This is a genomic window from Photobacterium sanguinicancri, assembly GCF_002265265.1.
Classification (GTDB): domain Bacteria; phylum Pseudomonadota; class Gammaproteobacteria; order Enterobacterales; family Vibrionaceae; genus Photobacterium; species Photobacterium sanguinicancri.
The window spans coordinates 1-57,671 of the sequence record NZ_NOIF01000002.1 but is presented as its reverse complement, the minus strand read 5'-3'; the positions used below and the strand labels follow the sequence as shown (position 1 = coordinate 57,671).

The following is a 57,671-nucleotide window of genomic DNA, read 5'->3' as shown; positions in this document are numbered from 1 at the left end:
GTTTATCAAGATCAGAAGCTGTTAGACGACCTTATTAACGCAAATGTAAAAGTTATGGGTACACCACCTGAAGAGCCAAGCCTACTGGCTTCAATCTTCATTTCATGGTTCCCAATGCTTCTGCTTATCGGTGTTTGGATTTTCTTTATGCGTCAGATGCAGGGCGGCGGTGGCAAAGGTGCCATGTCGTTCGGTAAATCGAAAGCGCGTATGATGAGCGAAGACCAAATAAAAACCATGTTTGCTGATGTTGCTGGTTGTGACGAAGCAAAAGAAGACGTGAAAGAATTGGTGGATTACTTACGTGATCCAAGCCGCTTCCAGAAATTGGGCGGTAAAATTCCGACAGGTATTTTGTTGGTTGGTCCTCCTGGTACGGGTAAAACGCTATTAGCGAAAGCCATTGCGGGTGAAGCGAAAGTACCGTTCTTTACTATCTCTGGTTCTGACTTTGTTGAAATGTTCGTTGGTGTGGGTGCATCCCGTGTCCGTGACATGTTTGAGCAAGCGAAGAAAGCCGCGCCTTGTATTATATTCATCGATGAAATCGATGCGGTTGGTCGCCAACGTGGCGCTGGTGTAGGTGGTGGACACGATGAACGTGAACAAACCCTAAACCAAATGCTGGTTGAGATGGATGGTTTTGAAGGTAACGAAGGTATCATCGTTATTGCTGCAACAAACCGCCCAGACGTACTTGACCCTGCATTACTTCGTCCTGGTCGTTTTGACCGTCAAGTTGTGGTTGGTTTACCAGACGTACGTGGTCGTGAGCAGATTCTTAAAGTTCACATGCGTAAAGTTCCGCTTGAGAATGATGTAGAACCCGCACTGATTGCTCGTGGTACTCCAGGTTTCTCAGGTGCCGATCTAGCAAACCTTGTTAACGAAGCTGCACTATTTGCAGCGCGCGGTAACAAGCGTGTGGTTTCTATGGTTGAATTTGAATTGGCTAAAGACAAAATCATGATGGGCGCAGAGCGTAAATCGATGGTGATGTCGGAAGACCAAAAAGAATCAACGGCATACCACGAAGCGGGTCACGCAATTATTGGTCGCTTAGTACCGGATCATGATCCAGTGTACAAAGTGTCGATTATTCCGCGTGGGCGTGCACTGGGTGTGACCATGTACTTACCAGAGCAAGACCGTGTGAGCCACTCGCGTGAGTTCCTTGAGTCAATGCTGTCTAGCCTTTACGGTGGCCGTTTAGCTGAAGAGCTTATCTACGGTGCAGACAAGGTATCTACTGGTGCATCAAATGATATCGAACGTGCAACTGATATTGCGCGCAAGATGGTTACTCAGTGGGGCTTCTCTGACAAAATGGGTCCTATTCTGTATGCAGAAGACGAAGGTGAAGTATTCCTTGGCCGCTCTGTAACACAGACCAAACACATGTCAGACGATACTGCTCGTGCAATCGATACTGAAGTTCGTGCGGTTATTGACCGAAACTACGAACGTGCTCGTGAAATTTTATCGCAGAATATGGATATCATGCATGCAATGAAAGATGCACTGATGAAGTATGAAACGATTGATGCTGGTCAGATTGATGACTTAATGGACCGTAAAACGGTTATCCGAGCGCCAAAAGGCTGGGGTGATACAGACGATACATTAAAATCAACCGACGACGCACCAAAGGCTGACGCGCAACCTGAAGCAAAAGCTGATGAGAGTGCAACAGACGTTGCAGATGAGCCGGCACAAAAAACTAACGATGATGATAAGCCTCAAGCATAACGCTGAGTGTTGATCTTAAAAACCCCGACTCGTTCGGGGTTTTTTGTTTATCAGGGTACTGATTTGTCATGTTGGGAATAAATGGAATGCAGCCAATGATTTTGACCAGTAAAGATAAGACTCTTGATTTGTCTTTTTCCCATGCCATGGGAATTTTGAATGTGACCCCAGATTCATTTTCTGATGGTGGTCAGTTTCATCAATTTGATCATGCGATGCGTCATGTCGAGAGCATGCTTTCGGCAGGCGTTAGCATTATCGATATTGGTGGTGAGTCAACCCGCCCAGGAGCAGCGGATGTTGCTACAGCAGAAGAACTCGATCGGGTTGTTCCTGTTGTAGAAGCGATTCGTCAACGCTTTGATTGCTGGATCTCGATAGACACCAGTAAAGCACAGGTTATGACCGCAGCTGTGAATGCGGGGGCTGATTTAATTAATGATGTACGTGCACTGCAAGAACCGGGAGCATTAGAAGCCGCTGCCGCAGCAAACGTTCCTGTTTGCTTAATGCATATGCAAGGGCAACCGCGTACAATGCAACACCAACCAAGCTACGAAAATCTACTGATGGATGTCAGTCAATTTCTAGTAGAACGTATTCAGGCGTGTGAGAAAGCTGGGATTGCTAAAAATCAGCTATTACTTGACCCTGGATATGGCTTCGGTAAAACAATTGAAGATAATTATCAGTTGCTTGCACATTTAGAACAATTTCACCAATTCGGTTTACCTTTGCTTGTTGGCATGTCCCGTAAATCGATGGTTTTTAAATTATTAGATAAAAAGCCTGCAGAGTGTGTTGCTGGTAGCTTGGCGTGTGCCGCTATTGCAGCAATGAAGGGCGCACAAATTATTCGAGTGCATGATGTGGCGGAAACCGTCGATGTACTTAAAGTGTGCCAAATGACAAAAATGCAGATGAATAAAAGCTAGGAGCGAAAAAATGGCTGAACGTAAGTATTTTGGTACCGATGGGATCCGTGGTCTTGTTGGTGAAGGTGCAATTACACCTGAGTTTGTCCTTAAGTTAGGTTGGGCTGCAGGTCGAGTGCTATCTAAACAAGGCACCAAGAAAGTGCTTATCGGTAAAGATACTCGTATTTCAGGTTACATGCTGGAATCGGCATTAGAAGCAGGCTTAGCGGCTGCAGGTTTACAAGCTGCATTTACTGGCCCTATGCCTACACCAGCGGTCGCTTACTTGACGCGTACATTCCGCGCTGAAGCGGGTATTGTCATTTCAGCCTCGCACAACCCATACTACGATAACGGTATTAAGTTCTTCTCGGCGCAGGGCACAAAGCTGCCGGATGAAATTGAATTTGCAATTGAAGCGGAGTTAGATAAACCCCTAACGTGTGTTGAATCTGCACAACTGGGTAAAGCCTACCGTATTGATGATGCTGCAGGTCGTTACATTGAATTCTGTAAAGGTACTTTCCCTTCTAAATATGACCTGTCTAACTACAAGATCGTAGTGGATTGTGCACACGGTGCTACCTACCACATCGCGCCAGCGGTGTTTAAAGAACTTGGCGCAGAAGTGGTTACTTTAGGTTGTGAGCCAAACGGCACCAACATTAACCATGAAGTGGGTGCTACGGATATCCGTGCACTGCAAGCTAAAGTGTTAGAAGAAAAAGCAGACTTTGGTATTGCATTAGATGGTGATGGCGATCGCGTGATCATGGTTGATGAAGAAGGTAATAAGGTTGATGGCGACCAAATTGCGTATATCATTGCTCGTGATGCATTACGTCGTGGTGAACTTAAAGGCGGTGTTGTTGGTACGCTAATGACTAACCTAGGAATGGAAGTTGCGCTTAAAAACTTAGGCATTCCTTTTGTTCGTGCCAATGTGGGCGACCGCTACGTGATGGAAGAGTTGCAAAAGCACGATTGGTTAATTGGTGCTGAAAACTCAGGTCACGTTATTCTTCTTGATAAAGTGACTACGGGTGACGGTATTGTTGCGGGTCTACAGGTTATGTCTTCTATTGTAGGTAGCAAGATGTCACTAAAAGAGCTGTCAGATGGTATGACAATGTTCCCACAGGTACTAGAGAACATTCGTTTTAAGGGTGAGTCTAACCCTCTTGAATCTGATGCAGTAATTGCAGCAACAAAAGCGGTAGAAGCGAAGCTGGGTGAAACTGGTCGCGTTTTATTGCGTAAATCAGGCACCGAGCCTTTAATCCGTGTCATGGTTGAAGGTGAAAATGCTGAACTTGTACAAGCGTCGGCGTTAGAAATTGCACGCGCTGTAGAAGAAAACTGTTAACTGCTAATAAGTTAATAGTCGGTGTTTCTGTAAGTCTCGTTGTTATTTGCAGAAACACCCAATAAGGTATTAGGTTTGATTCTCACTTTTGCTTATTTGTTGTTCAAGTAAAGCTTAATCGTGGGAAATCCTCATATTTTACTTGTCAGTCTTAGCTGCATTCGCTAGTATCTCACCGCTCCCTTGTTGAGGGTGACTGCTGGCGCTGCTTTGGCAAAGCTGGCTCAACCAAATGGACCATAGGTGGAACCCATGTACGAAATTCTACTTGTGATTTATCTGTTGGCTGCGCTTGGCGTTATTGGCCTAGTTTTGGTTCAACAAGGTAAAGGCGCAGATATGGGAGCCTCATTCGGGGCCGGTGCTTCTGGAACATTGTTCGGCGCTGGTGGCTCTGGAAACTTTTTAACTCGAATGACTGCAGTTTGTGCAACGATCTTTTTCGTTATTAGTCTTGTACTGGGTAACCTTAGTGCAAAACAATCTGCAGAAAAAAGCGGCTGGGAAGACCTAAGCTCGCCTGCAACTGAACAAGTTGTAGAAAAAACTGAGAATGCACCTGTAAACAGCGATATTCCTCAGTAATTAAAGATTTAGCCGAGATGGTGAAATTGGTAGACACGCTAGCATGAGGTGCTAGTGCCGCAAGGTGTAGGGGTTCAAGTCCCCTTCTCGGCACCATTATTCTGGTTACTTGAAATAGTAACATCTGACGCGTATAATCGCCCTCAGATTCGGACGCGGGATGGAGCAGTATGGTAGCTCGTCGGGCTCATAACCCGAAGGTCGTTGGTTCAAATCCAGCTCCCGCAACCACTTTTCCGAAAATCAACTATTCTTACGAAAGGTTGTTTTTCTATCACAGCACTGCTGTGATATCAGGGTCCAGTAATAAAAAACCCCGTAATTCGGGGTTTTTTATTATCTGAAACATGACCATTCAGGTATTTACTGGGCTTTATGCCCTTTTTTTGTTTCCGGGGGGTTGTTTTGACAGCTTTAGAGATGCAATTAACCGAATTGCTTGAAGCACCTGTTGTTGCTTTAGGTTATGAACTTGTTGGCTTGGAATTTATTCGAGCAGGCGAGCATTCTACATTACGTGTTTTCATTGACCATGAAAACGGCATATTTGTAGAGGACTGTGCGGAAGTTAGCCGTCAGATCAGCGCAGTAATGGACGTAGAAGATCCAGTGACTGTCGCTTACAACTTAGAAGTGTCCTCCCCTGGGATGGAAAGACCGCTTTTTAAAGTTGCACACTACCAACAATTTATTGGCCACGAGGTCAGCCTGGTATTGAAGATGGCGATGGGTAACCGTCGTAAGTGGAAAGGTGACATCATTTCTGTTGAAGGTGAGTTAATCACTCTGAAAGTAGACGGTAATGACGAAACGTTTGCACTAAGCAATATTTCCAAGGCCAACCTGGTTCCAAAATTCTAACCGCTAAATTGGGGCATTAGAAATGAACAAAGAAATCTTGGCTGTCGTAGAAGCGGTATCCAACGAAAAAGCTGTTCCTCGTGAGCGTATCTTTGAAGCGCTTGAAATCGCATTGGCGACAGCAACAAAGAAAAAACATGAAGCTGAAATCGAAGTACGTGTAGAAATTGACCGTAAAACGGGTGAGTTCGTAACGTACCGTCGTTGGAAAGCAGTTAGCGAAGTGACTCAGCCTACGCTTGAGATCACGATTGAAGCTGCACAGTACGATGATGAAAGCATTCAGCTAGATGATTACGTTGAAGACGAAATTGAGTCTGTAACGTTTGACCGTATTACGACCCAAACTGCGAAGCAAGTTATCGTACAAAAAGTACGTGAAGCTGAGCGCGCACAGATCGTTGAGCAATTCGTAGATAACGAAGGCGAACTGATCACTGGTATCGTGAAAAAAGTTAACCGCGATGCAGTTATCGTTGACTTGGGTAATAACGCAGAAGCGGTTATCCAACGTGAAGATCAACTTCCGCGTGAAAACTTCCGTTCTGGTGACCGTGTTCGTGCATTATTGTACGCAGTACGTCCAGAAGCGCGTGGTTTCCAACTGTTCATGACGCGTTCTAAGTCTGAAATGCTGTCTGAACTGTTCCGTATTGAAGTGCCAGAAATTGCTGAAGAAGTAATTGAACTAATGGGCGCAGCACGCGATCCTGGTTCTCGTGCAAAAATCGCAGTGAAAACTAACGACAAGCGTATTGACCCAGTGGGTGCGTGTGTTGGTATGCGTGGCGCACGTGTTCAAGCTGTTTCTAGCGAATTGGCGGGTGAGCGTATCGATATCGTATTGTGGGATGAGAATCCAGCACAATATGTGATCAATGCAATGGCACCAGCTGAGGTTAGCTCTATCATCGTCGATGAAGACAACCACACAATGGATATTGCGGTTGAGCAAGATAATCTCGCTCAAGCGATTGGTCGTAGCGGTCAAAACGTACGTCTAGCATCTCAACTAACTGGTTGGGAACTGAACGTAATGACGGTTGCAGATCTACAGAAGAAACACCAAGAAGAAGCACAAGAGTCAATTGAAGCTTTCACTAAGCACCTTGATATCGATGCTGACTTTGCAACTGTTCTTGTTGAAGAAGGTTTCACAACACTAGAAGAGATCGCTTACGTACCAGTAAGTGAGCTAATGGATGTTGATGGCCTAGACGAAGACACAGTTGAAGCTCTACGCGCTCGTGCGAAAGAAGCACTTACAACGCTTGCTCTTGCGCAAGAAGAGTCTTTAGATGGTGTAGAACCAGCAGAAGACCTTTTAGGCCTTGAAAGCCTTGAACGTGAAATGGCATTCAAACTAGCTGCTAAAGGTGTTGTGACACTGGAAGACCTAGCTGACCAAGGTACAGACGATTTGCTTGATATCGAAGGTCTGGACGAAGTTAAAGCGGGTGAGCTGATCATGGCTGCTCGTAATATCTGCTGGTTCAGCGACGAAGTTTAAAACTTACTAGCAAGGGAGGCGCAACATGTCAGAGGTTACAGTTAAAGCATTAGCCGAAGAAATTGGTACGCCAATTGATCGACTGCTTCAACAGTTTGCCGACGCTGGTATCAGCAAGAAAGCTGAAGATAGTGTTAATCAAAACGAAAAACAGGATCTACTTTCGCACCTGAAAAAGGAACACGGCGGAAGTGGTGAAGATGCCGCTCCAAATCGCTTAACTTTACAGCGCAAGACTCGTAGCACGCTCAGTGTGTCTGGTACGGGTGGAAAGAACAAAAATGTTCAGGTTGAGGTACGTAAAAAACGCACCTTTGTAAAACGTTCTGCTCTTGAAGAAGAGCAGCGTGTCGCTGAAGAAGCTGCAAACCGTGAATCGGAAGATGCAGTGAAGCAACAAGCTGACGAACAAGCCCAGCGCCAAGCAGAAGAGCAAGCAAAACGTGATGCTGAAGAAAAAGCAAAACGCGATGCTGAAGAGACACGTTTAGCTGAAGAAAAAGCGAAGCGTAAGGCAGAAGAAGAGGCAGCACAAGAAACCAAGGGTACGGTGGAAAGTGATGCCGAGGTTAAGCGTAAGGCTGAAGAGAAAGCTAAACGCGCCGCCGCTGATGAACAGGCTAAGAAAGAAGCTGAGTCGCTACAACGTCGCCGGGAAGAGGAAGCCAAGCGTAAAGCCGAAGAAGATAGTCAGCGTCAGCTAGAAGAGGCACGCAAGATGGCAGAACAAAACGAAAAAAACTGGTCAAAACCTGATCAGGCAACAGCGAACATGGAAAAATCTGATTACCACGTTACGACGTCTACTCACGCTCGCGCAGCGGAAGATGAAGCAGACCGTAAAGAAGAAGGTGGTCGTCGTAAGAAGAAGAAGCCAGCAGCAAAAGCTGATGACCGTAATAAAGGTCGCGGTGGTCGTAACCAACGCGGTGGTCGTGGCGGTCGTGGTAAACCACAAGTTAACGCTCCAACATCAATGCAGCAAGGCTTTGATAAGTCTGCAACTGTTGCCAAATCTGACGTTATTATCGGTGAAACAATTGTAGTTTCTGAACTGGCGAACAAAATGTCAGTTAAAGCGACCGAAATCATCAAAGCGATGATGAAAATGGGCGCTATGGTAACGATTAACCAAGTTATCGACCAAGAAACTGCACAACTTGTTGCTGAAGAAATGGGTCACAAGGTTATTCTTCGTAAAGAGAATGAACTTGAAGAAGCGCTAATGTCTGATCGTGAAGAGACGGCTGAAGCAGTTTCTCGTGCTCCTGTTGTTACTATCATGGGTCACGTTGACCACGGTAAAACATCAACACTGGATTACATCCGTAAAGCACACGTTGCATCAGGCGAAGCCGGTGGTATTACACAGCACATTGGTGCATACCACGTAGAAACTGGCAACGGTATGATCACTTTCCTTGATACTCCTGGACACGCCGCGTTTACCGCAATGCGTGCTCGTGGTGCTCAAGCGACAGATATCGTTGTACTTGTTGTTGCTGCGGATGATGGCGTAATGCCACAAACAGTCGAAGCGATTCAGCATGCTAAAGCAGCTGGCGTTCCTCTGATTGTTGCAGTGAACAAGATCGATAAAGAAGATGCTAACCCAGACAACGTGAAAAACGAGCTGGCACAGTACGATGTTATCCCTGAAGAGTGGGGCGGTGAGAACATGTTTGTTCACATCTCTGCGAAACAAGGTACAAACATTGACGGTCTTCTAGAAGCTATCTTGCTTCAGTCTGAAATTCTTGAACTGACTGCAGTTGAAGAAGGTATGGCGAGCGGTGTTGTTGTTGAATCACGTCTAGATAAAGGCCGTGGTCCAGTTGCAACTGTACTTGTTCAATCTGGTACTTTACGTCGTGGCGATATCGTTCTTTGTGGTCTTGAACATGGCCGTGTTCGTGCAATGCGCGATGAGAACGGTCAAGACATCGATACTGCGGGTCCTTCTATTCCTGTAGAGATCCTTGGTCTTTCAGGTGTTCCAGCATCAGGTGACGAAGCGACTGTAGTACGTGATGAGCGTAAAGCACGTGAAGTTGCACTTTACCGTCAAGGTAAATTCCGTGATGTTAAACTAGCGCGTCAACAAAAAGCGAAACTAGAGAACATGTTCTCTAACATGACTGCTGGTGATGTTGCTGAATTGAACGTAGTACTGAAAGCTGACGTACAAGGTTCTATCGAAGCAATCGCTGATTCACTGATGAAACTGTCTACAGACGAAGTTAAAGTGAACGTTGTTGGTTCTGGTGTTGGTGGTATCACAGAAACTGATGCAGTACTTGCAGCAGCATCTAACGCTATCATTCTTGGTTTCAACGTACGTGCTGATGTTCCTGCACGCCGTATGATCGAGAACGAAAACCTAGATCTACGTTACTACTCAATCATTTACCAATTGATTGATGAAGTTAAAGCAGCGATGGGCGGTATGCTTGCTCCTGAATTCCGTCAGGAAATCATCGGTCTTGCTGAAGTTCGTGACGTATTCAAGTCTCCTAAGATTGGCGCAATCGCTGGTTGTATGGTTACTGAAGGTACTATCAAGCGTAACAACCCTATCCGTGTTCTACGTGATAACGTAGTAATCTACGAAGGTGAGCTTGAGTCACTACGTCGCTTCAAAGATGACGTTGCTGAAGTTAAGAATGGCTACGAATGTGGTATCGGCGTTAAGAACTACAATGATGTTCGCGTTGGTGACCAGATCGAAGTATTCGAAATTGTTGAAATTCAACGTACTCTTGATTAATTATCAGGTTGTTGATTTTTAAATAAATTCCAATGGGGAGCTTCGGCTCCCCATTCTTTCAACAGAGCATTCTTCATTAAGAATCCTCTTTTAACGAGAGATAGTAAAATGGCAAAAGAATTCAGCCGTACCCAGCGTGTAGCACAACAGCTGCAAAAAGAGCTGGCGGTTATCCTACAGCGTGAGCTTAAAGACCCACGTATTGGCATGACAACCATTTCAAGCGTGGATGTTTCACGCGATATGGGTTACGCGAAAATCTATGTAACTTTCCTGACGATTGGCGAGCAAACGCCAGAAGGCAGTTTAGAAGTATTACGCGAAATGGCACCGTACATTCGTTCACTACTTGGTAAGCAAATTCGTCTACGTGTAACGCCAGAACTGACGTTCATCTACGACCAATCGCTAACTGAAGGCATGCGTATTTCTAACCTTGTATCGCAAGCGGTACGAGATGATGAAGAGCGTCATGTTGACGACGAAACTGGTTCAGAAAACAGCGTAGAAAAGGGCGAGGAATAATCTATGGCACGTCGTCGTAAAGGTCGTCCTATTGATGGAGTTATTTTACTCGACAAGCCAATGGGTATTTCTTCCAATGATGCGCTACAGAAAGTAAAGCGTATCTTCTTCGCACAAAAAGCGGGTCATACCGGGGCGCTAGATCCATTGGCCACCGGTATGCTGCCGATTTGTTTTGGTGAAGCGACCAAGTTCTCGCAATTCTTACTTGATTCAGATAAACGCTACCGCGTTATCGCTAAATTGGGTGAGCGCACAGATACCTCAGATTCTGATGGTCAAGTGGTACAAACACGAGAAGTGAAAGTTGATCGTGGTCAGCTTGAGCGTTGCATCGCGAAGTTTCGTGGTACAACAGATCAGATCCCATCAATGTACTCGGCACTTAAATACCAAGGCCGCAAACTTTATGAGTATGCGCGTGAAGGTATAGAAGTACCGCGTGAGTCTCGAAAAATCACAGTTTACTCTATTGAGTTACTGCGTTTTGAAGGCCACGAAGTTGAAATGGAAGTGCATTGTTCGAAAGGTACCTACATTCGTACTATCACCGATGATTTGGGTGAAATGTTAGGATGTGGTGCGCACGTAACCTACTTACGTCGTACCGGTGTTGCGAAGTATCCGATGGAACGTGTGGTCACGTTAGAGCAATTAAATGCGCTACTCGACCAAGCGAAAGAGCAAGATATTGAACCTGGTGATTTGCTTGATCCTTTGATGTTACCCACCGATACCGCAGTACAAGATTTACCTGAAGTGAATATTGTTCCTGCTTCGGCGGTTTACATTCTAAATGGTAATCCAGTACAAGCGGGCACAGTACCAGCAGAGGGTACGATTGTTCGTATTACTGTTGGTGAAGCGCGTGAGTTTATCGGTGTCGGTGTTATCGATGCTGAAGGCATGCTTGCACCAAAACGCGTCATGGCGAATCAGCAGGTTGAGTAAGCGTTATTACTCAGCCTTAAGATAGATAAAAGAGCGATTACTTCGGTAGTCGCTCTTTTTGCTTGTAGTCGATAAAAGTGCCACGTATAATTCGCGGCTTGGGTGCGGCTGAATCAGAGATTGGCTGCACAAATTTTAAATTTAATGTATTAGGATAAAGTTATGTCTCTGAATGCAGAAACTAAAGCAGCAATCGTTGCTGAATACGCACAATGTGAAAACGACACTGGTTCTCCAGAGGTTCAAGTTGCTCTTCTAACAGCGCAAATCAACCACCTGCAAGGCCACTTTGCTGATCACAAACACGATCACCACAGCCGTCGCGGTCTACTACGTATGGTTTCTCGTCGTCGTAAGCTTCTAGACTACCTTAAAGGTAAGAGCCTAGATCGCTACCAAGACCTAATCAAGCGTCAAGGCCTACGTCGCTAAGATTGCTTATCAGAAAGGAGCCTATTGGCTCCTTTCTTTTTATGTTTCTTTGTTTATCTCTTCTTCCACTGCAACGAAAGCACTGACTTGTTGTCTTACATTTGGTTCTTTCTTCATGTGTTAAGTGAAACAGACATAAGAAGCAAATACTCCCTGGCTTTACAGTAATAACACGGTCGTTTTCGTCGACCATTAGGTCGCGGCTAATAACAGCTCTTTTCGATGCCCACGAGCAAGATAATGCGCATCAAACTTAGAGAGAACTGTCATTAGTCGCGATACGTGAAATTATCGTAAAGTGGGTTTCATCACATGACGCTTTTATTTATGTCGGATATACTTACCGACGAAAATAGAAAGCGGAATAAATTAAGGAAATTCACGTGAATCCTATCGTAAAGACTTTCCAGTACGGTAACCACACGGTTACTATCGAGACTGGTGTAATTGCACGTCAAGCTACTGCTGCTGTAATGGTAAGCATGGATGATACTTCTGTATTGGTATCTGTTGTTGGTAAGAAAACAGCGGTTGAAGGTCAAGACTTCTTCCCACTAACTGTTAACTACCAAGAGCGTACTTACGCTGCAGGTAAAATCCCTGGTGGTTTCTTCAAGCGTGAAGGCCGTCCATCTGAAGGCGAAACACTAACTGCTCGTCTGATTGACCGTCCAATTCGTCCGCTATTCCCAGACAATTTCAAAAACGAAGTGCAAGTAATTGCTACTGTTGTTTCTATCAACCCAGATGTACAGCCTGATATCGTAACGATGATCGGTACTTCTGCGGCACTAGCTATTTCTGGTATTCCGTTCAACGGCCCAATCGGTTCTGCACGTGTTGGTTACATCAACGACCAATTCGTACTAAACCCAAGCAACACTGAGCTAGCGGAAAGCCGTCTAGACCTAGTTGTTGCGGGTACTGAAGGCGCAGTATTGATGGTTGAGTCAGAAGCTGACCGTCTATCTGAAGAACAAATGCTACAAGCTGTTGTATTTGGTCACGACCAACAACAAATTGTAATCAATGCTATTAAAGAGCTAGCGGCAGAAGTTGCTACTCCAGCATGGGATTGGACTGCTCCTGCAGTTAACACTGAGCTTAAAGCACTGGTTGCTGATAAGGCTGAAGCACGTCTAGCGACTGCTTACCAAATCACAGAAAAGATGGCGCGTTACGAGCAAGTTGGCGCAATCAAATCTGACGTAGTTGAAGCACTACTTTCTGAAAATGAAGCACTAGACGAGCGCGAAATTCGTGACATGCTTGCATCTTTAGAGAAGAACGTTGTACGTAGCCGCATCATCGCGGGTAACCCACGTATCGATGGTCGTGAAAAAGACATGGTTCGTGCGCTAGACGTACGCACTGGTGTACTTCCACGTACTCACGGTTCTTCATTGTTCACTCGTGGTGAAACTCAAGCACTTGTTACTGCAACGCTTGGTACACAACGTGATGCACAAATCATCGATAGCCTAATGGGTGAGAAGAAAGATCACTTCCTTCTACACTACAACTTCCCTCCATTCTGTGTAGGTGAAACTGGTTTCGTTGGTTCGCCTAAGCGTCGTGAAATTGGTCACGGTAAACTGGCTAAGCGTGGTATTGCTGCAGTAATGCCTTCTGTTGAAGAATTCCCATACACAGTACGTGTAGTATCGGAAATCACTGAATCTAACGGTTCATCTTCAATGGCTTCTGTATGTGGTACTTCTCTAGCGCTTATGGATGCTGGTGTACCAATCAAAGCATCTGTTGCGGGTATCGCAATGGGTCTTGTGAAAGAAGGCGATGATTTCGTAGTTCTTTCTGACATCCTTGGCGACGAAGATCACCTAGGTGACATGGACTTTAAAGTAGCAGGTACTGACGACGGTATTACTGCACTTCAAATGGACATCAAGATCGAAGGTATCACTAAAGAGATCATGCAAATTGCTCTTAACCAAGCTAAAGGTGCGCGTAAGCACATCCTTGGCGTAATGGATGAAGCAATTGGTTCTCACCGTGATGACATCTCTCAGTTTGCTCCTCGTATTCATACTATGAAGATCAACTCAGACAAGATCAAAGACGTTATCGGTAAAGGTGGTGCAGTTATCCGTGCACTTACTGAAGAAACTGGTACAACGATCGAGATCGAAGACGACGGCACAATCAAGATTGCTGCAACTGAAGGTACTGCTGCGCAAGAAGCGATTCGTCGCATCGAAGAAATCACAGCAGACGTTGAAGTTGGTCGCATCTACACTGGTAAAGTAATGCGTATCGTAGATTTCGGTGCATTCGTATCAGTAATTGGCGCGAAAGAAGGTCTAGTACACATTTCTCAAATCGCTCAAGAGCGTGTAGAGAAAGTGACTGATCACCTTGAAATGGGTCAAGAAGTTCAAGTTAAAGTACTTGAAATTGACCGCCAAGGCCGTATCCGTCTAAGCATGAAAGAAGCGGTTGAAGCACCAGCTGCTCCAGCACAAGACGAACAGCCACAAGGCTAAGTCTTAATCATGTGATAAAAGGGGCTAATTAGCCCCTTTTTTATTGCGTGTCATTTATGACATTTTGATTGAGTAGTACTGGCTCAGATCCGTATTATACTTGGTTGACTGGTTTATATTGGCGTTATCTCTGTTGTGAAAAGCGCATTTAGGCTATTGTAATAACGGTCAACTTAACTAAGATCAGCTGCTTAGCTAATTTAGATTATGAATATGTGGTTGTTAGACGCACAGCAACGACAGCCGAAACGCCATGTTATTCGGCTATGTATTCAATCACTTCATCTATCCCAGGGAGAATGGTATTGATTGCTAACAGGTTAAAGCTAGCATGCATTGCGGTAGTAATGATGCTAACGGGGTGTGCAACATCGACCAAAACGATGTGGACTCACCCACCAATGGCTATTCCCTTGCAGCCAACAATTCAACAGCAGATCCAATTAGCACGCATCGATCAACTGATGAAGCGTGATGATTTAGATAACGATACGCTGGCACAGATGTTTTATGAGCGCGGTTTACTGAACGATAGTTTAGGTTTACGTGATTTAGCGCGTCTTGATTTTAATCAGTCATTGTCTATGCGTCCAAACCAGCCTGATGTGTTTAACATTTTAGGGGTTTACTTCACGCAAGGTGCACATTTTGATGCCGCGTATGAAGCATTCGATTCAACGTTAGAGCTTAACTTTCAACATCCGTTTGCTCAACGTAACCGTGGTATTGCCCTGTATTATGGTGGTCGTTTAGATCTCGCACATGAAGACCTAATCGTTCACTACCAGCAAAACGTTAACGATCCTTATCGTGTGATTTGGCTGTACTTGGTGGATGTCGAGCGCACCCCAGAGCAAGCCTTAAATAAACTAAGATTGCGTTATGATGCCAGCGACAAGCAAGATTGGGGCTGGTTGATGGTACGTATGTACTTAGGTGATATCAGCGAAAGTGATTACCTTAAAGAAATCGCTAACGGTAGCGAGAGCAATGATCAGCTAGCAGAACGCTTAACCGAAGGCTATTTCTACCTTGCTAAGCGTTACCAGCAAGAAGGCAATTACTCAGCAGCACTCATGCTGTATAAGCTGACATTAGCGGGGAACGTATACGAGTTTGTTGAACATCGCTTTGCGTTATTAGAAACAGGCCGTGTGTTATCGCAATACCAAGCACAGCAACAAGCATTGCAAGCCAAAGTACAAAATAAGTAACAGTAGATCAGCCTATTGTTATAATGTGAAAAGTAGATCAAAAAAGCCGCGGACTTTCGTTCGCGGCTTTTTTATGCGTGGTATATCGTGCAAATTAACGATTGAACGGTGATGCCAACAAGCATTAGCTTTCGATATTTAAGCCCGCAACATTGTGCCAGTAACCATTACAGTGATGGCCATCTTTTAGGGGATGACGGGTTTGACCTTGCTCGTTATTCTTAAAATCAGCGACCAGATCCAGCGTATCAACGCTTAACGGACTTAAGCGCACGACATCAACAATATCATGCATGCTGTTAAGGTCGTTGATCAGGTTATAGCAGTAACCTGATTGGGTTTGAATGCCGTTAAGGTTAAACACACTTTGGCCTTCTTGGCTGTATACCTGAATACCCGTTGGGTACTTGATACAGCAGGTTTCGCAATCGTCTTTTGCTTTGTCTTCCGCGCGAGCGGTAAAGCAACGAGCAGAGTAAGCTAAAGGAAGGTAACCGTAACTGAAGACTTCCGTCTCAAATTGCCCGCGAATCCCCAGCTTCTCGCAATCGACTAATACGTTTTGCAACCATTCGCGAGACAGCTCAACCGGCATACACCAGCGTACCATGCCTTGTTTCAAGAACAGCTTTAACGTCTGTGCGTTATAGCAGTTTACAGCGGCACCCACCACAAAAGGGACTTTGCTTTGGTGTGCTAATTGAACCGCTGAAACGTCGTTAGCTTCAATAATGAAGTCACCGTTATCAACGTATTTCTTCATGATGTTGACTTCGCTTGGTGCTTCTAGCAATGCCATGGTGGATAGCACCACTTGCTTGCCTGAATCCGCCAGATCTTTAGCAATATCAAACCAGTGTGCGGCTTTCATTTCTCGGCGTTTTGAGCAGACGCTCTCGCCTAAGTAAATGATGTCGCTGTCTGACTGTTTTGCTTGCTGATAAAACGCTTCAACATCGGTTTTCGGCCAAAAGTACAGCAATGGGCCAAGAGAGTATTTCATTCGTTGGCTCCTTTATTGCCATTTACGGTGGTAAGCACCCAGTGTGGTTTGCTTACCTTCAGAAACATTGCCTAAGCATGCATTCCAAGCGGGTTCAACACTGTAACCTTCAGGGTTCGCTTTATAGCGATCAATCGCTGCACGCCATGTTTTGGTTACTTGCTCAACGTAAGCAGGGCTACGTTGGCGGCCTTCGATTTTTACTGAGGCAATATTGGCTTTAAATAGCTCAGGTAAAATCTCTAGCGTATTCAAGCTGGTTGGTTCTTCTAGTGCATGGTAGCGACGGTTTTCACCACTGATATTAATATCGAAGCGACCTTTACACAGGGTAGGGTAACCCGCGTTTTCGCCTTCTGCATACTGATCAATCAGAATGTCATTAAGACGAGATTCTAGGCCAGTCGCTGTTTCTTGCCAGCGCACGTATTTCGCCGGTGAACAAGCACCAACCGTGTTTGGTGATTCACCTGTCATGTAAGATGACAGGTAACAACGACCTTCTGACATAATGCAGAGGCTACCAAAGGCAAATACTTCTAGATCCATATCAGTGTTACGGGCAAGTTGCTTCACCTGATGGATAGACAGCACGCGCGGTAAAACCACACGCTTCACATTGAAGTTGTTTTTGTAGTAATCAATGGCCGCCGTATTGGTGGCGGATGCTTGCACTGAAAGGTGTAATTCAAGATCTGGGTATTGGGTTGCTGCGTACTCAAGTACCGCGATATCAGCTACGATGAGTGCATCGACGCCCATTGCTGCTGCATTGTCTACGGCCTTAGTCCAACGGTTAAAACCGTCTGGATGGGCAAATGTGTTCAAGGCAACATGCAGCTTCTTATCGTGATCGCGCACGTACTCAACCGCTTTTTCTAATTTACGTCCTGTAAAGTTCAAACCAGCAAAGTGGCGGGCATTCGTATCGTCTTTAAAGCCGATGTAGACCGCATCTGCGCCATTATCGATGGCGGTTTTCAAGGCTGGAAGGTTACCAGCGGGGCAAAGCAGCTCCATATTATATTTATCTACCAGTGCTTGATGAATGAAGGTATATCAAGGCATACCATAAATACCCACAAAGTATTAATGGTTGTTGCTCAATATATGTTTTCAATTTTGATAGGCGAAATACTAGGGGGCTTAGCCTGCCTAAGTTTTGATTTCAGGCAGGTTTTTATTGATTTAGGACAATTTTTTGCGTGAATAGTCGCGTTGATTATGCACTCTGACGGCTATTTTTCACTAAAACTGCTTCCAACTCATGTTTTGGTTGCGGGCGGAAAAAGTGAAAGCCTTGAATCGAATCGCAATTCAGGTTTGACAGCAGCGTTGCTTGTTGGTGTGTTTCCACCCCTTCGGCAACCACACTCATATTGAGTGATTTACCCAAATTAATGATATTTTCAATCAGGGTAACTTGCTTGGGTATGGTTTCGATGTCTTTGATAAAGGCGCGATCGACTTTAAGTTCATCAAGTGGAAAGCGAGCTAAATATGACAATGAAGAGTAGCCTGTACCAAAGTCATCAATCGAGAGGGCAAACCCCAGTTTCTTGATTGCTTTTAGCATTTGAATCGCATGTTCGCCATCGTTCATCATTGAGCTTTCAGTGAGCTCGAACGTAATATCACTGGGGTTGATCCCCGTGCTTTTACGTAATTTATCGATGAATAAAATTAGATTTGGGTTACCAAATTGCTGTGGTGATAAGTTAATCGCCACACGGCCTTGTAATAATCCCTGTTTTTTCCACTCGCGCACCGTGGTAAATACTTCACGCATCACGACACGGCCAAGTTGTTCAATTAATCCTGACCGTTCGGCAACAGGAATGAATTGGGCTGGACTGATGTAACCTTCAACAGGGTGTTTCCAACGTACTAGCGCTTCAGCGCCATCGATGGAGAAGTCTTTGGCATTCACTTTCGGCTGATACCATACTTCTAAGCCATTTTTCTGTAAGGCTTTTTGTAATTCGATTTCGAGCCACAAACGCATCCGCGCTTCTTTATTCATGCTTTCATCGAACTTGACTAAGCGGTTACGACCACGGTTCTTGGCTTCGTACATCGCGGTGTCAGCGTTTTGTAGCAAGATACGGGCATCATTACCATTACCTGGGTAGGTAACCATACCCATAGAACAGGCAATGTGTTTGCTAAAGTGGTGAAGATTAAACGGCTGACTCACCAATGCGATGATTTGCTGCGACAATAAATCACCAATACGTTCATGTTCGGGGTTTAACAGCAAGATGCCGAACTCATCACCGCCAAGGTGGCCAATCACCGAATCATCAGGCAGCAGCTTTAATAAACGTTGAGCGATTTCTTGCAGAACGCGATCACCAATATGATGCCCTAACGAGTCATTAATATTTTTGAAATTATCAACATCAAGGTACAGCATCACCAGTGGGGTATTTTCGGTGATATGGTGTTCTAACTTACGGGTAAATCCATGGCGATTGAATAGCCCTGTTAGCGCATCAGTTTGCACTAATTGATCTATTTGCCCTTGGGGTAAACGGGTGTTCGTTTGGGTACGTAGTAGCACCAGTTTAGCCGGCGAACCAAGCATGGTGATATCAGAAAGTGACAGCAAAAAGGTGTTATCTTGAATGGCTTCTGGGCCAACATAGCAGCGACGGGTTTCGCTATTGGGTTGGTGGTTCAATTGTGTGCCGAGTATCCGCTGGCTTTGAAAATCAAATACTATGCGACTAAGGTCTTCCCCGAGTAAGTCTTTAGCGGTTCCAAACCCCAGTATTTTTGCCGCTCGTTGGTTAGCCGACAGCACGATATTATTTTCAATCATGCAAATGCCATCACTGCTATTTTCATGCAGTTGATTAAGCTGGTGTTCTAATTCTTCTAACGATTTTACAAGAACTTGACGTTCAGATGTGTCTGCTGAGTGCAGCACCACATATTGCACATTGCCCATATCATCACGCAATGGCGTTAGGCTGAAATGCAATGAACTGTCATGGCGGTTATCGTTAAGGACGACTTCACCTTCAACCGACTCACCGTTAAATGCGCGATCGTAATAAGGTTGAAGCGTTTGGTAATAGGTGTGACCAAGAATATCTTTGTCGCAGCGGCCAACCAATTCTTCGCGGGTATAACCACTGAGCTCACAGTAGCGGTTATTCACGGTCAGGTAGTTATGCTCGTTGTCGAGAACGGCAAAAAGAAACGGACTATTGTCTGTTAGCAGTGGAAACCAATAAGTAAGCTGCTCTGTTGGCATCGTTCTGACGTCACCTATTTTGTATGATTTGACTGGGATCCCACAAGCAGTATGCGCATGTGAAAATACGGCTCAGTATACCTACGAGCGGTAGTGAGCGCTAAACTTTCCCTTTGTAGAAGCCTTTTTTTTGACTCAAGGCATGATATTTATCAATCGGCCTGCTTACAATGATAACCAACTTTCGGGAAGGTTAACTTTTCCCTATCCATATAAATATGTAAGCATAATAGGAAACGCATCGGTGATTGCTCAAATTCGTAAACACATGGTTCAGCATGGCCCAGCTTTGTTACGCATTCCTGCTAAGGTGATGCCTTTTGCAGTACAACAAAAAATGATGCTAGAAGGATTATCTCTAGTATTTAAAGAAGCATTGGACGATGGTGACTTTGAGTTTTTAGAAGATCGCTGGTTAAAAGTTGAAGTACGTGACTTAGAGTTGCAGTGGTTCATCAGTTTTCAAAACGAGAAGCTGGTTGTGTCTCAGCATGTAGAACAAGAAGATGTGAGCTTTAGCGGTGAATGTAACGATTTAGTACTAATTGCCGCTCGTAAGGAAGACCCAGATACATTATTCTTCCAGCGTCGTCTTCGCATTGAAGGGGATACTGAATTAGGTCTGGAAGTGAAGAATCTGATGGATAGCATCGATCTTGACGCTCTACCAAAACCCTTAACATATTTACTGCAGCAGTCGGCAGATTTCATCCAACAAGGTATGAAAGATGCGGCGGCTGAGCAAGAGGTTGTGAATGCTCATTAGAACCGAGGCGCCCGTTGATATTCTTCCTGTTGATCGTTTATTGAAAAAAACGTTTGAGACAGACGCCGAAGCAAATCTTGTGATGGCTTTACGCGAGAATGGTAATCGTACATTGTCGCTAGTCGCATGTAACGATGACGGTGAAGTGGTTGGACACCTTTGTTTGAGTCCTGTCACGGTTGACGGCCAAGATAATGGCTGGCAAGGGCTGGCGCCATTGACGATAGCGACTGAATATCAGCGCCAAGGTCTTGGGCTTGCACTCATGACGGAAGCTAAAAATATTTTAGCTGAACTAGGCTATCCCGTCGTTGTGGTACTCGGTGATCCTAATTACTACCAACGTGTTGGCTTTACAACAGCCGCAGATCACGGATTAACTTGCCGTTGGGATGCACCAGTTGAGGCATTCATGGTGATTGAGCTGTTGCCTGAAACATTGGCAGGCCAGCAAGGTACAGTGGAATACAGTGCTGAGTTTTCAGCCTTATAATTCCGACGCAATCCAGTAAGGGAAAGTGCCTTACTATCGAATATCGACAAAGCCACCTGCGGGTGGTTTTGTTTTATCACTAGACTAAAATAGCTGTGAATTCCACCTTGGTGGTCTTGGTTGAATTTGGTAGCATTGCCGCCCTTAATGGCAGCTGATAAGAGTAGAGTAGGCATGAAGCAACGAGATATTCAGGTGTTGCAAGAAATGGGGCTGACATATTGGCAGGTCCGTAAGCCAGAATGTTTTCCTGCACTTGAAGTGCCGGTTATCAATTTTCCTGATGATTGCAAACTCCTTTTTATTACTGAAGAGACGCTTACCGAACACGATGCTTGGCTGTTTGGTCGCATCCTGAAAAGTATGAAGCTCACGCCAGAACAAGCATTAATGTTGCCACCAAGTGCGTTAGAGCAACTTGGTCAGCATCAATTGGTATGGTGTTGGATCGCTGGTTGTACTGTGACAGCCCCTGTTGGGGTACAAGCACTACTGTCGGCGGCACTGTCGACCATGCATACTAATCCCGCAGCTAAAAAAGCCCTATGGCAGCAGATCTGTTCTTATGACAATTAATATCGTTCCGTTAGACACACAACATCTTGATGCCGTATGGCATATCGAGCAGGCTGCGCATGCGTTTCCTTGGGCTGAATCTATGGTTCGTGCCGAACCGAGTAAGCGTGCCTGTAATTTTGCGTTATTAGTTGATAATACGCTGGTGGGTTATTGCTTCGGTCAGTTGGTGGCAGGTGAAGCCACTTTGCTAAATATTGCGATTGACCCGCAAGCACAAGGTAAAGGTTACGGTAAAACCTTGCTTGATGGCTTTATGTCACAGATGCGCGATCAGGGTGCGGAAGACATCTGGCTTGAAGTTCGTGCAAGCAATACCCGTGCTTCACACTTGTATGAAGCACTCGGTTTTAATGAAATAAACCGTCGTGAAGGGTACTACCCAGCTGAGAATGGCCGCGAAGACGCATTAATCATGACCTACATGGTAATGTAATCGGATCTTACTCAGGGTTAGCGCTGTTTCTTTGCGGCGACTTTGCGTATAATTCCGCCACTTTTCTGCGCGATACGCGTTTTTCTTTTCTGCACACAAAGAGGTCGAGATGTAATTACTGCGATCTGTTAATTATAACTCCCTGCTGTGCAGGCATTTAATTCTAATTCTCGGGTGAATCATCGGGCTAAACCTAGGTGGTTCATCGGTTATTGAAATCTCTAACAGGATTATCAACGCTTATGTCTTTTCTACAAGAAGTGGGTAAACGCCGTACGTTTGCTATCATTTCTCACCCCGATGCGGGTAAAACAACCATTACCGAAAAAGTATTATTATTCGGAAACGCGATCCAAAAAGCAGGTACCGTTAAAGGCCGTGGTTCTAACCAGCATGCTAAGTCTGACTGGATGGAAATGGAAAAAGAACGTGGTATCTCGGTAACAACGTCGGTGATGCAGTTCCCGTACAACGATTGTCTAGTGAACCTACTTGATACTCCAGGACACGAAGACTTCTCGGAAGATACTTACCGTACGCTAACAGCCGTTGACTCATGTTTGATGGTTATCGATGCAGCAAAAGGTGTCGAAGATCGTACCCGTAAACTGATGGAAGTTACGCGCCTGCGTGATACGCCAATCGTTACCTTTATGAACAAACTTGACCGTGACGTTCGTGACCCAATGGAAGTGCTAGATGAAGTAGAAAGCGAGCTTGGTATGGCTTGTGCTCCTATTTCATGGCCGATTGGTTGTGGTAAAGAATTTAAAGGTGTTTACCATATTCACCGTGATGAAACTATCTTGTACTCGTCTGGTCATGGCCATGAGATCCAAGAAGTACGCACAATTAAAGGTCTCGACAACCCTGAGCTTGATATCGCTGTTGGTGAAGACTTAGCCGCGAGTGTACGTGAAGAACTAGAGCTGGTGATCGGTGCGTGTCCTGAGTTTGATCAAGAGCTTTTCTTAGCGGGTGAGCTAACGCCAGTGTACTTCGGTACTGCATTGGGTAACTTCGGTGTAGACCACATGCTAGACGGTCTAACCAAGTGGGCTCCAGCACCGCAAACGCGTAAAGCGAATGAGCGTGATGTTGAAGCGACGGAAGAGAAATTCTCTGGTTTCGTCTTTAAAATCCAAGCAAACATGGATCCTAAGCACCGTGACCGTATCGCCTTCATGCGCATCGTGTCGGGTACTTACAACCAAGGCATGAAGATGAACCACGTTCGTTCTGGCAAAAATGTCAGCATTTCGGATGCGGTAACCTTTATGGCGGGCGACCGTTCACGTGCAGAGCAAGCATTTGCAGGTGATATCATTGGTTTACACAACCACGGTACGATCCAAATTGGTGATACCTTTACCCAAGGTGAAAATCTGAAGTTTGCGGGTATCCCTAACTTCGCACCTGAATTGTTCCGTCGTATTCGCCTAAAAGATCCACTGAAGCAAAAGCAATTGCTTAAAGGCCTAGTTCAGCTTTCAGAAGAAGGTGCGGTGCAGGTATTCCGTCCGCTACAAAATAACGATCTGATCGTTGGTGCGGTAGGTGTGCTTCAGTTTGATGTGGTTGTTGCTCGCTTGAAAGCAGAGTACAACGTAGAAGCCATTTACGAAGGTATTAACGTAGCAACAGCACGTTGGGTCGAATGTGGTGATGCGAAGAAGTTGGAAGACTTCAAACGTAAGAACCAACAAAACCTTGCGCTAGATGGTGGTGACAACCTGAGTTACATCGCGCCGACTATGGTTAACCTTAACCTAGCTCGCGAGCGTTTCCCAGACGTTGATTTCCGCGCAACACGCGAACACTAATCGCGCGTTGAGTGAAGAGAGTTAATTGTCGAAGCCGTCACTGATGTGACGGCTTTTTTTGTATCTGATAAACAGGGGTATATAGTTAGGTCAATATTCCATTGTGTTCATACAGTCAGGGAGACGAACATGGACCTTGCCGTGGGCATTGCAAAGCAGCCCGACATCTATTCATGGCCTGGTAAAGCGCACCCACTTGGGGCGACGGTTGATGAAGAAGGGGTGAACTTTAGCTTATATTCCAAAGATGCCACCCAAGTGGTACTGCATCTTTTCCATCACCGTAACGATAACGAACCTTTTCTTTCTTTCGATCTTGATCCGTCTATTCATAAACGTGGCCATTATTGGTTTGTATTTATTGCCAATATTGCACATGGGCAGTTATATGCATTTCAAGCTGATGGCCCGTGGCAACCGAAACAAGGGTTACGCTTTGATAAAGAAAAAGTGCTGATCGACCCTTATAGCCATGCCATTTGTTTTAGCGATAATTACCAACGAAGTCGTGCGATTGGTGCAGGATCGAACATGGATACCTGCATGAAAAGTGTGGTGGTTGATCACCAAACATTTGACTGGCAAGGAAGCCAGTCACCGCGCCACTCGTTAACCGATACCGTGATCTATGAAATGCACGTAGCAGGTTTCACCCAACACCCGAATTCAGGCGTAAAGCAGCCTAAACGGGGCACTTATGCTGGCATTATCGATAAAATTCCGTATTTATTATCCCTCGGCGTGACGGCTGTCGAACTGATGCCTGTACAGCAGTTTGATACGTCAGACGCGCCAGAAGGGCGAGATAACTACTGGGGCTACAGCCCAATTAATTTTTTTGCTGTGCATGCTGATTACAGCGTTGCTAATGATCCCCTCGTGGCAATTAACGAATTTAAGTTATTGGTCCGTGAACTGCATAAAGCCGGGATCGAAGTGATTTTAGATGTGGTGTTTAACCATACCGCAGAAGGGGATGAGAACGGCCCGACGTTTTGCTTTAAAGGACTGCAAAATAGCGCGTATTACCTAACCAATAAAGAAACCGGTGAATATGCCAACTACAGTGGCTGTGGTAACACCTGTAACGCGAACCATAGTGTGTTGCGTCGCATGATCATCGATGCGCTTCATTATTGGGTCACAGAAATGAAGGTCGATGGATTCCGCTTTGACTTGGCATCGGTATTAGCCCGAGACAGTGAAGGTAACCCAATGCGCCAGCCGCCCTTATTATGGTCGATCGATTCCGATCCCATTTTAAGCAGTACCAAAATTATTGCTGAAGCGTGGGATGCGGCAGGGCTGTATCAAGTGGGATCTTTTATTGGAGATAGATGGAACGAATGGAACGGTAAATACCGCGATGATGTACGGGCTTTTTGGCGAGGGGACAGTAATAGCGTCGGTGTATTTGCATCACGTATTTTAGGATCACCGGATATCTACGGTTGTCAGCATCATTCACCGCATCGTTCAGTCAATTTCATTTGTGCGCATGACGGCTTCACTTTGAATGACTTGGTAAGCTATAACGAAAAACACAACTGGGCCAACGGGGAAGAGAACCGTGACGGCGATAACCATAATGTGTCATGTAATTATGGTATTGAAGGTCCAACCGAAATAGCTGAAATCGAAAGTCTGCGTCATCGCCAATGTAAAAATATGCTGGCGACGCTATTTTTGTCGTTAGGCACGCCAATGATCAACATGGGGGATGAAGTTCGACGTACCCAGCAAGGCAACAATAATGCCTACTGTCAGAATAACGAATTGAGTTGGTTTGATTGGGATCTTGTTGGTCAGCATGCTGACTTATACCGTTTCGTTTCTTTGCTCAGCCAACTGCGCAGTGCAGAGCCGACATTGGAATGGAACATGCACCGTTCATTGGCATCGGTACTCGATTCAGTCGAAATATGCTGGCATGGTGTTGAGCCACAGCAGCCTGATTGGGGCGAGCGTTCACACTCATTGGCTTTAACGGTTATTCACCCCCTGACTAACGATGAATTATATGTGGTGTGTAATGCTTACTGGGATCCACTTGAATTTACGATTCCCGATTGTGATCAAAGCGACTGGCATTTAGTGATAGATACGGCAGCAGATAGCCCACATGATATTTATGCGGTTGATGATGCGCCACGTTATCCGCAAAATAGTATTTTGGTCAAAGGACGTAGCATGGTGGTGATGGTGGCTAAAACCCCAGATTCTCCGTGAGTAATTTGAGCCAGTAACTGAAGCAATAAAGGTTGGCGGGAAAATATGTGGCAACGAATTAAAGCGATGGTAAGCCGTGGTATCGCGTATTACGACAAATGGTGTCAGCAGATGGGGTTAACTGCTGAAAATCGCCGTAGTTGTGCACCAGTACGTTATGACGACGATGATCCACGCCACCCTACTTATCATCGTAATAATGGTGATAGTGATGGCGGTAAACCATCATCCTCTTGTAACAAGGAGAACCCGCCATGCTGATAGATAGCCACTGCCATTTTGATTTTGAACCCTTCGCTCAAGATCCCGCTCATTTTCTTGCATTGGCTCAACAGCAAGGTGTAGAGAAGCTGGTAGTGCCAGCAATAGGCCAACGTAACTGGCTGCAAGTCACCCAGCTAGCAGCGCAGTTTCCTGATATTTACTTTGCTCTTGGCTTACACCCTTTCTTTAGTGCTGAGCATACAGATGATGCTTTAGCGCAACTCGAATTAGCTTTAGGGCTGCAGCAAGATAATAGCCAGTGTGTCGCGATAGGCGAGTGTGGGTTGGATTTTGCTGTTGCAGATGCAATGAACGAACCGTTGCGGCAACGTCAGCAACAGCAACGGTGGCTGGAAGGGCAGCTTGAATTAGCCAATCGCCATCAGTTACCTGTGATACTCCATTGCCGAAAAGCGTTTCCTGAACTGATGAAATTATTGAGACAAAATCCACCCAAACAAGGCGGTGTGTACCATGCTTTTAGTGGTAGCTATCAGCAGGCAACACAACTACTTGATCTAGGTATCAGAATTGGGGTTGGTGGCACCATTACTTATAGTCGAGCGCATAAAACTCGCACTACAATGACTAAGTTGCCATTGGCAGCCTTAATGTTAGAAACCGATTCGCCAGATATGCCCGTAGCAGGCTTTCAAGGACAGCCTAATCGTCCTGAACGCTTATGCGTCATATTGCAATGCTTGGCCGCTCTCAGAACGGAATCTGAACGAGAAATAGCAAGGGAAACGAGCTTAACCACTGCTGAACTTTTCGCCATTCCACTGTGAGCTTGATCTCAAAAGACAAACGTTTGCGTCAACCGATTGCGTAGCTTGCTTTCTTTTGTGTGATCACTGTCATGCTTTGCGTTAAACGTTCACATTCTTTCCTTATAAAGTGTGATGTTGGCATTACTTTATCGGCTCTAGCATAAGTATAATGCGCCGAACTCATTTATGAGCCTAATTGTCGAGACGCCAAATTTAACTAAAGGATCCATAAACCATGAGCCTGTTTATGAGCCTGGTTGGGATGGTAGTATTGCTAGCAATCGCAGTACTGTTATCGGACAACCGTAAAGCTATTAATCTACGTACTGTTGGTGGCGCTTTTGCCATTCAATTCTTGTTAGGTGCATTCGTTCTGTATGTACCTGTTGGTCGTGACGTGCTTTATGGCATGTCACAAGCTGTAGCGAATGTAATTGGTTACGGTAATGACGGTATCAACTTCCTATTCGGTGGTTTAACGTCAGACAAAATGTTTGAATTATTCGGTGGCGGCGGTTTCGTATTCGCATTGCGTGTACTACCAGTTATCGTATTCTTCTCTGCATTGATCAGCGTACTTTACTACCTAGGTGTGATGCAGGTTGTTATCAACGCACTAGGCGGTGGTCTACAGAAAGCACTGGGTACATCTCGTGCGGAATCTATGTCTGCAACAGCAAACATCTTCGTAGGTCAAACGGAAGCACCATTGGTGATTCGTCCGTTCGTACCTAAAATGACTCAATCTGAGCTGTTTGCAGTAATGTGTGGTGGTCTAGCATCTGTAGCGGGTGGTGTACTAGCAGGCTACGCATCAATGGGTGTGCCACTAGAATACCTAATCGCAGCATCTTTCATGGCTGCACCGGGTGGTCTACTATTTGCTAAAATCATCAAACCTGAAACTGAAGAGCCAATTGAGCAACTAGCTGGCGATGAAGCACAAGGTGATGACAAACCAGCTAACGTGATTGACGCAGCAGCGGCAGGCGCATCTTCTGGTATGCAACTAGCACTTAACGTAGGTGCAATGCTACTAGCATTCATCGGTTTGATTGCACTAATCAACGGTATGCTAGGTGGCATCGGTGGTTGGTTCGGTATGCCTGAACTAACACTAGAGCTAATCCTTGGTTACGTATTCTCTCCTCTTGCATTCCTAATCGGTGTGCCATGGGAAGAAGCAACCATCGCAGGTTCTTTCATCGGTCAGAAACTGGTAGTAAACGAATTCGTTGCTTACCTAAACTTTGCCCCTTACCTAGGTGAAGCGGCTGAAGTTGTTCTTTCTGATAAAACGAAAGCAATCATCTCATTCGCACTTTGTGGTTTTGCTAACTTATCTTCTGTAGCAATCCTACTAGGTGGTCTTGGTGGTCTTGCACCAAGCCGTCGTCATGAAATTGCACGTTTCGGTATGAAAGCTGTAGCTGCAGGTACATTATCTAACCTAATGTCTGCAACAATTGCTGGTCTATTCGTGACTATCAACGCAATGTAATACGACACCTTGTCGAATTGAAAAACGCCACAGCCTTGCTGTGGCGTTTTTGTATCTGCTTATTACGCCTATCCTGAATCCCGATTGTTATTCTCTCTTTCTGTTCCGTTCTGCCCAGCCCCCAGATCTCAGATCTTTTGTGAGGTTTACAGCGTCTGCTGTTTGCTCACCGATATTCTTGTATATTTTTGTATGAATAATTTAATGGTTTTTATTCTTTCAACAGAATTGGTAAAAACAACAGTCTGGCTTAAAATTAAAGCCATAAAATCGATTGCGCTCCCTTTTATCACGATTCACTTTGCTAACATTAGTTGCATGAACAAGGTCGGATAAGGCGAGATAGGGTCTACACTCATAGTTAAATTTCACAGCAAGAAGAGTGCTGTTATGGGTGAAGTATTATTATCTATCTTTGCTGGTTTTATTGTCGGTGTGTTGTTTTCAGCAATTAAACTACCTATCCCTGCTCCCCCTGTTTTACCTGGGGTTATGGGGATTGTCGGTGTATACCTTGGTGGGGTTTCGTATCAATGGATTATTGAGCGGTTCTTTACTGGTTGAATTTGCAATGTTTAGTTTAAGTTGTTGAAAGTAAGTCGTTTAGTTTGAATTTTGTAGGTAAACAGATTGTCTACACCTGGAAACACGACTTTGATGGTGGCATGGATCTTACCTTGGTATGATGGGGTTATCATCCTAATGTGATGAGTGCTTTAACAGCATTCCCTAACGTGATGGGAACTGTCACGTTTCTGCTGTGAATGGCAAAAGCAAGGTGTACCCTCCACCTTGCGCGGTGAAAAAGGATGTCGATTGAGCGCAATAACGAGATTGCCTCGATTCTTCAAGGAGCAAGTCCGCTCAGTGAGCAGTTCACGCTGTGTGAGCTGTTTGACTTAGTAATATTATTGGACTCTGGAGATAGTCATGAGCGAATTAAACACTGCTGCACTACGCGCACTAAAATTAATGGATCTTACCACTCTTAACGATGACGACACTGATGCAAAAGTGATCGAGCTTTGTAAGAACGCGAAGACAGCAGTAGGTAATACTGCAGCAGTATGTATCTACCCACGTTTTATCCCTGTTGCTAAAAAGCAACTACGTGAGCAAGGTACGCCTGATGTACGTATCGCAACCGTTACTAACTTCCCACACGGTAACGACGACATCGACATCGCAGTAGCTGAAACAAAAGCAGCTGTTGCATACGGTGCAGACGAAGTGGATGTAGTATTCCCATACCGTGCACTGATCGCAGGCAACGAAGAAGTTGGCTTCGAGCTAGTTAAACAATGTAAAGCAGCATGTGGCGATATCCTACTGAAAGTAATTATCGAAACGGGCGAACTAAAAGAAGAAGCGCTAATCATTAAAGCGTCTGAAATCTCTATTAAAGCCGGTGCTGATTTCATCAAAACATCAACAGGTAAAGTGCCTGTAAACGCAACGCCAGAATCTGCAGAGATCATGCTTACTGTGATCAAGAACATGGGCGTAGCAAAAACTGTTGGCTTCAAGCCTGCAGGTGGTGTGCGTACAGCTGAAGACGCACAAACATACTTAGCAATGGCAGATCGCCTGCTAGGTGCTGAGTGGGCTGACAACATGCACTACCGTTTTGGTGCATCAAGCCTACTAGCAAATCTGCTTAACACGTTAGGTGAAGGCGAAAAAGCGGCTGAAGGCGGCTACTAAGTCTGAACAATAAGGTGGTGCTTGCCACCACCTTTATTTCCCCATACTTTGCAAAGGCTAGATGCTTATTCGTAAGCGTCCGACCTCTTACACTCAAAAAACAGCAAAGTATGCACCCTACACCCAATCTAACAGGGGCAGATCATGTACTTACCTCAAGAAATTATCAGAAAAAAACGCGACAACGTTATTCTAACAACAGACGAAATTAACTTTTTTATTCAAGGCATTGCAAAAGACACGGTATCTGAAGGTCAGATCGCTGCGTTTGCGATGGCAATTTATTTCAACGACATGACGATGGATGAGCGTGTAGCACTAACGTGTGCAATGCGTGATTCAGGTATGGTGATTGACTGGAGCCATATGGACTTCGGCGGTCCAATCGTTGATAAGCACTCAACAGGCGGCGTGGGTGATGTAACATCACTGATGCTAGGCGCAATGGTTGCGGCTTGTGGTGGTTTTGTTCCTATGATTTCAGGCCGTGGTCTGGGTCATACTGGTGGTACGCTTGATAAGCTAGAAGCGATCCCTGGTTACAACATTACTCCAACCAATGATGTGTTCGGTAAAGTCACTAAAGAAGCTGGCGTAGCGATCATTGGTCAAACTGGCGATTTAGCACCAGCGGATAAGCGTGTGTACGCAACCCGTGACGTAACGGCAACGGTTGATAACATCTCATTGATCACCGCGTCTATCTTGTCGAAGAAACTGGCGGCAGGTTTAGGTTCATTGATCATGGATGTTAAAGTAGGTTCTGGCGCATTTATGCCAACTTACGAAGCGTCTGAAGAACTTGCTAACTCTATCGTCGCTGTTGCAAATGGTGCAGGTACACGTACTACCGCATTACTAACAGACATGAACCAAGTGTTGGCATCAACAGCAGGTAATGCGTTAGAAGTGCGCGAAGCGGTGCAATTCTTAACAGGTGAATACCGTAACCCTCGCTTGTTTGAAGTGACCATGGCACTGTGTGCTGAAATGTTACTAATTAGTGGTTTAGCTAGCGACTTAGAACAAGCGCGCGCTAAGTTACAAGCAGTACTTGATAATGGCCAAGCGGCTGAACGCTTTGGCAAAATGGTAGCCGGTTTAGGTGGCCCTGTAGATTTCATGGAAAACTACAATAACTACCTCGACACAGCTGAAATCGTGAAACCTGTGTTTGCGGATGCAGCGCAGCTTGCGGGTGCAACTAACTTTGCTTCGGCGATGGACACTCGTGGTCTTGGCATGGCAGTGGTTGGTATGGGCGGTGGTCGCCGTGTTGCTAGCGACACTATTGATTACGCCGTTGGTCTTAGCGATATGATCCGTTTAGGTGATGAAGTTTACGCTGATACCCCACTTGCTATGGTACACGCACGTAGTGAAGCACAGTGGGAAGAAGCAGCGAAAGCGGTTCGCCAATCGATCAGTGTGTCTGAGCAAAAACCTGAAGCTACCCCAGAAGTTTACCGCCGCGTTCGCGCGGAAGATGTTTAATTCGGAGTCAATATGAAACGTTCAATAATCCTAGTACTAGATTCATTCGGTATTGGTGCCACAGAAGATGCCGTCGATTTCGGTGATGTTGGCGCGAACACCATGGGTCACATTGCACAAGCTTGTGCACGCGGTGAAGCGGATAACGGTGAACGTAGTGGTCCTCTACACCTGCCTAACTTAAACAAACTAGGTTTGGGTAAAGCATGTGAAGAATCTTCAGGTTACTTCCCTGAAGGTTTGGATGCGAATGTAGAAATCACTGGCGCTTACGGCCATGCGAAAGAGTTGTCGTCGGGTAAAGATACCCCGTCAGGCCACTGGGAAATCGCTGGCGTACCTGTATTGTTTGATTGGGGTTACTTTACTGATCACAGCAACAGCTTCCCGCAAGAATTACTAGATAGCATTGTTGAACGTGCCAACCTACCGGGTTACCTAGGTAACTGCCATGCATCGGGTACACAAGTACTGGATGACTTGGGTGAAGAGCACATGAAAACGGGCAAACCTATTTTCTATACCTCGGCTGACTCGGTATTCCAAATTGCATGTCACGAAGAAACATACGGTCTAGATAACTTACTAGAACTATGCCAAATCGTGCGTGAAGAATTGGAAGACTACAACATTGGTCGTGTTATCGCGCGTCCATTCGTGGGTGCAGGCAAAGGGCAATTTGAGCGTACGGGTAACCGTCGTGATTTGTCTGTTGAGCCACCAGCGCCAACGTTCTTACAAAAACTGGTTGAAGAGAAAAACGGCGACGTGATTTCAATCGGTAAGATCTCTGATATTTATGCGGGCTGCGGTATCACTAAAAAAGTGAAAGCGACAGGCATTCCAGACTTGTTTGAAGCAACGCTTGAGCAAATCAAACAAGCGGGTGATAACAGCTTAGTGTTCACTAACTTTGTCGATTTTGACTCAGCATACGGCCACCGTCGTAATGTTGCAGGCTACGCAGCGGCACTTGAATACTTTGATAAGCGTCTACCTGAAGTACTTGAACTACTGCAAGAAGACGATGTACTTATCCTAACGGCAGACCACGGTTGTGATCCAACGTGGGAAGGTACAGACCATACACGTGAGCACATCCCTGTGATTGTTGCTGGCCCTAAAGTACCAGCAGGCTCACTGGGCCGTCGCGAGACATTTGCAGATATCGGTCAAAGTCTTGCTGCGCACCACGGTGTATCAGACATGGATTACGGCAAGTCTTTCTTGTAATTCAAAAAGACAGCAGAGTGTGGAGCCACACTCGCTGTTAAGCAGACAGATCAAAGTAAAGTCGCTGTTTCTGGTTATGATAAATGAGATGCAGAAACCGCGATCACTAATTATGATTTATCAACGAGCAAGCTCCAAATGGGCGCTCGTTGAAACGAAAAGGAAATAACCATGGCTACTCCACATATTAATGCTGAAATGGGTGATTTTGCAGACGTAGTACTAATGCCGGGTGACCCGCTACGTGCTAAGTACATCGCTGAAACATTTTTAGACGACGCCAAAGAAGTGTGTAACGTTCGTAGCATGCTTGGTTTTACTGGTACTTACAAAGGCCGTAAAATTTCAGTAATGGGCCACGGTATGGGTATCCCATCGTGCTCTATCTACGCAACTGAGCTAATCAAAGATTTCGGCGTAAAGAAAATCATCCGTGTTGGTAGCTGTGGCGCGGTACGTGACGATGTAAACCTACGTGATGTTGTTATCGGTATGGGTGCATCAACAGATTCTAAAGTTAACCGCATTCGTTTTGGCGATCACGACTTTGCAGCGCTAGCTGACTACGGCATGGTACAAAATGCCGTAGACGCAGCGAAAGCAAAAGGTGTTGACGTTAAAGTGGGTAACATCTTCTCGGCTGATTTGTTCTACAACCCAGATTTCAGCTTCTTCCAAACAATGAAGAAGTACGGCATCGTGGGTGTTGAAATGGAAGCCGCAGGCATCTACGGTCTAGCGGCAGAGTTTGGTGCTAAAGCACTGACTATCTGTACTGTGTCTGACCACATCCTACGTGGTGAAGCGACAACATCTGAAGAGCGTCAACTGACGTTCAACGACATGATGGAAATCGCACTAGAATCTGTTCTTCTAGGTGATGCTGAATAAGCTGAACACATTAAAACTAAGCGGTTAGATAGTAAAAAAGACGACTGAAAAGTCGTCTTTTTTTGTCTGCTATTTAGTCCTAAATAAGCTTGCTACAGTGGACTAATCTTTTGCGTTGGCTGTCAGTAAATAAGGGAAATGCCAAATATCTTTACGGCGGCCAAAGGTAAAGGCAAGTAGGAAACCGATAAAGAGCGCAGCAATCACTAAGCCACGGACAATATTGGTCATTCCTTCGATTTCACTGGTCGCGTGTTCGACGAGCTTACCGTGTTCTAAGGTAATACGTAAAAAGCCAATCACTTGTTCACCAGACAAGATAGGTTCGATTACTTGTTGGCGGCCATAACTGGCGACAGACAAGGGAGTGGATAGCCCTGTGACTTGCTCGATAGGCATCGACTCTTCGGTCCGCGCAACTGTTCGCCCTTCCAGATCATAGATAGTGGCATCTAAAATAAGAGCTTCTTGTGACAAGCGCTGCACTAGCACTTGTAGCTTATCTTGGTTTTTATCTATCACATCACTTGAGGCTGTTTCAGCCGCTTGACGTACTAAAAGACGTGAGAGTGTTTGGGTTTGTTCGCTGAGCATGAGGTAGTTACGCGTATTCAGCTGCGACCCGTACTCCAGCATGGCGACAATACCAGCAAAGCAAGCGAGTAATACAAAGGCTTGCCAGAAGCGTTTGAGCCGTGTTGTTTTAAATTTCATCATGGTTATGTCTTCCAAAAGCGCCCCAAGTACATCGCATTATGCTTTACTTATTCTTATGTATTACTTTGTACATTGCATTGTACCCATCATTTTTGCCATAGTGGGGCGGTGGCTTATTCTATGGTGTTCAGGTACTTTGATGGTGCAGAGCAGTATACCAGCGTTTCTTTAAAGCGGAAAAAAACTCGATAATACTCTTGTTAAAACGCTAGAGTATAGAGAGCGCGAAAGCCGCTAAACGCTACGATGTCGAGTGTTTATACCCATGGCCGTTTCACCCAACACCATGAGTATAACTACTTCACAAGGATGATGAATTTTGCTGACCATTAGAAAACATACGTTGCTGCAACAGCGATTCCCCGAGATTGTCGCTACGCCAAATTTAGTGAAACAAAAAGCGGCGACGTTGATTTATGGCCGCACAGTAACCTCTGTTCAATTAGACGACATTAGTGCAAAGGCGGATGAAACCCTGCAGGTTGTTGCCGCATGGAAAGTCGGGGGATATGACGCAGTATTAGTCAGTAATGCTTTGCAGGATCAATTATATCAAGCTGTTATTGAACACTCGCTTGATGCGGTTGCGACGGCAGATTTACCCGATTTAGAAGATCCTGGACTCGTGTTGATGGACATGGATTCCACCGCGATCGAAATTGAGTGTATTGATGAAATCGCCAAGCTTGCTGGGGTCGGCGAGCAAGTGGCGAAAGTAACAGAACGTGCAATGCAAGGTGAACTCGATTTTGAAGCAAGCCTACGCCAGCGGGTGGGAACGTTAGAAGGGGCAGATGAAGCCATTTTAGCGCAAGTACGTGACCACCTGCCTATGATGCCTGAACTGCGAGAGCTGGTCGAAACATTGCAGCATTATGGCTGGAAAGTCGCAATTGCTTCAGGTGGCTTCACGTACTTTTCTGATTATCTGAAAGACGAACTGGGTTTAGTACATGCGCAAGCCAATACCCTAGAGATTGTTGATGGCAAGCTGACAGGTAAAGTGCTCGGTGATGTCGTGGACGCCCAAGCTAAAGCTGATGTGCTGGTCGAGCTGGCTGAACATTATGATATTCCTTACCATAATACCGTTGCGGTTGGGGATGGCGCTAACGATCTCGTCATGATGGCCGCGGCAGGGTTAGGCATTGCTTATCACGCGAAACCCAAAGTTGAAGCGAAAGCCGATGCTGTCATTCGCTTTGCTGATTTAGGCGGTGTGATGTGTATTTTATCGGCTTCGCTCTTACCGCAAGGGCTGAACTGGTAATAACCCGAACCTTGGTACTTTTTCATCCTGGCTCAAAGAATGTGTGGGCTAGATAAACAAAACGCCAGTCATTGACTGGCGTTATTGCAGGTGTCTTTTCATGGACTGCGATGCAGTGTGGCTTCTTAGCTGAGTTCTAGACGCACTAACACTTCATCTGTCACGTCATAGATTTCGCCACAGCCAATCAGTGAGGTAAATTCAACCTCTAGCGCGCGCGCACGGTGTAAGGTTAAGCGTGCTAATTCCCCTAACTCTTTGCCTGTTAATGCCGTAAGAGGGTTCAGAACAGGCACGGCTGTCACACGGATAGCGAAAAACTCCCCTTTCTCACGCGCTTGTTGAATAAAGCGAATGCGATGCTCGGTATTAATGAATTCATCTACTGACTTGCTCGCCATTTTCTCGATAACGCCCCCTTCGCGCTTTACCCATAAATACACTTCGTTAAGGTAAGGGGCTTTTACTTCTACCGGACGCATGGTTTCTGACAGCATCTTGTTGACTCTATTTTGGAAAATAGGTGACACAGAGAAATGATGGTCATTGGTTAGCTGGTTAAATAACTTGGGTAAGGGGGCCAGCGGGAAGTTACAGCCAATGGCTTTTACTTTTGCCTTATGATCCACTTTTTCAGCAAAGTAGGGGGTGCTATTTAATCGCGTTAATAACATTTGGTGCATCGCGAGTAATAGCTCACCTTCGGGTTGCTGCTCGTGGCAAACCCGCAACCGAGCTTCATTGTTTTTGATCAGCCGACGTAAAAAGCCTTCTCCTTTGGCGGCATCAGAGCCTGAACCTGTGGTCAGTTGAATATTGCAGCGATTCGGGCTGACACGCACCACACGATAAGGCATGCAATGCAACGGCGCATTACGATCAATTTTCTGTAGCTCGTTAAAGCGAATATTAACCTTGTCATTGCGCTTTAAGGCGACAGGCTCACAGAGTTGTAAGTTTAGCCCTCGGGTTGAGAAATCGATTGAGGCACCAATGGTTTTACCTAGCGTTGGATGACTCAGCTCTAGCGGGGTTTTGAACAAGTAACGCTCTTCACTGCGCTGCGGCTTAGGATCGAAGTAGATCCCTTGTGCCTTGGCGATAGGGTTACGTTGATGGCGGAAAACCTGAAGCGCATTTGAACTCAGCTGTGACTTGGCGGATAAGCGGTAATCGGCTTTGGCTTCTTGGTGGGTTAAGTCTTGTAAAATACCAATGTGCGTTAGTGAGTTAAGCTGCTCTTGCATTTCTGGCGCCAGGGCTTGTAAGTAATTTAAATCTTCTTCGCCCAGCGGATATACCGTCACTTTGGTGACCCGCCAGCTTTCACGTGCTGCGCCAATGTGCCAAAACAAACGACGCTGTTCTTGCGTCATTTCAGGCAGTGCAGCAGAGTAAAAATGGGTTTTGTTTTCGTGTTCATGGGTAAAGCTGTACAACAAGGTACTGCATTGCTTTAAGCCATCTTTGCCAAGGATCGCCATGCGATTTGCTGACAGCAGATGGTTAATCACCGGCTGATTACGCTCATCATGCCAGTAATCCCAAATATGGCGGTTATGATCAGTCAGTAAACTGTATTTCAGCTCGGTACCTGCAAAAAATAACGGAATGTTGGCCGTGTGTTTTAAATAGCAGTGTTCGTAGCCGATGGTACGGGTTTGGATCACTTTATCTTCGTGATCGTTACGTGACTTATTTGGGTTTGCTGCTTGGTAGCGAGCTATTGCTGCTTGAATGCCGCCACTGTCTGATAGTGCTAACAGTCGTAGCCATTTGTAGCTGTCGTTGTCGGGGTTGTCATCAATCCCCAATACCCGATAGGTGACTTCTGCATGCTTACGTAAATCAGGGAATTTCTCGGCAATATCAGTAAACGCGACATTAATGGTTTGGCCAAGGTGGTAATTAAATGCCGATGGCACTTTGATTTTGGCGCCAGAGCTGGAAATGTCAGAAGTAATACCGTGCACGGCTTGCCCGAGCGGTAAGGTTAAATTCACCGGCGTTGACACTTGGGTGCGGTTTTCGCCACGGGTAAGATAATGACCAAAGCGAATCGCATCGACGTCAAATTGACTATCACGACTACTGATTGGCCCAGAGGCGGTATTGGGACTGAATTTACCTTGCTTGTGCAATACCCGAAAATTATTACGGGTATTCACTAATGCTTCGTACACACCAACTCGGTAGATATTACCGTATTGTTTGATGCGCTTGTGGTAGGTGTTAATCGCGACATCATCAAGGAAGTGTTTGATCCCATCGAGAAGATACTCACGGCATTCGCCATTGACTCGCCCACGCAGATCAACCGTTTTATGGCATCGCGCCATTATGCGGTTTAATTCCAACTTTATTTGTAAGCGCGTTGGCCCTGTTTCGTCTTGCGTTAGCATTTGAAAAACGTGCTCAAAGTCACTGCTATCGTAAACAGGGATAAGTTGCTCAATTAATCCTTTATAATCGTCCAGCTGCATGGGTTCTTCTGATAGTTTACGTCTTCAGTTATTATCTGTATTTTGGCGCAAAAGTTTAGTCATTAATGGCAATAAATTGACAAAAAAGTCATTTTGTTATGCTTTTTGAGTATTGTGCATAATTTAGTAGAAAAATTAGGGTGAAAAATGGCCAAAACAAAGCGCGCGTATGTCTGTAGTGACTGTGGCGCAGACTTCCCTCGATGGCAAGGACAATGCAGTGCTTGTGCGGCATGGAATACAATTACAGAATTCACTATCCCTAAAACAAAAGCGGCGGTAGGGGCGGCAAGTGCAACGAATAGTTATGCAGGCGCAGCCACCAAAGTACAGAAACTTTCGGAAGTAAAAGCAACGGATGTACCCCGTTATAGTTCGGGTATTACCGAGCTTGATCGTGTCTTGGGTGGCGGTATTGTGCCGGGGTCTGTTTTATTACTTTGTGGTGATCCTGGCGCAGGTAAATCGACCCTGTTGTTACAAAGTATCGGTGCGGTTGCGGAACATAAATCAGCGCTTTACGTCTCGGGTGAGGAATCGATCAATCAGATCTCTCAACGAGCGGTACGTTTGAACACCCCTAACCTAGATAAAATCAATGTCGTTGCTGAAACGTCAGTAGAACAGATTTTGAATTTGGTTGCCCAGCAAAAAGCGGACTTTGTGATCATCGATTCGATCCAAACCATGACAGTGGCACACAATGATTCAGCGGCGGGTAGCCCGAGCCAAGTGAAAGAGTCCGCTGCGGCGTTAACGCGTTACGCAAAAACAGAAGGTGTGACCTTCCTTATCATCGGTCACATTAATAAAGATTCAAACGTCGCAGGCCCAATGCAGCTGATCCACATTGTTGATGGCTTGTTTGCGTTGTCATCAACGTCGGATGAAAAGTTCCGCGTATTACGCACTTCAAAAAACCGTTTCGGTGCCGATTCGGAATCGTGCTTTTTTGCCATGACCGAGCAAGGTATGAAGCAGGTGAAGAACCCATCGGCTATTTTCTTGAGCCGCTCCGATAAGAACCACGCAGGCTCAACCTGTACCACCTTATGGGAAGGCACACGACCGTTGCTGGTGGAAATCCAAGCCTTGTGTAATACCTCGGTGACTGAAAATCCACGTCGCTTATCGGTGGGTTATGATCATAACCGCTTAGCGATGTCGATTGCGGTATTAGCGCGTCATGGTGGGGTGATGCTGACTGACATGGATATCTTTGTGAACTGTGTCGGCGGGATCAAAATTGAAGAAACGTCGGCAGATTTAGCGGTATTGCTGGCGATTTTCTCCAGCTTTAAAAATGCGCCCATTCCGCAAGATGTTTTAGTATTTGGTGAGATTGGCCTTAATGCCGATATTCGCCCAGCCGCTAATGGTGTCGAGCGTATCCGCGAAGCGGCGAAGCAAGGCTTTACCCGCGCGATAGTCCCTAAGGCGAACGCCAGCCGTCAGGTGAGCGGGATTGAAATTATTGCCGTCGAAGATCTGCAAGAAGCGCTGGCCGCATTTGATCGCGTCAGCTAATCGAACCTGCTGATCGAATCAACAGATCAAATCAGCGATTGTTTACCTTGGGCTGCTTTCAACAAAAAAGCGAGTATTTTCATACTCGCTTTTTTAATGCTGACGACAAGTGAGCTGTCGCTATAGCTGACGTTGCTCTGATTGGCGCGGCGCGGTATTGGCCGTCTTAATCGTGGGCTCAAGCGATGGTGCTTGGGTCAGTTGCACTTGCATCGATACCACATTGTTGATCATTTCTAGCATGGTCGCCCATTGCACCGATTTTTCTTTTTCAAATAGTGAATCAAAATTATCGGGTGTCCATACGACAAAATGATGCGGGTTCAGTGCTCGGCCTAAAAAGCGAATTTCGTAATGCAGGTGTGGCCCCGTCGATAACCCTGAGTTACCCGTCCAACCCAACAAATCACCCTTGCGGACAAATTGACCACGCTTCACATTGAATTTCTTCATGTGGGAGTAGGTCGACATAAAACCAAAAGAATGATCTAGCTTGATGAAGTTACCAGACCCTTTATTACTTGGGCGAACATTTTCAATCACACCGTCGGCAGGGGCATAGATAGGCGTGCCAATGTTAGCCGCAAAATCGAGCCCATTGTGGCGCTTACGCTTGCCTGTCACAGGGTGAATGCGAGTACCAAAACGAGATGACATGCGCGTGTCAGGTGTTGGACTGCCATTGGGGATCAGACGAAACAGCGTGCCACGCACAGCTGAGCTAATCGCGGCACTGTCGACGCGTTGTTCTAACGGTATATTGGTGTTTTCCGCCTGTAAGCCAAGGATGGTTTCTACGTCATCAATCCGCTGTTCTAGCATCATGAGTTCATTTTTCTTGTCTTCTAGTTCTTGGCTTAAAGCAAGGTTGGTGGCGTTTTCTTCCGACAACGAATCACTGAGCTGTTCGGCTTGAACATTCAGTTGACTGAGTTGGACGTTTGAAACTTCGTTTTGTTGGTATAGCTGGTAAATGTTCAAGCTACCGTAGCTCAACATACCACCTAACAATAAGACTAAAAAAGCGGCGTAGCGTTTCTTAAATCGGTTGATCAAATAATGGGATGTCCCACGACGGTGGGACACCGATATACAAATAGTGTCTGACATGATGATTCGTTACAGTTAAATGTTGTGTAAATCCGTTAGGTGTTCGAGTTCGCGATGTAACAGTTCATCAGTGCCGACGTTCAATTCGACGAGGCGTTTTAAATGACTAGCGCTATCGATATCGATGTGATGAATATTCATACGAAGGTAATCTTCGCAGTTATCCACTAATTGAGTGTCCATGCTCAATTTTATATCACTCTCATGTAAACAAAAGGTGATGGTGTAAGTGTCATCTTCACTTGGGTGCCAGCCCTCAGGGCGGGTAATTAAAATCCCTTGTAACGACAAGTCTCTTACATCTGTCTGCCAGCTGCCATCCGCTTGATGTAACGTAGCAGGTGCTTGATACATGATGCGCTTAAAGTGACGACGTTCAACCATAATTATGTATTCTTAATAGTAATTATAAAGGGTCGTGAGACATAACAAGCTTTGTCTAACAGTGTACGGTTAAATGGCCAAACACGCCAGTTAGATGATCACAAATTAAGCGCTTTATCAGTTAATTATACGGAAATCGCAATAATGTACTTACCTGAAAAAGTGCAGAGCGTATGGTTCATCGTGGAAAAATTGTCGTCAGGCAATACACCAAGCAGTGTACGGCGATTGTGAGAGGTTGTGGGAGATTATGAGTGTGTGGGGGACGTAACCAAATGGCAATGCCAAATAATAGTCACAAAAAAGGGCTGCATCGGCAGCCCTTAGTACAATCAAAACCTGACTCATCAGATTGTGATTAGCGGTATTACTTAGTAATACGCTTGTATTTAATACGGTGTGGTTCAGCCGCTTGTGCGCCCAGTGTTTTCTTCAGCCACTCAGTGTATTCGGTGTAGTTACCTTCGTAGAAGTTAACTTGGCCTTCATCACGGTAGTCAAGAATGTGGGTTGCGATACGGTCAAGGAACCAACGGTCGTGCGAGATAACCATGGCACAGCCAGGGAACTCAAGCAGCGCTTCTTCCAATGCACGTAGGGTTTCTACGTCAAGGTCATTGGTTGGTTCATCGAGTAGTAATACGTTACCGCCCGCTTTTAGCAGTTTGGCTAAGTGAACACGGTTACGCTCACCACCAGATAGATCGCCAATCAGCTTTTGCTGATCGCTACCACGGAAGTTAAAGCGCGACGCATAAGCACGTGCGGGTACTTCGTAGTTGTTGATACGGATGATTTCCGCACCTTCAGAGATCTCTTGGTAAACCGTGTTGCTGTCGTTCATGCTGTCACGGAACTGATCAACAGAGGCTAGGCTAACTGTTTCGCCAAGTTCTACCGTACCAGAATCGGGTTGCTCGACACCGCTTAGCATCTTGAACAAGGTCGATTTACCTGCACCATTGGCACCGATAATACCGACGATCGCACCCTTAGGCATGCTGAACGATAGGTTGTCGATCAATACGCGATCGCCGAATGACTTGGTTAGGTTCTTCACCTCAAGCACTTTATCACCTAGGCGTTCACCTGGCGGGATAAATAGCTCGTTGGTTTCATTACGTTTCTGGTGATCGTTATTGTTAAGCTCTTCAAAGCGCGCCATACGAGCTTTTGACTTAGATTGACGACCTTTAGGGTTTTGACGAACCCACTCCAGCTCTTTAGCAATGGTTTTTTGACGAGCATTCTCTTGCGCAGATTCTTGTTGCAAACGCGCATCTTTTTGCTCAAGCCAAGAGGTGTAGTTACCTTCCCATGGAATACCTTCACCACGGTCAAGCTCTAAGATCCAGCCAGCAGCATTGTCTAGGAAGTAACGGTCGTGCGTGATTGCCACAACAGTACCGCTGTAATCGACTAGGAAGTGCTCAAGCCAAGCCACAGATTCTGCATCCAAGTGGTTGGTTGGTTCATCAAGTAGCAGCATGTCTGGCTTATCAAGCAATAAGCGACAAATAGCCACACGGCGACGCTCACCACCTGATAGGAATTTAATTTTCGCATCCCATTCAGGCAAACGAAGGGCATCTGCCGCACGTTCTAGCTGCATGTCTAGGTTGTGACCATCTTTGGTTTCGATAAGTGCTTCTAAATCACCTTGTTCTTTAGCAAGTTTATCGAAATCTGCATCTTCTTCAGCGTATGCTGCGTATACCGCATCAAGACGGCTTAATGCGTTCTTAACATCAGCAACTGATTCTTCAACCACTTCACGTACTGTCTTTTCTTCATCCAGTACAGGTTCTTGTGGTAGGTAGCCGACTTTAAGGCCAGCTTGCGGGCGTGCTTCACCTTCAATATCGGTATCAATGCCCGCCATAATGCGAAGCAGGGTAGATTTACCCGAACCATTCAGGCCAAGAACACCAATCTTGGCACCAGGGAAGAAGCTTAATGAAATATCTTTTAAGATTTGACGCTTAGGTGGAACAATTTTGCCCACGCGCGACATGGTATAGACGTATTCAGCCATATCCGTTGCAATCTCTAATCGTAAAGGAAGGGGGTATTTTACTCGACCTTGACCTAACTTTAACAGTAATGTTCATAATTAGTGGTTAAGATTAATAATGCGACTACGAAATGGAGTTTTCTTGTGTTAACAACTGTCATGAAAAAGGTGCTATACGCCGCGTGTATCGGGCTAGGAGCTTGGGTTGCACCTGTATTGCAGGCAGCCACACTAGACGAACAACGGGCATGGTACGAGCAAGCACAAGACGCGCTTGAAGATAACGATGCTGAAAAATTCAGTCAGTTACGGAACAAATTGGATAAATATCCATTAACACCGTATCTGGATTACCGTGATTTTTCTCGCAGCCTAACAAATAAATCACCACAGGAAGTGCAAGCCTTTTTAACCCAATATAAAACGCTGCCCTTCCACCCCACGATTCAATACCGCTACGCCAGCTATCTTGCCATCGCTCAACGTTGGGATGAGCTGCTCGCGTTTCAGCCAACCAAGCCGCGTGATGAAGTGCTGCAATGTCAGTATTACTACGCCAAATTGCAACAAGGTAAAAAGCAGCAAGCATGGCAGGGCGCAGAGCAAATTTGGCTCAAAGGCAGCTCGATAGCCGATGAATGCGATCCGCTGTTAGAGGCATGGGACAAGGCGGGTAAACGTCACGATGAGAACATTCTTAACCGTATGATACTGGTGTACAAGAATGGTAATAAAAAATTCCTGACGTACCTGAATAAGCAATTATCCACCTCGGGCCGTATTACGGGTAATAAGGTGATTGAATTACTGGATAAGCCCGCGCTGGTGGCTGATTTTGCTAAAGCCAGTAAAGTCACCCCGTTTAATCAACAATTAACCGCCGCGGCTTATCAACGCTTGGCACGTAAAGACGTAAAAGAAGCGGTAAAACACTATACCCGCACTATGGATGGTCAGCACTACAGCAAAGCCAAACGCCAACAGTTGGCCGAGTTTGTCGCTTCACGCTTAATGACCACAGATAACGCTGACTTGATCACTTGGCGCGATAAGGTTATCGCCAAAAGCACCAAGGTCAGCTTGATAGAACGCCGTATTCGTAATGCCATGCGTGAAGGCGATTGGCCTGCAGTGGAAGTGTGGGTACAACGTTTACCCGCTAAAGCGAAAGAGACCACCCGTTGGACATTTTGGCAAGCGTATTTGTTAGCGCGTGATGGTAAGCAAGCACAAGCCAATAAGATGTATGAATCCTTGCTTGGCCTGCGCGATTTCTACAGTGTTGCTGCGGCCACAATATTGAAAAAGCCGATTGAATACCCCATCAGCAAAAGCAAATTGGTTGTCAAAGATACCGATGGCGACCGTGAAACGTTAAACCGTATTAAAGAGCTAGTGGCGGTCGATAAACTGTATGCCGCCCGTAGCGAGTGGGCGTATTTGCTACGCGGTAAAAAGCCAGAACAAGCCTTAACGTTGGCGACCTATGCCGCCGCTAACCGTTGGCACCACTTAGCGGTACAAGCCACTATTGCAGGGCGTTTATGGAGCTATCACGAACTGCGTTTTCCATTGGCTCACAAATGGTGGTTTGATTTCTTTAGCAAAGAGCGCGATTTACCGACCACCACTATGATGGCGTTAGCGCGCCAAGAAAGTGCGTGGAACACCGAAGCGCAATCGCCAGTCGGGGCACGCGGCTTAATGCAGTTAATGCCTGCCACAGCGAAAGAAACCGCCAAGAAGTTAGAGCGAAATTATAAAGGCAAAGACAGCTTGTTCGATCCCGGCGTGAACATTCGTCTTGGCAGTGGGTATTTAAAAATGATGCTTGATCGCCATGACAATAATCGGGTGTACTCGTTTGCTGCTTACAACGCGGGCCCTAGCCGAGTGAACCGTTGGCAGCAGCAAACCGATGGGCAGCTGGATGTTTTTACCTTCATTGAAGCCATTCCGTTTAATGAAACCCGAGGGTATGTGCAAAATGTGCTGATGTTTGATGTGTATTACAGTAAGCGCATGGGGCAGAAAAAGCCCTTGCTAACGCCCGAGGAACTGCAAGCAAGCTATTAACTGCCCTGAGAAACAGGTAATATTTGCGCCAGAACGTAATGCCTAGAATGAGGTTTAAATGTCCACTACCACTGAAACACCGGAATTTACCGAGTGGCAACAGGTAATTGATTTGTTGCGTCAGGCATCGGATGAGCAAAAAGACGATGTATTGATGAAGCTGTTACTCACGCCAGATGAACGTGATTCTTTATTATCTCGTGTGAATATTTTTCACGAACTGCTAAATGGCGAGCGTAGCCAGCGTAAAATCAGTGAATTGCTGGGTGTGGGAGTAGCGACGATTACACGAGGCTCTAACGAGTTAAAGCATCACGATGCTGACGTGAAAGTCTGGCTGGCTGAATTACTGAAAAAACAGCTGTAACGCCTGTTACGTTAACCTGTTATAGAAAACAACAGCCCATGACATCCGTGATGTCATGGGCTTTTTTGATCTCGCTATTATCAGGTGTTATGTCACCCATTAATCACGACGCGATCTCGGGGAATAAGGCCGGATTTAAAAACGGGATCAACGCCAAGATCAAGGCTTGTTGATAGACAGAGCTGCGACTGAGCTTATGGTTGGTCAGCATCGCAATCGCCCCACCTTTTTGTTTAATGTTGGTTTCATTAAACATGGTATCCATTACATCACCTAGCTCGATACCTTGTTCTAGCTGTGCCAATGCCGCTGGAGGCAAAGGTAGCGAGGCCGAACGCGCTTCACCACGCAATGCGCCACATGCGTGTTCACCACTTTCAATTACCATCCAGGCAAAAGTGTGCGAACCATCAATCCCTGCTTCTAGGCCCACGTAGTAGTCGGCATTCGCTACGAGTTTGCGAGCATTCTTAACGCGATTACGTGCGCCGAGTAAGGTTTCATCAGCTGTCATGGGTTGATCGCGTACTTCGCTTGCTACGCTCACACCTTCAACATTAAAAGTCATGTGCGGTAATGCTTCGGCAAAGGCGTTCTCGACCGCTGAGATTTTAGCAGGGTTGGTAGATGCGACAATAATCGTGGCCATGGTCATAATCCGTTAAAGAATAAGAGAAGGCGATGATTGTACAAATACAAATAGGCGCCGTGAAGTCACGGCGCCTATTTAAATCATCTACTGAGCGGGAATAATCGTTTAAAGATTAACGATCGTAAGCCCAATCAGACTGAATGATGTAACCATGAATTTGGAACTCATCGTTGTTCACAAATAGGTTAGGGAAATCAGGTTGCGAGGTCGAGAACACCACACCATCAGCAAGCTGTGTCATGTGGTAAAAATCAGGTTCGCTGCCACGTACCGAAGCAAAGACAGGCTGCTTCGGACGGTAGCTTGCAGTGCGAGTCGCTAATGCATAGCTGCCGACTGGTGCACAAAGTGCGATATTTTCGTTATCAACAAACAGGCCTAGGCACTCGTCGCGGTCTAGGTGGGCCGGGATCGCACGTTTGCTAACTACATCCACTGTTGCGCCTTGGCGAAAGGAAGAGAAATCTTTACGGTGAATAACCGGAATGTAAGTGGCGGTAGAACCTTGGCTTACTTCATTGTTAATCGTCGTGGTCGCTTGGGTGCTGGTATCGACTTGGCCAGTTAGCAAGTAGCTAATAGAGGTGTTGAGTGTCGTGGCGATGGTTTCAAGCTCACGCACTTCAATGCCGTATTTACCCGATAGTTTACGGCTCATAGTGCCTTGCTGAAGGCTTAATGCTTCACCAAGTTGCTTTTGGCTAATGCCTTGAATTTTGGCTAAGCGCTTAATTCTTTCTAAATATTCCATAATTTAGCTTCCTGCTCACAGTAGATTTGAATGCAAAAGGCATTCTTAAAAGTCATAACTTATTTTACTGATAACAAAATCAAAGGAATTACTGGGGTATAAAAAGTGCGATGGGTTTCGTTAAAGGAATATATTTCAAAATAGTTATGGGTAAAAAAAGGGACAAAATTCGAGTTAAGAATTAACCTTGAGTCAAAAATAGGCCATTTAGGCTGCCTTTTTGGGAGGGGTATCATGATTTGCGTGTGTGCTAGTTATTGAAATATATTTTTTATGTGATATCAAGGCGCAATATGATTCACTGCTCATATTTTGAGTATGCGCATAGTTGCCTTTTGTGACAAAAGTGACTTTCGTATAGCGTATATTGAAGTAAATGGGGAAGGTAATAGTTATAAAACTCGCACCCATCCTTATAGGATGTGGCGTTGGAGGGGCATTTATTGGTACTGCTCAATAAAGGTAAGGCATGATACATCTTGTTTGCTAACCGCATGCCTCTCCTCTATGATGCAATGAGTTTAATAATCGACCTATCACTATGTCTGCAACGCTCTCATTTTACCAACAAAATACCCCAAGCCTTTGTCAGCAATATAACTCGCTCACCTTCGAGAGTGTTCACGCGAGCTGGAAGCCGTTTTGGCCGCACAGCGGTGATCGGGTATTGGATGTGGGTGCAGGGAGCGGTCGAGATGCTAAATGGATGGCAGCCCAAGGTTGCGATGTTATTGCACTAGAACCTTGTGATGCACTGCGCCAAGCAGGAAAAGCGCACACAGGCGCCGCGGTAACTTGGCTTAACGATGCCTTGCCAGCCCTGAGTAAAACAGAAAACTTAGGGATGCGTTTTGACTGTATCTTAGTCAGCGCGGTTTGGATGCACCTAGCCCCAAGTCACCGAGAACGCGCGTTTCGCAAGCTGTCTAATTTGCTGGCCTCAAACGGTCGGTTAGTGATCACCTTACGTCATGGCGGATTTGATGATGGTCGCCAAGACTATGGGGTATCGGTAGAAGAAATAGAGCAGCTTGCTAAAAACAGCGCATTGCTAGTCAAGCACACTAGCGACAGCCAAGACTCCCTTAATCGCGATAAAGTGCATTGGCAAACGGTCGTGATGAGCCTACCTGATGATGGCTCGGGTGACTTAAACCGTGTGCGTCATATTATTGTGAATGACAGTAAATCAGCCACCTACAAACTCGCGTTACTACGTACCTTGCTACGCGTGGCGGATGCTCATGCTGGTGCTGTGATTGATCGCAGCGATGGTAAGGTTGCGATCCCCGCAGGGTTAGTAGGGCTGTATTGGATGCGCCAGTTCAAGCGTTTGATTGATATCGACATTGAAAATAGTGGTGGTATTCAACAAAACTCGAATACCAGCAAAGGGTTGGGTTTTGTTAAAGATGATGGCTGGAACCAACTTAAACATTTAGCGGCTGACGATTTAACCGTTGGGGCAATGTTTCTTGGTGACGAAGCCAAAGCATTACAAAAAGCGCTGTCGCATACCTTAGCAACGATTAAAAGCGGACCTGTAACCTTTATATACCAAGGTGATAAAACGAATCGCTTATTTGATATTCAGCCTTCATCGCAACGTCGTAAAACCTTATCCTCACTCGTTATCGATAGTGACTTTCTAGCCAGCTACGGCAGCTTTGTGCTGGATGAAAGTTTGTGGGAGTGTTTCCGGTTATATAACGCATGGATAGAGCCATTAGTGGTTAACCAATGGATTTTAGAAATGCAGCGTTTTGAGCTAAACCGCGCCCGAAATATTGGCCTACAAACCTACCATGATTGCTTGGTATGGATAGACAAAGATCATGACACCCGCGATGTGCGCAAGCGGGTCGCCGAACTTAAAAAACAAGATGCAGATTTATATAGCGTGTGGAGTGGCAGCAAGCTCAAAGAAATCTTCCACATCGATCACTGCCTGCCATTTGCTTACTGGCCCAATAACGACAAGTGGAATTTGCTACCCACTACCGCCAGCGAAAACCTGAAAAAGAGCGATAAAGTCCCAACGTCAAATCGCCTCCAAGCCTCAAAAAGCCGTATTCTCGATTGGTGGCAATTGGCGTGGGGGGAAGACGACGCGCTACAAACACGCTTCTTCTCTGAAGCCGCATTATCACTTCCTAATATTCCCCCACAATGCCACGACTTCGAGCTAGTGTTCGAAGCCATGGGGCTACAAGTACGGGGCGTGAAGAGCCGATTGTTAGTAGGGGAGTGGTAGGTTTATTTCTGGTATTTAGGTAACTGCTTTTGAGCTCGAACACTTTTATATATACCAGCCTTAATTATTTTGTTGATGTCCTAAAAATAGGGTGCTTGGTTTATTCTGTTAAAGCTTATGACGTCCTAAGACTTGACATCAAAATTAACGATGAGTAAGTAATGTGTATTTTGATGGCTGTCATATTTAGATACCGGAACAAATCATAGGAAATTGTAATTTAGAAAAGGGGAATAAGAGGCCATGGCTGTATACAACACCGCTTCAGATTCAGCTAACACTGCAGTCCGAGCGTTTTTGACTAAGGTTGGTGAATATTATTTGGGACATTCATTTAACACCGCGAGTGGGAAAGGAAAAGTAATATGGGAAGCTATCCGAGATACCTACTTCAAGTCTTGTTGTGCTTACTGTGGGCTAAAAACTGAACGCCTTCAAGTTGAACATGTGTTGATGTTTAACCGGACAGAGTTTGGTTTGCATCATCCGGGGAACACTGTCCCTTGTTGTAAATTGTGCAACAAGCGGGCTAGAAAATCAGATAAGTCTTTCTGTAGTTGGGAGGAACACTTGTTTTCAGTTTGTTCATATAGAAAAGAGGAGCAACTATATGAAACTAGAAAAGAAGCAATCAAGGGTAACTTTAAACGATTTTCGTACCCTAAACTTAATGAAAATGAAAAGCATGCCATTCGGGTAATAGCGGCAAGTCTATATGAAAACATTAAAACAGAGTCAGAAAAATCATTGAGTATGTATAAACAACTTGATGAAGCATTTGTGAAATCAAGTTGATAAAAACGAGCTTGTTGAAAGTGGGAGTTATCATAGTAATCTAGCTGCAAATCAGTAGAATATGGCGGCTAAGTACTATGAGGTTATATTGATGTCAGTTAAAGCTATTGATTTGTTTGCTGGTGCCGGAGGATTCACACTCTCAGCTCATTATGCTGGCGTGGAGGTTTTAGCGGCAATTGAGTTCGATAAAGCTGCAGCAGACACTTATGATAGAAATTTCAATCAAAATCAGAAACGCCAGGTTAAATTGCTCAACGGAGATATCAATCTGATAAAGCCGGAAGCGCTTCGTCAAGATCTTGAACTAAAGCCAGGCGAACTAGACATGATACTCGGCGGGCCACCATGCCAAGGTTTTTCAACACACCGTATTAAAGATGCTGGTAAAAATGACCCGAGAAATGCCTTGCTTCTGAGATATTTTGAGTTCGTTAACGAGTTCTCACCCAAAGCTTTCTTGGTGGAAAATGTTTCTGGTCTTTTATGGAAACGCCATAAACCATTTTTAGATAAGTTCATAGCACTAGCTGAAGATGCTGGTTATGTAATTAAATTCTGCGACACAGTAAATGCGAAAGATTACGGGGTTCCTCAAAACCGTAAGCGCGTATTTATTTTTGGAATTAGAAATGATTTAGACTCGGACGAAATTGTCTTCCCACCAGCAGAGACTCATTTTTCTCCAGTCTCAGGAGAAAAGCCTGAATGGTTAGCATCATCATCAGTATTTGAAAAAATCCCAGAGCATCTATACCCAGTTTACTGGGAAGATTTCTTCGATAAGAAAGATAAGCGTGATAAAGAAGAAGTGTTTAAACTTCTCAAATTACTTCCTCATGGGAAGACTATTAAGAAGAATGATCCATGTAACATTCACATGAAGCCAAGTGACATGATGAAAGTGCGCTTTGCGGATACCCCATTAAACGGTAGTCGTGAAGATGCTGGTGAACAACACAGGCTAAAGTGTCATTCAAATGGCTACAAAGGGCACAAAGATGTGTACGGGCGAATATTGATTCATACACCAAGCAATACAATTACTACTGGTTGTAATAATCCGTCAAAAGGTCGTTTTGTTCACCCTTGGGAAGATCATGGGATGACATTGCGCCATGCTGCTCGTTTACAGTCCTTTCCTGACTGGTTCAATTTTTATGGCAGCTCAACCGAGCAGGCTCGTCAAATTGGGAATGCCGTCCCGCCTTTGCTTGGTAAAACCCTCATCGAGCATATATGCAGTAGATTGAGTTGATGAAAGTGCCTACAATGTTAGGCGCTTTTTTTTTATTTTCAGTAAGCTAGATAAAATACGAGCTTATAAATAACTGGAATCTTTTTATGGCTTATACCTCTTCAACTTTTAAAACTAGGGCAAGGACGATTGATCATCTTGGACGGGAGCAGATTGCAGACTGCCCGACTGCCATATCAGAACTATGGAAAAACGCTTTCGATGCATACGCAACAGATGTAAGCCTTCATTTGTTTGATGGAGATACTGATGTTGCAGCATTGTTGGATAATGGCCATGGTATGAGCCGTCAAGATTTCGAGGAAAAGTGGCTCACTATCGGAACTGAATCTAAAACAGACGGTTTTGAAATTTTGGAAGCTGACCGTAATGGATTGAAGCACCGAGCGAAACAAGGGCAAAAAGGGATAGGTCGTCTATCGAGTGCTGCTTTAGGCCCTTTGTTGTTGCTGGTGTCTAAGCGAAAAAACGATAGATTTGTTGCGGCATTAATTGATTGGCGCTTGTTTGAAAACCCTTACATATATCTTGATGATATTCGTATCCCTATTCATGAATTTGATAGTTGTGCAGATGTGTTGGAAGAGCTTCCAACGATGTTTGATAAGTTACTAGGGAACTTATGGGGGGATTCTGAGACAGAAATTCAAGCTGAAGCGTCAGCACTTGCATTGGTTGAAAATATACAAGAAGAGGAAGCTCTAACTATTACAAGAGCTGTATCTAAAGCAAGAACTTCCCGTTTAGTATCTGCTTGGAAGCAGTATAGTGATTTGGAGTTAGAAAAAGGCATTTCATTAAAAGAAACCACTAAATCGAAAATAGAAAACACTTTGATAAAGGAAGTGTTTTCTGAGCGTCATCTTGGCAAATGGGCTGTTTGGAAAGAAGAAAGCGATCAAGGCACAGCTATGTTTACAGCTGAACTATCTGAAGATTTGAAAGCACAGCTCTCTTCGACGCCATATAAAGAAGCCGGAGAAACAGACGTTGGTTATAAAGAGAATTTTTTCCAAACATTATCAAATTTCGTAGATCCGTTTAGTAAAAATAATGAACCACAGACGGACAGTTTTAGCTGCTCTGTGACAGTTTGGCGAGGGATTTATCCTGACACAATTCTAGGGAAGGATAGGCAGTTTGATCTAGCTAACCTAGAAGATTTAGAGCATGTTGTCGAAGGGCAAGTCGATAGTGAAGGATATTTTTCCGGCAGAGTGAAGGTCTTTGGCGAATGGATTGAAGACTACGTTGTTAAGCCTAAGCAAATATACAAAACACGAAAAGACAGTGCATTCGGCCCCTTTCATTTGAGGGCTGGAACATTTGAGATGCAGATAGGAAGCACATCCTTATCGGATGATCAGCATGCTTCATTTGTTGAGCAAGCTGAAAAATATGCTGGTTTCCGAGTTTATAGAGACGGTTTAAGAGTTATGCCCTATGGGCGTGCAGATAATGATTATTTTCGAATTGAAGAGCGACGTTCTAAAAGTGCGGGTAGATATTTTTGGTCCAACCGTCGTATGTTTGGGCGCATTGCTATTACTCGAGAGAACAACCCTAATCTGAAAGATAAAGCGGGGCGTGAAGGCTTTATAGAAAACCGTGCATCTAAGCTATTCAAAGAAATAGTAGAGAAAATACTCATCGATGTGGCTGATGAACACTTTGGTGGAAAAGCTGAAAACAGGAAACCAACGCTTGAATTTATTCGAGAAAAGAAAGCACTGCAAAAAGCGGAAGATGATCGTACAAAGTTGCTGTCTCGTGAAAGAAAGCGTATACGAACCGCAATAAAGAAAAATACCAGCTCACTAGTCGAGCATCTAGAGAAGCTTAGTAGCCTAAAACACAGCTTTGAAAGCCGTATTAAATTGAACTCAGTGGATGAGCTGCAAAAACTGAAGAAAGAAGCAGACGCTTTAAGTGAATCGACCCAAAACTATTCTTTGAGCCCGGTTCCACCTAATTTAGGTCGCCTTGAAGAGGACTACCGCTATTATCGTAAGCATGAACTTGCAGCTAAAGAAATAGTCCAGCAGCTTACGGTCGTTGTTAATAAAGCGCTAGAAGAGTCCTCTCAAAAGACAGATTTTGAAAAAGCCAATGAAGTATATCGCAGTAAGCTAACCAGTTTGAACAATGCCATCAACCGATATGCTTCACGTGGTAAAGAAGCGTTGACTAAGCAGGTGTCTGATTTTGATAGAATAGTTAAGCAATGTCGAGACCAATACAAACTTGAAGTTGAAGACGCTCTAGAAGATCTCAAGCTAGAAAAAATTTCTTTGGGTAAGGTGCTAACGATCCTAGATGAAACCCAATTGAAGGTTGATGTAGAAAACAGACAGAAACTGGGCCCTTATGCGACAGCTCTAGAAAGCCTTGAAGAACAAATTGACTTGGAAGGTTTAGCCTTGCATAGCATGAATGAGTCAATTAAGTATCGAGAAGAGTTAGTTCGACTTCACTCTCTTGCTCAACTAGGTATAACGGTAGAAATTGTAGGTCATGAAATGGAAAGCTTGGACCGAAGTGTAGATTTCGGGCTTAAGTCTTTGGCTCAAACTAATTTATCTCCAGAACAAAATGGTCATTTACGTCGTGTAGATGAAGCTCATCAAGCATTGATGGATAAATTACGCTTTCTTTCTCCGTTGAAGCTCTCAGGTGAGAAGGTGTCGAGAAAAATTTCAGGTAAAGAAATATCTAGCTATGTTGAGGCATATTTTGGGGAGCAGTTTGAAAGATCCAGTGTTACTTTTTGTGCGACTAGAAGCTTCGAATCTATAGCTATAGTTGATATGCCATCGAGGGTTTTTCCTGTATTTATCAATTTAGTTAATAATTCTCTATATTGGGTTCAACAACATGAGTCAGAACAAAAAATTACGCTAGATGTCATAGATGGCGAAGTCGTTGTTTCAGATGATGGTCCTGGAGTTGATATCGATGACATTGAACAGCTATTTACACTTTTCTTCACTCGTAAGCAGCGAGGAGGAAGAGGAGTTGGGTTATACCTCTCTAAACAAAATCTAAACGCCAGCGGTCACAAAATAAGATATGAAACACGTGACCGTTACAAAGTACATGCTGGAGCAAACTTTGCAATTGAATTCAAGGGGATGAAGAATGAATAGTTCGGCAGTAGCAACGGCTGTGGAGGTGCCAATCGAAAGTGTTCTTATTCCTAAGTATCATCAAATGATTCACGAAGCTTTCATCGATCCAATTAAAAACGTAACAGTCATTGATGATGAGTACCCAACATTGTCTCAATTTTTGGTTCAGACGACAGACGCAATACCTCATAAGCAGCTGAAGCCAGAAAATATCGAGCGTTTGCAAAGCATTATTTCAATGTGTCATCAAGAAAAGAATTGGAGTCTTGATGTCTTTGATGGCAAAGATCCAAAACTAGGGGGTGAGGATGGGGTGCCTCCATATCTTAATCATAGTGATTTAGTTGTTCTGGATTATCATTTAGAAGGGGTCCCTACGACTAATAGTGGGGAAAGAGCTAGAAAAATCATTTCTGAGCTTAAAAAAAATAACCGATTCAATATAATTCTTGTTCACACAAAAGGGTTCGATGGTGGTGACATTGAGAAAGTATTCGATGAAGTGTTGAGAGAGACTTTTATTTTCCCAGAAAAGCACCCCTTTGTAATTGATGAGGAATCAGAAGGTGTTATTGATGCTTGGCTTGATGGCAACGATGAAGGATCTAGCTATTCATTCTTTAGCCAGAGAATGGGAATTAAAAGTATATTGGAGCATCTGGGTTTTGGAGAAAAGAACTGTGGCAATGTAATGTTTCCCCAGCATTTTTTGAACTCATTTAAACAGGAAGTTATAGATGTTGCCAAGCTAATGGGTATCCCTCAGTCAACCCTGACAAAATGGTATGTTGGGCAACAACTTAAAATGTTGAAAATCCCTCTTGTCAGTGGTGCCGTTGAAGACACTGTTTGGTGTTGGAAGGGGGCAGATAATCCTAACTTTATCTCTACTGGTCGAGTGTTTATATCTGTAATTAAGAAAGGAGATCAATCTCCAGAGACTGAACTCATTGACCCCTTAAAAGCGGCATTAGTAGAGGCAAACTCTTCACCAATGCATCTACTAATGGCAAAGATACGCGCCAGCATAGACGAAAATGGTTTGGAGCAAGCGAACAAGATTGTTTCCCAAAAAGAAGCTCAAGCAGGTTGGTTAAACAATTTGTTAAAAGAAGGGGCCTTACATACTCATAATGAAATAATCAGTGCCCATTGGGAGCAGTTAGCTAGAGCCACCCATTTGGAACTAAAGGAGTTTTCTCAACGCCTTGTAGATTCGGTCTCAGAGCTAGTAGGCGGTGGTGCGAAAGATGCCGAAAAGTATTTTTTTGGAAAAAACATCGATCCAAATAATACGCTAGCACATCTTAATGCTTTTAATTGCTCGCAACCGGAATTTGGCCCCCATTTGACTACTGGGACTGTGCTTCGTTTCGATGGTGATTTGTGGGTATGTTTAAGTCCTGCTTGCGACTTGGTTCCTCGAGAGAGAAAAAGCTGGGAAAGTCGAATAGGTTCTGATTTTCTTGCTTTTAAAGCAGTAAAGTTGCTTCCGGTGCCAAAGCTTTCCCGAGCGAATGAAGACGCAAACTCTAATAACTTTATTTATTTAGTGCTAGATGGTAAACCAGAAGCTTTTTGCCTAGGGCATAAGCCTAGTGATAATCCTATTTGGGATCTGTTCTATGCATCCAATCGAGGAGTGTTTTCGATGGATGGTATTTTACGGGTTTTTTGTTTGCGTCAATCTGAGCAAGTAAATGAAGGTGATAATGGGAAACTACCTCTTGAAACTCGTGAGTTACTAGCAAAGCCAGTTTCAGAGTTGAGGTATGAATATGCGCTTAATTTATTACAAAAATTTGGTTCTAATCAGTCTCGTGTCGGACTTGGTTTTACTGATCTAAATGGTTTTATGAAGTAAACCTGTTTAAATTTCAGTTGTATATAGCAGTATTAATTAAAGAAGGTGACGGTTTCAGTCGAAATGTCACCTTCTTTGCCCTTGTATTTCTGGCGATTTTGTTGTCTTGTGATTGCCACTAGCGTTGCTGCTAGTTTTGAAATTACCATATTATAGCCTTTAAAAAACAAAGAGATCTGAGGGGGGCGTTATGCATAGACACGTTAAGTCTTTGATTTATTGCAGATACAAAAACGGGACATCCGAAGATGTCCCGTTCCAAACGTTTGGTGGAGCTGGCGGGAGTTGCCATCACACACTAAAGTTAGTTTGAAATCAGCAACTTATACTGCTAAAAATCAAGAGTAATCTCATTTTAGTACAAAACATCAGTACACAACAAGCACAACTAATGCTTTAGCTAGTTGTTTTATAGAAAATCATTCAAGCGTTACAAGTATTGGACGCCTGTTCAACTCCCTGTTTCAAGTCATGAGTCGATTTACACCCTAGAGGCAGGGGAGTACTGAGTTAATCTGCATTAACAGTGTTATAGCGAAGGGATTAGTATGATCCCTCGCAGACTTAAGAAGTTCCTTTAGGAATTGTTAGGTTTATCTGTTTTTGCTTAAAAAAGCAGCACACAGTAAAAATAAATAATTTATTTTTTTGACTGTATACTTTTTTATTAAGTGTGGTAGTAAGGGGCGGAGGCCAAGTCTATTAATGGGGAGTTTTAAAATGTAATGGAAATAGTCATATTTTAATGTAAAAACACAATAAATCCGCCATTCTTACCTTGTTGCCTTTCCCCAAGTTACATGTATATTTGCGTCCAAGTCGTTACGAACTCTTGTTTTAAAATAGCTGTTCAATAAGTTTATAGCCATAACTACTTATAGTTGTGCTGTACAAATATATTAAGGGGTAATTGCATGGGTGATGATAATAAATATTCTAAATTTAATGTTGATAAAGCTCTATCAAAATACATCAACTCAAAAAAAGAAGAAGAAGATAAAAGGAAGCTTGTAAGTGAGCTACTTGTGGAAATAAGAAAGGCTTTTGGTGGTAAAAACCCACTGTAAGGATAGGTTTTGATAATAGAAAAGTTAAAACATGTTTTTAGTCTTTGTAAGAAAAAAGATAACAATAAAACAGATGTGGCAATTAAAGAAAGAAAAACAAAAACCAAAACCAATAAAAAAATAAAACC

At 44.7% G+C, this 57,671-nt stretch carries 46 protein-coding genes and 2 tRNA genes (1 of these 48 running past the window's edge); 38 read left to right on the top strand and 10 right to left on the bottom strand.

Annotation, left to right across the window (positions count from 1 at the left end; all coding sequences use genetic code 11):
* From ftsH to nlpI, 14 genes are all read left to right on the top strand, one after another.
* A protein-coding gene (gene ftsH / locus ASV53_RS00695) for an ATP-dependent zinc metalloprotease FtsH (RefSeq protein WP_062691364.1) crosses the window boundary here: on the top strand, positions 1-1,749 show its 3' portion. It extends 213 nt beyond the left edge of the window; only the last 1,749 of its 1,962 coding nucleotides appear in the window; its start codon lies beyond the left edge, outside the window; it ends in the stop codon at positions 1,747-1,749.
* 95 nt (positions 1,750-1,844) lie between these two features.
* Positions 1,845-2,684, top strand: a complete 840-nt coding sequence (gene folP, locus ASV53_RS00690) for a dihydropteroate synthase (RefSeq protein ID WP_094955756.1) — start codon at positions 1,845-1,847, stop codon at positions 2,682-2,684.
* A 10-nt stretch (positions 2,685-2,694) separates the two neighbouring features.
* A complete protein-coding gene (gene glmM, locus ASV53_RS00685) occupies positions 2,695-4,032 on the top strand; it encodes a phosphoglucosamine mutase (RefSeq protein ID WP_094955728.1) in 1,338 nt (445 codons plus the stop codon).
* Positions 4,033-4,284: 252 nt separating this feature from the next.
* A complete protein-coding gene (gene secG / locus ASV53_RS00680; protein WP_062691293.1) occupies positions 4,285-4,617 on the top strand; it encodes a preprotein translocase subunit SecG in 333 nt (110 codons plus the stop codon).
* A gap of 11 nt (positions 4,618-4,628) precedes the next feature.
* A tRNA-Leu gene (locus ASV53_RS00675) sits at positions 4,629-4,713 on the top strand.
* Positions 4,714-4,771: 58 nt separating this feature from the next.
* Positions 4,772-4,848 (top strand) — tRNA-Met (locus tag ASV53_RS00670).
* A 174-nt stretch (positions 4,849-5,022) separates the two neighbouring features.
* Positions 5,023-5,478, top strand: a complete 456-nt coding sequence (rimP, locus tag ASV53_RS00665) for a ribosome maturation factor RimP (protein ID WP_062691294.1) — start codon at positions 5,023-5,025, stop codon at positions 5,476-5,478.
* Positions 5,479-5,500: 22 nt separating this feature from the next.
* On the top strand, positions 5,501-6,988 hold the full coding sequence (gene nusA, locus ASV53_RS00660) for a transcription termination factor NusA (RefSeq protein ID WP_094955727.1): 1,488 nt from the start codon (positions 5,501-5,503) through the stop codon (positions 6,986-6,988).
* Positions 6,989-7,013: 25 nt separating this feature from the next.
* Entirely contained in the window at positions 7,014-9,755 is a 2,742-nt protein-coding gene (infB, locus tag ASV53_RS00655; protein ID WP_062691296.1) for a translation initiation factor IF-2, read from the top strand.
* Positions 9,756-9,863: 108 nt separating this feature from the next.
* Positions 9,864-10,280, top strand: a complete 417-nt coding sequence (gene rbfA, locus ASV53_RS00650) for a 30S ribosome-binding factor RbfA (protein ID WP_062691297.1) — start codon at positions 9,864-9,866, stop codon at positions 10,278-10,280.
* 3 nt (positions 10,281-10,283) lie between these two features.
* Entirely contained in the window at positions 10,284-11,231 is a 948-nt protein-coding gene (truB, locus tag ASV53_RS00645; RefSeq protein WP_062691298.1) for a tRNA pseudouridine(55) synthase TruB, read from the top strand.
* Between the two features lie 162 nt (positions 11,232-11,393).
* On the top strand, positions 11,394-11,663 hold the full coding sequence (gene rpsO / locus ASV53_RS00640) for a 30S ribosomal protein S15 (protein WP_062691299.1): 270 nt from the start codon (positions 11,394-11,396) through the stop codon (positions 11,661-11,663).
* A 383-nt stretch (positions 11,664-12,046) separates the two neighbouring features.
* Positions 12,047-14,167: a polyribonucleotide nucleotidyltransferase gene (gene pnp, locus ASV53_RS00635; protein WP_094955726.1), complete on the top strand. Its 2,121-nt coding sequence runs from the start codon at positions 12,047-12,049 to the stop codon at positions 14,165-14,167.
* Positions 14,168-14,472: 305 nt separating this feature from the next.
* A complete protein-coding gene (gene nlpI / locus ASV53_RS00630; protein WP_189337798.1) occupies positions 14,473-15,381 on the top strand; it encodes a lipoprotein NlpI in 909 nt (302 codons plus the stop codon).
* A 124-nt stretch (positions 15,382-15,505) separates the two neighbouring features.
* Here nlpI and ASV53_RS00625 read toward each other — a convergent pair whose 3' ends face one another.
* The 3 genes from ASV53_RS00625 to ASV53_RS00615 form a co-directional block, all read right to left on the bottom strand.
* Positions 15,506-16,384: a U32 family peptidase gene (locus ASV53_RS00625; protein ID WP_094955725.1), complete on the bottom strand. Its 879-nt coding sequence runs from the start codon at positions 16,382-16,384 to the stop codon at positions 15,506-15,508.
* Between the two features lie 12 nt (positions 16,385-16,396).
* Complete coding sequence (gene ubiU, locus ASV53_RS00620) at positions 16,397-17,404, bottom strand: ubiquinone anaerobic biosynthesis protein UbiU (RefSeq protein ID WP_094955724.1); 1,008 nt, start codon at positions 17,402-17,404, stop codon at positions 16,397-16,399.
* A 202-nt stretch (positions 17,405-17,606) separates the two neighbouring features.
* The gene (locus tag ASV53_RS00615; RefSeq protein WP_094955723.1) at positions 17,607-19,646 is read right to left on the bottom strand and encodes a sensor domain-containing protein; all 2,040 of its coding nucleotides are present in this window, start codon (positions 19,644-19,646) and stop codon (positions 17,607-17,609) included.
* A gap of 244 nt (positions 19,647-19,890) precedes the next feature.
* On the opposite strand from ASV53_RS00615, the gene ubiT reads away from it, so the two are divergent.
* From ubiT to deoD, 14 genes are all read left to right on the top strand, one after another.
* A complete protein-coding gene (gene ubiT / locus ASV53_RS00610; RefSeq protein ID WP_062691302.1) occupies positions 19,891-20,412 on the top strand; it encodes a ubiquinone anaerobic biosynthesis accessory factor UbiT in 522 nt (173 codons plus the stop codon).
* Positions 20,402-20,905, top strand: coding sequence for a GNAT family N-acetyltransferase (locus ASV53_RS00605; protein ID WP_062691303.1), 504 nt, complete (start codon positions 20,402-20,404; stop codon positions 20,903-20,905). Before ubiT ends, ASV53_RS00605 begins: the two co-directional genes overlap by 11 nt.
* A gap of 174 nt (positions 20,906-21,079) precedes the next feature.
* A complete protein-coding gene (locus ASV53_RS00600) occupies positions 21,080-21,481 on the top strand; it encodes a DNA polymerase III subunit psi (protein ID WP_094955722.1) in 402 nt (133 codons plus the stop codon).
* Entirely contained in the window at positions 21,471-21,917 is a 447-nt protein-coding gene (gene rimI / locus ASV53_RS00595; protein ID WP_062691305.1) for a ribosomal protein S18-alanine N-acetyltransferase, read from the top strand. Before ASV53_RS00600 ends, rimI begins: the two co-directional genes overlap by 11 nt.
* Before the next feature lie 242 nt (positions 21,918-22,159).
* Positions 22,160-23,740: a peptide chain release factor 3 gene (gene prfC / locus ASV53_RS00590; protein WP_062691306.1), complete on the top strand. Its 1,581-nt coding sequence runs from the start codon at positions 22,160-22,162 to the stop codon at positions 23,738-23,740.
* A 129-nt stretch (positions 23,741-23,869) separates the two neighbouring features.
* A complete protein-coding gene (gene glgX / locus ASV53_RS00585) occupies positions 23,870-25,969 on the top strand; it encodes a glycogen debranching protein GlgX (protein ID WP_094955721.1) in 2,100 nt (699 codons plus the stop codon).
* Between the two features lie 45 nt (positions 25,970-26,014).
* Complete coding sequence (locus tag ASV53_RS00580; protein ID WP_094955720.1) at positions 26,015-26,230, top strand: DUF5363 family protein; 216 nt, start codon at positions 26,015-26,017, stop codon at positions 26,228-26,230.
* Positions 26,224-27,021, top strand: coding sequence for a TatD family hydrolase (locus tag ASV53_RS00575; protein WP_189337797.1), 798 nt, complete (start codon positions 26,224-26,226; stop codon positions 27,019-27,021). The genes ASV53_RS00580 and ASV53_RS00575 overlap by 7 nt, the downstream gene beginning before the upstream one ends.
* A gap of 217 nt (positions 27,022-27,238) precedes the next feature.
* The gene (locus ASV53_RS00570) at positions 27,239-28,504 is read left to right on the top strand and encodes a NupC/NupG family nucleoside CNT transporter (RefSeq protein WP_062691308.1); all 1,266 of its coding nucleotides are present in this window, start codon (positions 27,239-27,241) and stop codon (positions 28,502-28,504) included.
* A 390-nt stretch (positions 28,505-28,894) separates the two neighbouring features.
* On the top strand, positions 28,895-29,068 hold the full coding sequence (locus ASV53_RS00565; RefSeq protein ID WP_094955719.1) for a XapX domain-containing protein: 174 nt from the start codon (positions 28,895-28,897) through the stop codon (positions 29,066-29,068).
* A gap of 366 nt (positions 29,069-29,434) precedes the next feature.
* Positions 29,435-30,208: a deoxyribose-phosphate aldolase gene (deoC, locus tag ASV53_RS00560; RefSeq protein ID WP_094955718.1), complete on the top strand. Its 774-nt coding sequence runs from the start codon at positions 29,435-29,437 to the stop codon at positions 30,206-30,208.
* 144 nt (positions 30,209-30,352) lie between these two features.
* The gene (gene deoA / locus ASV53_RS00555) at positions 30,353-31,702 is read left to right on the top strand and encodes a thymidine phosphorylase (RefSeq protein WP_062691309.1); all 1,350 of its coding nucleotides are present in this window, start codon (positions 30,353-30,355) and stop codon (positions 31,700-31,702) included.
* Between the two features lie 12 nt (positions 31,703-31,714).
* Positions 31,715-32,935 carry a phosphopentomutase gene (locus ASV53_RS00550; protein WP_062691310.1) on the top strand — a complete coding sequence of 407 codons (1,221 nt, stop codon included), beginning with the start codon at positions 31,715-31,717 and terminating at the stop codon, positions 32,933-32,935.
* 171 nt (positions 32,936-33,106) lie between these two features.
* Positions 33,107-33,826 (top strand): purine-nucleoside phosphorylase, encoded by a 720-nt coding sequence (gene deoD / locus ASV53_RS00545; RefSeq protein ID WP_094955717.1) that lies wholly within the window; start codon positions 33,107-33,109, stop codon positions 33,824-33,826.
* Positions 33,827-33,928: 102 nt separating this feature from the next.
* Here the strand turns inward: deoD and ASV53_RS00540 are convergent, their stop codons facing one another.
* Complete coding sequence (locus tag ASV53_RS00540; protein ID WP_062691312.1) at positions 33,929-34,543, bottom strand: YtjB family periplasmic protein; 615 nt, start codon at positions 34,541-34,543, stop codon at positions 33,929-33,931.
* 319 nt (positions 34,544-34,862) lie between these two features.
* Here ASV53_RS00540 and serB point away from each other — a divergent pair, with 319 nt between their 5' ends.
* Positions 34,863-35,813: a phosphoserine phosphatase gene (serB, locus tag ASV53_RS00535; protein WP_094955716.1), complete on the top strand. Its 951-nt coding sequence runs from the start codon at positions 34,863-34,865 to the stop codon at positions 35,811-35,813.
* Positions 35,814-35,938: 125 nt separating this feature from the next.
* On the opposite strand, the gene ASV53_RS00530 is transcribed toward serB, so the two are convergent.
* On the bottom strand, positions 35,939-38,296 hold the full coding sequence (locus ASV53_RS00530; RefSeq protein WP_094955715.1) for a PilZ domain-containing protein: 2,358 nt from the start codon (positions 38,294-38,296) through the stop codon (positions 35,939-35,941).
* A gap of 147 nt (positions 38,297-38,443) precedes the next feature.
* Here ASV53_RS00530 and radA point away from each other — a divergent pair, with 147 nt between their 5' ends.
* Positions 38,444-39,823: a DNA repair protein RadA gene (radA, locus tag ASV53_RS00525; RefSeq protein ID WP_094955714.1), complete on the top strand. Its 1,380-nt coding sequence runs from the start codon at positions 38,444-38,446 to the stop codon at positions 39,821-39,823.
* Between the two features lie 120 nt (positions 39,824-39,943).
* On the opposite strand, the gene ASV53_RS00520 is transcribed toward radA, so the two are convergent.
* The 3 genes from ASV53_RS00520 to ettA form a co-directional block, all read right to left on the bottom strand.
* Positions 39,944-40,933, bottom strand: a complete 990-nt coding sequence (locus ASV53_RS00520; protein ID WP_062691315.1) for a M23 family metallopeptidase — start codon at positions 40,931-40,933, stop codon at positions 39,944-39,946.
* A gap of 15 nt (positions 40,934-40,948) precedes the next feature.
* A complete protein-coding gene (locus ASV53_RS00515; RefSeq protein ID WP_094955713.1) occupies positions 40,949-41,317 on the bottom strand; it encodes a PilZ domain-containing protein in 369 nt (122 codons plus the stop codon).
* Positions 41,318-41,684: 367 nt separating this feature from the next.
* Positions 41,685-43,352, bottom strand: a complete 1,668-nt coding sequence (gene ettA, locus ASV53_RS00510) for an energy-dependent translational throttle protein EttA (protein ID WP_094955712.1) — start codon at positions 43,350-43,352, stop codon at positions 41,685-41,687.
* A 138-nt stretch (positions 43,353-43,490) separates the two neighbouring features.
* Between ettA and sltY the strand changes: the two genes are divergently transcribed.
* Entirely contained in the window at positions 43,491-45,407 is a 1,917-nt protein-coding gene (sltY, locus tag ASV53_RS00505; protein ID WP_094955754.1) for a murein transglycosylase, read from the top strand.
* 58 nt (positions 45,408-45,465) lie between these two features.
* Positions 45,466-45,774, top strand: a complete 309-nt coding sequence (gene trpR, locus ASV53_RS00500) for a trp operon repressor (RefSeq protein WP_048898040.1) — start codon at positions 45,466-45,468, stop codon at positions 45,772-45,774.
* A gap of 103 nt (positions 45,775-45,877) precedes the next feature.
* Here the strand turns inward: trpR and yjjX are convergent, their stop codons facing one another.
* Positions 45,878-46,423 carry an inosine/xanthosine triphosphatase gene (gene yjjX, locus ASV53_RS00495; protein WP_094955711.1) on the bottom strand — a complete coding sequence of 182 codons (546 nt, stop codon included), beginning with the start codon at positions 46,421-46,423 and terminating at the stop codon, positions 45,878-45,880.
* A gap of 115 nt (positions 46,424-46,538) precedes the next feature.
* Positions 46,539-47,177, bottom strand: coding sequence for a helix-turn-helix domain-containing protein (locus ASV53_RS00490; protein WP_062691317.1), 639 nt, complete (start codon positions 47,175-47,177; stop codon positions 46,539-46,541).
* 541 nt (positions 47,178-47,718) lie between these two features.
* Between ASV53_RS00490 and ASV53_RS00485 the strand changes: the two genes are divergently transcribed.
* The 6 genes from ASV53_RS00485 (at position 47,719) to ASV53_RS25355 (ending at position 57,543) form a co-directional block, all read left to right on the top strand.
* On the top strand, positions 47,719-49,431 hold the full coding sequence (locus ASV53_RS00485; RefSeq protein ID WP_094955710.1) for a class I SAM-dependent methyltransferase: 1,713 nt from the start codon (positions 47,719-47,721) through the stop codon (positions 49,429-49,431).
* Positions 49,432-49,674: 243 nt separating this feature from the next.
* A complete protein-coding gene (locus tag ASV53_RS00480; protein WP_094955709.1) occupies positions 49,675-50,226 on the top strand; it encodes an HNH endonuclease in 552 nt (183 codons plus the stop codon).
* Positions 50,227-50,317: 91 nt separating this feature from the next.
* Positions 50,318-51,484 carry a DNA cytosine methyltransferase gene (locus tag ASV53_RS00475; RefSeq protein WP_094955708.1) on the top strand — a complete coding sequence of 389 codons (1,167 nt, stop codon included), beginning with the start codon at positions 50,318-50,320 and terminating at the stop codon, positions 51,482-51,484.
* Positions 51,485-51,570: 86 nt separating this feature from the next.
* The gene (locus tag ASV53_RS00470) at positions 51,571-54,630 is read left to right on the top strand and encodes an ATP-binding protein (RefSeq protein ID WP_094955707.1); all 3,060 of its coding nucleotides are present in this window, start codon (positions 51,571-51,573) and stop codon (positions 54,628-54,630) included.
* The gene (locus ASV53_RS00465) at positions 54,623-56,476 is read left to right on the top strand and encodes a response regulator receiver domain (RefSeq protein WP_094955706.1); all 1,854 of its coding nucleotides are present in this window, start codon (positions 54,623-54,625) and stop codon (positions 56,474-56,476) included. Before ASV53_RS00470 ends, ASV53_RS00465 begins: the two co-directional genes overlap by 8 nt.
* 914 nt (positions 56,477-57,390) lie before the next feature.
* Positions 57,391-57,543: a hypothetical protein gene (locus ASV53_RS25355; RefSeq protein WP_189337796.1), complete on the top strand. Its 153-nt coding sequence runs from the start codon at positions 57,391-57,393 to the stop codon at positions 57,541-57,543.
* Positions 57,544-57,671 lie beyond the last annotated feature (128 nt).

Excerpts from the sequence above, each read along its gene's own strand:
- folP (WP_094955756.1), top strand. The coding sequence starts at position 1,845 with ATGATTTTGACCAGTAAAGATAAGACTCTTGATTTGTCTTTTTCCCAT.
- glmM (WP_094955728.1), top strand. The coding sequence starts at position 2,695 with ATGGCTGAACGTAAGTATTTTGGTACCGATGGGATCCGTGGTCTTGTT.
- secG (WP_062691293.1), top strand. The coding sequence starts at position 4,285 with ATGTACGAAATTCTACTTGTGATTTATCTGTTGGCTGCGCTTGGCGTT.
- nusA (WP_094955727.1), top strand. The coding sequence starts at position 5,501 with ATGAACAAAGAAATCTTGGCTGTCGTAGAAGCGGTATCCAACGAAAAA.
- infB (WP_062691296.1), top strand. The coding sequence starts at position 7,014 with ATGTCAGAGGTTACAGTTAAAGCATTAGCCGAAGAAATTGGTACGCCA.
- rbfA (WP_062691297.1), top strand. The coding sequence starts at position 9,864 with ATGGCAAAAGAATTCAGCCGTACCCAGCGTGTAGCACAACAGCTGCAA.
- truB (WP_062691298.1), top strand. The coding sequence starts at position 10,284 with ATGGCACGTCGTCGTAAAGGTCGTCCTATTGATGGAGTTATTTTACTC.
- rpsO (WP_062691299.1), top strand. The coding sequence starts at position 11,394 with ATGTCTCTGAATGCAGAAACTAAAGCAGCAATCGTTGCTGAATACGCA.
- ASV53_RS00625 (WP_094955725.1), bottom strand. The coding sequence starts at position 16,384 with ATGAAATACTCTCTTGGCCCATTGCTGTACTTTTGGCCGAAAACCGAT.
- ubiU (WP_094955724.1), bottom strand. The coding sequence starts at position 17,404 with ATGGAGCTGCTTTGCCCCGCTGGTAACCTTCCAGCCTTGAAAACCGCC.
- ASV53_RS00615 (WP_094955723.1), bottom strand. The coding sequence starts at position 19,646 with ATGCCAACAGAGCAGCTTACTTATTGGTTTCCACTGCTAACAGACAAT.
- ASV53_RS00605 (WP_062691303.1), top strand. The coding sequence starts at position 20,402 with ATGCTCATTAGAACCGAGGCGCCCGTTGATATTCTTCCTGTTGATCGT.
- ASV53_RS00600 (WP_094955722.1), top strand. The coding sequence starts at position 21,080 with ATGAAGCAACGAGATATTCAGGTGTTGCAAGAAATGGGGCTGACATAT.
- rimI (WP_062691305.1), top strand. The coding sequence starts at position 21,471 with ATGACAATTAATATCGTTCCGTTAGACACACAACATCTTGATGCCGTA.
- prfC (WP_062691306.1), top strand. The coding sequence starts at position 22,160 with ATGTCTTTTCTACAAGAAGTGGGTAAACGCCGTACGTTTGCTATCATT.
- glgX (WP_094955721.1), top strand. The coding sequence starts at position 23,870 with ATGGACCTTGCCGTGGGCATTGCAAAGCAGCCCGACATCTATTCATGG.
- ASV53_RS00580 (WP_094955720.1), top strand. The coding sequence starts at position 26,015 with ATGTGGCAACGAATTAAAGCGATGGTAAGCCGTGGTATCGCGTATTAC.
- ASV53_RS00575 (WP_189337797.1), top strand. The coding sequence starts at position 26,224 with ATGCTGATAGATAGCCACTGCCATTTTGATTTTGAACCCTTCGCTCAA.
- ASV53_RS00570 (WP_062691308.1), top strand. The coding sequence starts at position 27,239 with ATGAGCCTGTTTATGAGCCTGGTTGGGATGGTAGTATTGCTAGCAATC.
- ASV53_RS00565 (WP_094955719.1), top strand. The coding sequence starts at position 28,895 with ATGGGTGAAGTATTATTATCTATCTTTGCTGGTTTTATTGTCGGTGTG.
- deoC (WP_094955718.1), top strand. The coding sequence starts at position 29,435 with ATGAGCGAATTAAACACTGCTGCACTACGCGCACTAAAATTAATGGAT.
- deoA (WP_062691309.1), top strand. The coding sequence starts at position 30,353 with ATGTACTTACCTCAAGAAATTATCAGAAAAAAACGCGACAACGTTATT.
- ASV53_RS00550 (WP_062691310.1), top strand. The coding sequence starts at position 31,715 with ATGAAACGTTCAATAATCCTAGTACTAGATTCATTCGGTATTGGTGCC.
- deoD (WP_094955717.1), top strand. The coding sequence starts at position 33,107 with ATGGCTACTCCACATATTAATGCTGAAATGGGTGATTTTGCAGACGTA.
- ASV53_RS00540 (WP_062691312.1), bottom strand. The coding sequence starts at position 34,543 with ATGATGAAATTTAAAACAACACGGCTCAAACGCTTCTGGCAAGCCTTT.
- ASV53_RS00530 (WP_094955715.1), bottom strand. The coding sequence starts at position 38,296 with ATGCAGCTGGACGATTATAAAGGATTAATTGAGCAACTTATCCCTGTT.
- radA (WP_094955714.1), top strand. The coding sequence starts at position 38,444 with ATGGCCAAAACAAAGCGCGCGTATGTCTGTAGTGACTGTGGCGCAGAC.
- ASV53_RS00520 (WP_062691315.1), bottom strand. The coding sequence starts at position 40,933 with ATGTCAGACACTATTTGTATATCGGTGTCCCACCGTCGTGGGACATCC.
- ASV53_RS00515 (WP_094955713.1), bottom strand. The coding sequence starts at position 41,317 with ATGGTTGAACGTCGTCACTTTAAGCGCATCATGTATCAAGCACCTGCT.
- ettA (WP_094955712.1), bottom strand. The coding sequence starts at position 43,352 with ATGGCTGAATACGTCTATACCATGTCGCGCGTGGGCAAAATTGTTCCA.
- sltY (WP_094955754.1), top strand. The coding sequence starts at position 43,491 with ATGAAAAAGGTGCTATACGCCGCGTGTATCGGGCTAGGAGCTTGGGTT.
- trpR (WP_048898040.1), top strand. The coding sequence starts at position 45,466 with ATGTCCACTACCACTGAAACACCGGAATTTACCGAGTGGCAACAGGTA.
- yjjX (WP_094955711.1), bottom strand. The coding sequence starts at position 46,423 with ATGGCCACGATTATTGTCGCATCTACCAACCCTGCTAAAATCTCAGCG.
- ASV53_RS00490 (WP_062691317.1), bottom strand. The coding sequence starts at position 47,177 with ATGGAATATTTAGAAAGAATTAAGCGCTTAGCCAAAATTCAAGGCATT.
- ASV53_RS00485 (WP_094955710.1), top strand. The coding sequence starts at position 47,719 with ATGTCTGCAACGCTCTCATTTTACCAACAAAATACCCCAAGCCTTTGT.
- ASV53_RS00480 (WP_094955709.1), top strand. The coding sequence starts at position 49,675 with ATGGCTGTATACAACACCGCTTCAGATTCAGCTAACACTGCAGTCCGA.
- ASV53_RS00475 (WP_094955708.1), top strand. The coding sequence starts at position 50,318 with ATGTCAGTTAAAGCTATTGATTTGTTTGCTGGTGCCGGAGGATTCACA.
- ASV53_RS00470 (WP_094955707.1), top strand. The coding sequence starts at position 51,571 with ATGGCTTATACCTCTTCAACTTTTAAAACTAGGGCAAGGACGATTGAT.
- ASV53_RS00465 (WP_094955706.1), top strand. The coding sequence starts at position 54,623 with ATGAATAGTTCGGCAGTAGCAACGGCTGTGGAGGTGCCAATCGAAAGT.
- ASV53_RS25355 (WP_189337796.1), top strand. The coding sequence starts at position 57,391 with ATGGGTGATGATAATAAATATTCTAAATTTAATGTTGATAAAGCTCTA.